This is a genomic window from Pseudomonas sp. PvP027 (assembly GCF_017833005.1).
Taxonomy (GTDB): Bacteria; Pseudomonadota; Gammaproteobacteria; order Pseudomonadales; family Pseudomonadaceae; genus Aquipseudomonas; species Aquipseudomonas congelans.
On sequence record NZ_JAFIBK010000001.1, the window covers coordinates 3,402,160 to 3,450,000 of the forward strand.

The following is a 47,841-nucleotide window of genomic DNA, read 5'->3' on the forward strand; positions in this document are numbered from 1 at the left end:
CTGATACCTGCGCATCATCCAAAGGTTTACCTCAGGGAAGCACTCGTGGCTTCCCTTTTTTTATTCTGTGCAGGTGCGGCCAGTGGTCACGACTATCGTTCCGCACGCTCCAGCGTGGGAATACAGTTCTGGACGCTCTGCGTCGTAAAGAGGACGCGGACGTCCGGAACAGCATGCCGACGCGTAGCGTCGCACGATGGTGGTTATTCGGACGTCATACTCGTGCAGCGTCGCCCGGCCATAGGTTCACCGAAACGCCTCAAGCCCCATGATCTGTTGCCCGTCAGTGAAGTTATCCACAGCCAGCCAGTGTTCAAATGCCGTTCGCAATTCAGGCCATTCGCTGTCGAGGATCGAGTACCACGCGGTATCCCGGCTCTGGCCTTTGACCACCATGTGCTGGCGGAAGGTGCCTTCGTAGCTGAAGCCGAATCGCTCGGCAGCGCGTTTGGAGCGGGCGTTGTTGGCGTTGCACTTCCACTCTAGGCGGCGATAGCCCAGTGCGAAAATCTCTCTGGCCAGCAGGTAAATGGCTTCGGTGCCTTTGGGCGTGCGTTGCATGGCCGCGCTGAAGGTGACATGACCTATTTCGATACGCCCGTGGGCAGCGACGATCGACATCAGGCTGATGACGCCTTCGGCCTTATCGGTCTGCTGATCGACCACGGTGTAAAACCACGGATCGGTGGCCGCCTGATGCCCGGCCAGCCATCTATCGAAGGCGCTACGGTCGCTGAATGGCCCGTAGGGAAGATAATCCCACAGCTTCGGGTCCGCATTCGGGCCTTCGAGTGCCGTCCACAGGTCATCGGCGTGACGCGTGGCATCGAGTTTTTCCAGGCGAATGAAGCGGCCTGTCAGGGTATGGGCCGTGGGCGGTGCAGCGGCTTGCCAGTCCAGCAGGGTGTCGGACATCGGTCACTTCCTGTTTCAGAGTGCTTTACGAAATTGTATGAGGCCGGGCCGTTCGGCGATGCGCTCGTACAACTGAATGGCCGTGGCGTTGGTTTCGTGAGTCAGCCAGTGCACTTTGTCGCAACCGTCTGCCTTGGCAGTGGCGTAGACAAACTCGATCAGTTGCCTGCCGATGCCTGTTCCGCGTTGTTCGGGCGCGACGATCAGATCTTGCAGGTAGCAGGCATTGTTGATGCTCCAGTTGGAGCGGTGGTAGATGAAGTTCACCATGCCCCCCGCTTCGTCACCCAGCCAGGCGAGTGCCGAGTGGGTCGGTTCGTTCGGGTCCACAAGACGTTGCCAGGTGGTGTCGCTGACGCCTGCGGCCAGCTCGGTGTTGTAGAAGCGCAGATAGGCCTGCCACAGAGGCAGCCACGCGTGATGGTCGTCGACGGTAACGGGGCGAATCCGCACATCGGTCATGAGTTGCTCCCTTCGCTCATCAGGCGAGCGATGTGTTGGTCATTTGTATCCTGGCTTGCAGCGAGGCCGTCGCGCACACCGGCCATGTCTGCAGCGCTGCGATTCTGACTGAGTTTACGTTTGCCCTGCAGCCGCTGCACCGGAATGGCGAATCCGACGATCGCTCCGAGCATTTTTGCGAGGTAGTCCGCTGGCGCATCGTCAATGGACCAGGGTTGCGCCCGGTCGGATTCATGGCGATGGGTCAGGTCATCCAGCAGCTGGTGCAATTGCGCGGCGTCGGTAAAAACCTCGGCCTGCCCATAAGCATGCACGGCCACATAATTCCACGTGGGTACGACCTTGCCGTGCTCCATCTTGCCCGGATAGAACGACGGACTCACGTAGGCATCGCCGCCAGGGAAAATCACCAGTGCTTCGGCGCCGGAGCTAAGTTGCTGCCACTGTGGATTGGCTTTGGCCAGATGCCCGTAAAGCGTGCCATACGAGCCTTCATCGCGGCGCAACAGCAGTGGCAGGTGGGTCGCCTGCAATCCTTCTGCGCCGTCGGTGACCAGAATCGCCAGGCGCGTCTGCTCAATCTGCTCGTGCAGGCTAGGTGTGTCGTTATTCTTGAAAGCGGTAGGAATGTACATGGGGAATGTCCTTGGCTGATAACAGGATCGTAGGCAAGGCATTGGTCTGATGTAAGATCCATTTTTGATCGTTTTAACAGGGCCAATGCATGCCTGATCTCAGTGTTGCGTTTCCGTCCACACTCACCGGTATCGTGCTGGACCCGAATCAGGGCTTGAGCAAGCAGCTTTATGGCCTGTTGCGCCAGCAGGTCCTTGATGGGCGCCTGAGGAGCGGCACGCGTCTGCCAGCCAGTCGCGATCTGGCGCGTTCACTGGGCATCTCCCGTAACAGCGTGATACGGGCCTATGACCAGCTGTATGCCGAGGGTTTCATCGAAGGGCGCGTTGGCGACGGCACGTATATTGCGCAGCTCTCTGAACAAAGTGCTCTGCCTCGACGGATGCGCCATAAAAAACTATCCACCAACTTACCCACAGGTGTATCCATAGGGTTACACACAGGTTTGTCCACAATCGCGGCCGAAATGCCGTCAGATTCCTCCTGTGAAGTTATCCACAGCCCGGTGCTCGCGCTGCTTGAAAAGCATCATCTGCATGAACCACCGACAGGTCGCCCGCGGGCCTTTCGGGTCGGTGTTCCGGCGTTCGATCTTTTCCCGTTTGCCTTGTGGGGCAAGCTATATGCCGCTTTCTGGCGCAAGCCAGACCTTGCTCAGCTCGGTTATGGTTCGGCTGCTGGAGACTCGCGATTGCGCGAATTGATTGCGGTCTACCTGCGCTCATCGCGTGGGCTGCATTGCAACGCTGAGCAAATTGTGATCACCAGTGGCGCACAGCACGCTATCAGCCTTTGTGCACAGTTGCTGCTGACCCGGGGCGAGGGCGTTGCCGTGGAGAATCCGGGTTATCGGGCGGCCGGTCATGCGTTCGCACTGGCGGGTGCCCGATTGCAGGGGGTGGCTGTGGATAACGAAGGCATGCGCTGCGCAGACCTTGAGCAGGCAGACTGCAGGTTGGCCTACGTGACGCCATCACACCAATACCCGACCGGCGTGGTAATGAGCCTGGCACGGCGTCTGGAATTGCTGGCCTGGGCCGAGAAGCACAAGGGCTGGATTGTCGAGGATGATTACGACGGCGAGTATCGCTACAGCGGTTCACCCTTGGCTCCTCTGGCCGCGCTCGACCGCAACGCGCGAGTACTCTACGTCGGGACGTTCGGCAAAATCGCTTTTCCCGCGCTGCGCCTCGGGTATCTGGTTCTGCCAGAGCAACTGGTACCGGTGTTCAGTCAGCGCAAGGCCGTGGACATGCGCCATACCGAAATAGGCGTTCAGGCTGTCATGGCGCAGTTCATTGCATCGGGTCATTTCCAGCGACACATACGTCGCATGCGGCGTGCGGCGCTCAGTCGGCGCGATGTGCTGCTGGACAACTGGCCTGCTGATATCCCGGGATGCGCGGCAATGCCCAGGGTGGTTGCCGGGCTGCATGTCATGGTCAAGGTCGACAGCGTGGCGCGTGAGCGGGCGCTGATTGCCAAAGCCAATAGCGTCGGTGTCGAAATGAATGCCCTGAGTGATTACTGGCTGCCCGATTCCACCGAGCTTGTGGATAACCGCGCCGGGCTGGTGCTGGGGTTTGCCGCAGTACCCGAGGACGAGATTATCGAGGCATTGAACAGGCTGCGCGAGGTCTGGTCCGAGTAGTCCCGTTGCCAGGCGTATAATCTGCGCTTTCTGTTACCTGTCCTTGAGATACCCATGAACAATTCTCTTACTGCAACACCCGAACGCAAGTTCGGCGCGCCGCTGGCCGCGCTGTTCCTGCTGCTGATGGGCGCCCAGTTCCTTCTGCTCAGTGTCGGCACCCGCCAGGTGATGCTGTGGATCGTCGGCGCGGCGTTGGGCGTAACGCTGTATCACGCGGCATTCGGTTTCACCTCGGCGTGGCGGGTATTCATCCGTGAGCGGCGGGGTGCAGGGCTGCGCGCGCAAATGGTCATGCTGGCGGTTGCCGTGCTGCTGTTTTTCCCGGCACTGGGCGCGGGCACGCTGTTTGGCCAGCCGGTCACCGGCCTGGTTGCGCCTGCCGGAGTTTCGGTCGTCGTCGGCGCGTTCATTTTCGGCATCGGCATGCAACTGGGCGGTGGCTGTGCGTCCGGCACACTGTTCACTGCCGGCGGTGGCAATGCGCGAATGCTGGTGACGCTGCTGTTTTTCATCCTCGGCTCACTGATTGCCACCCATCACGTCGACTGGTGGTTTGCCCTGCCTTCGTTCCCGGCCGTATCGGTGGTCAAAACCTTCGGCGTACTGCCTGCGCTGCTGGTCAATCTGGCGCTGTTCGCCTTGATTGCCCTGATGACCGTCAAGCTCGAAAAGCGCCGTCATGGCCAGCTTGAAGCGCCGCCAGTCACTGACCATCGCGGCCTTAGCCGTGTGCTGCGCGGGCCGTGGATTCTGGTCTGGGGCGCTGTCGCGCTGGCGCTTCTCAACTACGCAACGCTGGCGTTGGCCGGTCGTCCGTGGGGTATCACATCGGCGTTCGCGCTATGGGGTGCGAAGGTGGCCAGTGGGCTAGGCGTGGACGTCGGCAGCTGGGTGTTCTGGCAGAGCGCTGCGAACGCCAAGGCGCTGGCGGCTCCGGTGTGGGAAGACATCACCAGTGTAATGGACATCGGCATCATGCTCGGTGCCTTGCTGGCGGCAGGTCTGGCGGGTCGTTTTGCACCCAGCCTCGATATACCCAAGCGCTCGCTGGTGGCGGCGGTCATCGGCGGCCTGTTGTTGGGTTACGGCTCGCGCCTGGCCTACGGCTGCAACATCGGTGCTTACTTCAGCGGCATTGCCTCCGGCAGCCTGCACGGCTGGCTGTGGCTGGTGGCAGCCTACGCCGGTAACGTGATCGGCGTCCGCCTGCGGCCGGTTTTCTTCACCGGCGAGCGTCCGCAGGTGGCCCTGAGTGGCTGCTGAAAACGTCTGAACCCCCGAGATAAGCGGGCCGCTTGCGAACCAACTGCCGGTTTCGTATTCAAAGGCCATGCGGTAACTGTGCGTATGCGGTTCGCTTATTTTTCGATGGGGTGGTTCTTTTGCAGCAAACGATCATTTCGAAAATCCGTTTTCTCGGCAAGACCATCGGTTATGTAGGATGGTCGCTTTTCTGGCTGTTGATCTGGGACGTGATTGTCACGGTCGACTTCATGCTCTACCTGGAGCGCAAGATCACCTTGCCGTCCATGCCGTTGACCCTGCTGGGCTCGGCGCTGGTGGTGCTGACCAGCTTCCGCAATTCAAGTGCCTATAACCGCTGGTGGGAAGCCCGCACGCTATGGGGCGCGCTGGTCAACAGTTCGCGCAGCTTCGCCCGGCAGGTGCTGACGCTGGTCGAGGATGACGACGGGATCAACCCGGTCAAGGCCACGCTGTTGCGCCGCCATGTTGCATATGTGAAGTGCCTGTCTGCACACCTGAAGGGCGCCAAATGTGGTGATGAGGTTCAGATGCTGATTCCTCGCGAGGAATTCGAACGTCGTCACGACACCAATAACTTCCCTAACGACCTGCTCAATACGTCGGCTGCGCTGTTGGCCAAGGAGTATCAGGCCGGACGGCTGGACAGCATTCGTCTGGCGCGTCTGGAGTCGACCATGGTGGATATCTCCAATTGCCAGGGCGGCATGGAGCGTATTGCCAATACACCGTTGCCTTATCCGTACGTGGCCTTTCCGCGTCTGTTCATTACGCTGTTCTGCCTGATCGTACCGATTGGCCTGGTGGAAACCCTTGGCTGGTTCACGCCTCTGGCGTCGACGGTGGTGGGTTTCATGCTGTTGGCGATCGAGAAGATCGGTACCGACCTGCAGAGCCCGTTCCGTGCCAGTGAACACGAGATTCAGATGACGGCATTGTGCGAAAACATCGAGCGCAATCTGGATTCGATGCTCAGGGGCGCACAGGAAGAATGCAAGGCTTCGTGAAGGGGTGAGGCGTCGCGCGAGTGCGTGACGCCTCGGGTAAAGCAGAGGCAGCCGCTTAACGCAGCTCGCCGCACAGGTCCAGTTCGACCAGGCGCCGTACTTCCTCGGTGGTCAGGTCTGCGCCCAGCAGGGCATGCAGTTTTCCGAGCGCTGCTTCACGGGTCATGCCACCACCGGAGAGTACGCCTGCACCGCGCAGACGGCTGCCCGCTTCGTAGACATCCAGCTCGACACCGCCCTCATGGCACTGGGTAATCGCGACCACACAGACACCCAGCGCTCGCGCGTTCTCCAGACTGGCCAGAAATTGCGGATCGTCACTGGGGCCGGTGCCGCTGCCGAAGCATTCGAGCACCAGACCGCGGATACCGCTGTTGATCAGGCCGTCCAGCTGGGCAGCACCGACACCGGGAAACAGTGGCAATACCGCCACCTCTGCCAGTGTCTTCGGCTGGCGATAGTTCAATGCGTCAGGGAGCGAAATCACCGCATGGCCGCCACGCGAGCGTTGCAGCGGTGCGAACGGTTGCCGACCGAAGCTGCGAATTTTCGCGCAGCGTACGGGTGTCATCAGTTGCCCGTGAAAATACAGCTGCACGCCTGACACCAGGCCCGAACCCAGCGCCAGCAGCGCCCCGTTGACGTTTTCCCAGGCATCGCTGTCCTGCACGCCGGCAGGCAGCATCGAACCGGTGAACAGCACCGGCGCGCTGAACCCCAACAACTGGAAGCACATCGCCGCCGCGCTGTACGCCAGGGTGTCGGTGCCATGCAGCACCAGCACCGCATCGCAGCCTTCGACCTCAACCGCCTCGATCACCGCCTCACGCAGGCGCAGCCAGTAGGAAGGCGTCATGTTGGCGCTGTCGATCAGCGGCGACATCTCACGGAAGCGCCACTGCGGCACCACCAGTTCCGGGTGCTCGGCCAGTTGCCCGGCCATTCGCGCTTCGAAACCGGAGGCCGGTGCCAGGCCGTTGGCGCTGGCCTGCATGCCGATGGTGCCGCCGGTGTAAAGAACCATCACGCGTTGGGCGGGTTGTTGTGCGTCATGAGGCATGGCTCTTCTCCGGCGTAGTGTCGCGGTGGTTATCGTGCTTCTGGCACAGACTTGGCTGCCGCTTCGGCATCCTGTGTCGACTGACGGGTCGGATTGGCCGGCCATGCGTTGCGGTCCAGGTCCAGATCAGGGAACTGGCTGGAATCGAACACCGGCGTCTTGACCCCGGCCCGACGTTGCGCATCGTAGTCATTCAAAATGCGCTTGACGACTTTGAACAGCATTGCGAGCGCGATCAGGTTGACGAACGCCAGCATGGTCATGGTGATGTCGGCGAACGCCAGTACATCTTTCAGGTCGACGACGGCACCCCACATGATCAGTACCAGCACCGCGATGCGGTAGATGATGATGGTCTGGATCTTCTCGCCAAACAGGAACCGCAGGCTGTTTTCGCCCAGGTAGTAGTTGTAGAGAATCGAGGTGAAGACGAACAGTGCCAGCGCCACGCTGATGAACACTCTGCCCCAGTCACCGACCACGGCTGCCAGCGAGTTCTGTGCCAGAACGATACCGTTGCCGTCGTAGCCGATGTCGTAGATACCGGACAGAAGAATCAGCAAGGCGGTGCAGGTGCAGATCACGAAGGTGTCGAGGAACACGCTGAACGCCTGAACCACGCCCTGTGCCACCGGGTGCTCGACCTGTGCCACGGCAGCCACGTTGGGCGCACTGCCCAGACCGGCTTCGTTGGCGAAGACGCCACGCTTGACGCCCATCACGATCGCGCTGCCGATCAGGCCGCCGAATACCGGATCAAGGCCGAAGGCGCTTCTGACGATGGTCATCAGCATGCCGGGAACGTGGTCGATCTGCAGGGCGATGACGTAGATGGTGACCGCGATGTAGATCAGGGTCTTGACCGGAACCAGCAGGTCGGAAATGGCCGCGATACGCTTGATGCCGCCGACGAAGGCCAGGCCCAGCAGCACGACCAGGCAGATGCCGGTGGTGCGGGTATCGACGTTGAACGCGCTTTTCAGCGAGTCGGTCACGGCGTGCGACTGCAGGCCGTTGAAGGCAAAACCGAAGGTCACCAGCAGCAATACCGCCATGACCATACCCAGCCAGCGCTTGCCCAGACCATACTGGATATAGAACGCCGGACCGCCGCGGAACTGGCCTTCGGAATCCTTGCGTTTGTAGAGCTGAGCGAGGGAACACTCGATGAAGCTGCTGGCCATGCCGACCAGTGCGGTCACCCACATCCAGAATACGGCACCCGGACCACCGAGCGTCACGGCAATGCCGACGCCTGCGATGTTACCGGCACCGACGCGGCCCGCCAGGCTGAGCATCAGGGCCTGGAACGAACTCAACTGGCCCGCGCTGCTGCGCAGACTGTCGCGAAAAACCGAGAACATGTGGAAAAAATGTCGAAACTGAACGAAACGCGAGCGGATCGTGAAGTAACTACCCAGGCCTACGATAAGTACGATCAGTACCTTACCGGAGAGAAAGTCGTTAATCATTTCCAGCATTTTTGTTATTCCTCGCTACTTTTGAGGGGGCGCACTATACCGGTGCAAAGTTTTTACGTCTGTAGTCGCTTTCTTGGACGGCTGATTCTTCATTCGCGACGATGAATGAATACTTCCACGGATGACTCCGCAAAAGTAGGGTGCCGAAGGCTCTGGGTCCAGTGTAGGAGCCCTTTGCTGCAGGCAAAAAAAAGGGTCTGGAGAATCACTCCCAGACCCTCAAAAAATTGAGGGGTGTCTAGGCCCTCAATCTGGTGAGCAGGTTGCGCAGGTCATTCCTGTCAGGCCTTCAAGGGGGCCAGACGAGGAGCGATCATATTTTCCGGGCGCAGGATGTCGTCGAGCATGGCGTCGTCGAGCAGACCTTCCTCACGCACCAGTTCCAGCACGCCGCGGCCGGTTTCCAGCGCGATGCGGGCGATACGGGTGGAGTTCTCGTAACCGATGTAAGGGTTCAGGGCGGTGACCAGACCGATCGAGTGCTCGACCAGCTCGCGGCAGCGCTGTTCGTTGGCCGTGATGCCGACGATGCAGTGCTCGCGCAGCATGTCCATGGCGCGCTGCAGCAGGCGGATCGAGTCGAAAATCTTGTAGGCGATCAGCGGCTCCATCACGTTGAGCTGCAATTGTCCGCCTTCGGCAGCCATGGTCAGCGACAGATCGTTGCCGATGATTTCGAAGGCCACCTGATTGACCGCTTCCGGGATCACCGGGTTGACCTTGCCGGGCATGATCGAGCTGCCTGGCTGGCGTGCCGGCAGGTTGATTTCGTTGATGCCGGTGCGCGGGCCGCTGGACAGCAGGCGCAGGTCGTTGCAGATTTTCGACAGCTTGACCGCAGTACGCTTGAGCATGCCCGAGAACAGCACGAAGGCGCCCATGTCGGAGGTCGCCTCGATCAGGTCGGCTGCAGGCACCAGAGGCTGGCCGCTGATGAGCGCCAGGCGATCGACCGCCAGCTTCTGATAGCCGGGGTCGGCGTTGATGCCTGTGCCGATGGCGGTACCGCCCAGGTTGACTTCGGTCAACAGCTCGGGAGCCAGGCTGCGCAGGCGGTTGAGGTCTTCTGTCAGGGTGGTGGCAAAGGCGCGGAATTCCTGACCCAGAGTCATTGGAACGGCGTCCTGCAACTGGGTGCGGCCCATCTTCAGCACATGGTTGAATTCTTCGCCCTTGGCGGCGAAGGCCTGAATCAGGCTGGAAAGGCTGGCGAGCAGAGCGTCGTGACCCAGCAGCAGACCCAAGCGGATCGCGGTGGGGTAGGCGTCGTTGGTCGATTGCGCCATGTTGACATCGTTGTTGGGGTGCAGGTGTTTGTATTCGCCTTTCTCGAAACCCATGGTTTCCAGGGCGATGTTGGCGATGACTTCGTTGGCATTCATGTTGGTGGACGTGCCGGCGCCGCCCTGGATCATGTCGACCACGAACTGATCATGGAAGTCGCCGCGGATCAGGCGGGCGCAGGCCTCGCTGATGGCCGCATGCTTGGCGTCATTGAGGTGTCCGAGCTGATGGTTTGCATCCGCTGCCGCCTGCTTGACCATGGCCAGCGCGACTACCAGTTTCGGGTAGTGCGAAAGCGGCACGCCGGAGAGGTGAAAGTTGTTCACCGCTCGCAGGGTCTGGATGCCGTAATAAGCGTTGGCAGGTACTTCGAGAACACCAAGCAGGTCTTTTTCGATGCGCGATGATGCAGGCGAGGACATGATAAAAAAAGTCTCAAAAGGCACGGACAATGCCGGAACGCCACGAATAGTGGGCTTGCCACCCTCGATTGACCAATGCTGTTAAACGCTGGGCTATGCAATAACGGCATAATCAGCGCGTGACCTGGATTCCGTTCAGTGCGTAAAGGGGGCAAAATGTCGCACCGGTGCGCTTCTTCGATCGTATCTGCTGCGCCGTCCGGGCATGTATCCGCACTTCATCGACGGGCGTCCCATCGGGGCGCTGCAAATCGGTGCCATTGGGCATGCGTAATTGCCTGTCGAAGCCGTCATCCATTGTCCGGGAGGACCTGATGAATCTGGAAAGCAAATGGCTGGAGGACTTCAGCGCCCTGGCGGCCACCCGCAGCTTTTCTCAGGCCGCCGAACGTCGCTTCGTGACTCAGCCGGCATTCAGCCGGCGTATTCGCAGTCTGGAATCGGCGCTGGGGCTGACGCTGGTCAATCGCTCGCGTACACCCATCGAGCTGACCGCCGCCGGACAATTGTTTCTGGTCACGGCCCGTACCGTGGTCGAGCAACTGGGCGAAGTCGTGCGCCATCTGCATCATCTGGAAGGCGGGCAGGGCGAGGTCATGCAGGTTGCCGCGGCGCACTCTCTGGCGCTTGGATTCTTTCCGCGCTGGATCGCCCAGTTGCGCAACGAAGGGCTGAACATTGCAACGCGTCTGGTGGCGACCAACGTCGGTGATGCGGTGCACGCGTTGCGCGAAGGTGGCTGTGATCTGATGCTGGCGTTCTACGATCCCGATGCCGCGCTGCAGATGGACGCCGAAATCTTTCCCTCGCTGCATTTGGGGCATACCGAGATGTTGCCGGTCTGTGCTGCCGATGCCGAGGGGCTGCCGTTATTCGATATGGAAGGCGAGGGCAGTGTGCCGCTGCTTGCCTACAGTGCCGGGGCCTTTCTCGGGCGTTCGGTGAACCTGTTGTTGCGTCAACGCAATCTGCGCTTCACCACGGTTTACGAGACGGCAATGGCCGACAGCCTGAAAAGCATGGCGCTGGAAGGGCTGGGGATTGCCTGGGTGCCGCAACTAAGTGTGCGCGCCGAACTGGCGCGCGGTGAGCTGGTGGTCTGTGGCGGACCGCAGTGGCATGTGCCGCTGGAGATCCGCCTGTACCGCTGCGCATTGGTGCGCAAGGCCAATGTGCGTCTGTTGTGGCGCAAGCTTGAAAGCCCTGCGGCAGCAGGCTGAGCATAAAATGGCCGGGCATGATGATTCATGCCCGGCCGATTATTCACTCAACGCCGGGTATGTTGTCGACGTAGTCGCGAATCAGTTGCTTGTTGGCGTCGCTGAAGTAATAGCAGGGGATAATCGATGTAGTGGAGTTTTCCCACATCGTCGTCTGGCATGGAAAACCGGTTGCAGCCTCATGCTCGGCACCGAACAGGTGACCGATTTCATGTGGCAGTGTGTTGTAATCTTTAAGGGACGCCATTGCGACGTTATAGGCTTCTGCCGTGACGCCGTGTACTGTCCCGTTGATTTTATTGGAAGTGACCAGCACATATTTATGCCGCTCCGAAGGGCTCGGCAGGTTCTTTGCTTTTGCATATTCGATGCTCTCCCTGGACAACCGGTATAGCAGCTTGTCCAGCTCCTCCCCGCGATAGGCGAAGTTTGTCAGTCCTGGTTCGTTTTCGATGAGCGTGACCGTTGTCCTGCGTCCGGTGATTTCCTCCAACTGAGCGAGCAGGGGATTCAAGTAGCTATCCGCCAGTTCAGCGCGTTCATGTTTTGTAAGTTGATCGTGCATGATCAGGAACAGTCCCAGATTGGGACCGCCGGCGCTGGCAAACGGCAGGTAAAAAAAGATGACCAGTGACAGCCAGGTTTTCAGTGTGTTCTTCATGGGTACGTTCTCATCCTTGAGCGTCAGGTTAGATATCGACTTCAAATGTCGATGAGGCAGTTAAACAAATACGGTTTTTGCCTGACAGTCGCACTCTGCGCCTGACGCGGTAGGCCAAGGGGTGTCATGGCGTAAGATGCGCCGGTTAACGTGTCGGAGTTCCAGCGTAACGTTGGCAGGACTCCGGCTCACTTGGGGGCTGCCGGCCCTGTCTGTGTCGATGTCTTGCAGGACTGCTGACAGAAGGTGATTGCAGGTGCTTTAAACGCACTACTTTGCGTTATACTGCGCGGCCTTTGGCCGGTTAAATCGGTCATTATTCGTACAACAAGCCACGCCGGTTCCCCCGCGTGGCTTGTTGTTTTCAGACGCGCCTGCGGGCGCCCGATGAGAGGCACGACGATGAGCGCACTGGTTGGCGTGATCATGGGCTCCAAGTCCGATTGGTCCACCCTTAGCCACACCGCCGATATGCTGGAAAAGCTCGGCATCCCTTTTGAAGTCAAGGTAGTGTCAGCTCACCGCACACCGGATCTGCTGTTTCAGTACGCCGACGAAGCGGAAGGCCGTGGCATTGAGGTGATTATCGCCGGTGCCGGTGGCGCTGCTCACTTGCCGGGCATGTGCGCTGCCAAGACTCACCTGCCTGTATTGGGCGTTCCGGTGCAGTCTTCGATGCTCTCGGGTGTCGACTCGCTGTTGTCGATCGTGCAGATGCCGGCCGGTATCCCGGTCGCGACCCTGGCCATCGGCAAGGCGGGTGCAATCAACGCAGCGCTGCTTTCAGCGAGCATCCTCGGCGCAAAGCACCCGCAATTCCACGCAGCGCTGAAGAAATTTCGCACTGAGCAGACAGACAGCGTCCTGGACAATCCAGACCCACGCCACGCCTGAGGTTTTTCCATGAAGATCGGTGTAATCGGTGGCGGCCAGCTGGGCCGCATGTTGGCATTGGCAGGTACGCCGCTGGGCATGAACTTCGCCTTTCTCGATCCCGCGCCGGACGCCTGTGCTGCGGCACTTGGTGAGCATCTGCGTGCCGATTACGGCGATCTGGATCATCTGCGTCAGTTGGCGGATGAAGTCGATCTGGTGACCTTCGAGTTTGAAAGCGTTCCGGCCGAGACCGTGGCGTTTCTGTCACAGTTCGTACCGGTCTATCCGAGCGCCGAGGCGTTGCGCATTGCGCGTGATCGCTGGTTCGAAAAAAGCATGTTCAAGGACCTGGGCATCCCGACGCCGGCATTCGCCGACATTCAGTCGCAGGCCGACCTGGATGCCGCGGTAGCCAGCATCGGTCTGCCTGCCGTGCTCAAGACCCGCACTCTGGGTTATGACGGCAAGGGCCAGAAGGTCCTGCGTTCGGCGGCCGATGTGGTCGACACATTCGCCGAGCTGGGCAGCGTGCCTTGCCTGCTGGAGGGCTTCGTGCCGTTCACCGGTGAAGTGTCGTTGATTGCAGTACGTGCGCGTGATGGCGAGACCCGGTTCTACCCGCTGGTGCACAACACGCATGACAGCGGCATCCTGCGTCTGTCCATCGCCAGTACCGATCATCCTTTGCAGACACTGGCCGAAGACTACGCCGGCCGCGTTCTGAAGCAGCTGGATTACGTGGGCGTGCTGGCATTCGAATTCTTTGAGGTCGACGGTGGCCTGAAAGCCAACGAGATCGCGCCGCGCGTCCACAACTCCGGTCACTGGACCACCGAAGGCGCCGAGTGCAGCCAGTTCGAAAACCACCTGCGGGCGGTTGCCGGTCTGCCGCTGGGCTCTACAGCCAAGGTCGGCGAAAGCGCCATGCTCAACTTCATCGGTGAAGTGCCGGCAGTGGACAAGGTCATCGCTGTCCAAGACTGCCACCTGCATCACTATGGCAAGGCGTTCAAGGCTGGCCGCAAGGTCGGACACGCCACTGTCCGCAGTGCCGACCGCGTCACGCTGGATCGTCAGGTGAAGTTGGTAGAGGCGCTGATCAAGGGCTGATCAGGTCAGCGGCTATCGTGCCGATGCTCTGCGCTCTGCGTTTTACACAAATCCAGCTGAATATCGTGCCAATGCTCCGCGTTGGCATGCATTGGGTGACGCTCCGCGGCACGAATCTGCAGCCTGGCGCGGAGCGTGGGAACGAGAATCATCGGGTGTCAGCCCTGTCATGCATGAAGAATTCTCCACCCCGAAGCAAACTGACCACTTCGCCGGAACCATTCCCTGTCGCTGTTCTCAGATAGCAGTAAGTCGGGGCTGCTATTAGCCCGGGCCTATTCACTTAATACAGAGGGAAATGGCATGGGTATCATTGGAACCATCTTTATCGGCCTGATCGTTGGTCTGTTGGCTCGCTTTCTGAAGCCGGGCGACGACAGCATGGGCTGGATCATGACCATCGTGCTGGGTATCGCCGGTTCGCTCGCAGCCACTTACGGCGGTCAGGCGCTGGGTATCTATCAGGCAGGCGAGGGTGCAGGTTTCCTCGGCGCGCTGGTAGGTGCAATCATCCTGCTGGTTATCTACGGCATGATCAGAAAGAAATAACGTTTATGCGTCAGCCCTCTGTTTTACAGTGCGCAGAGGGCTAGAATGCTCGGCAACTGTCCACCCCTTTGCCGAGCTTTATCATGCGTCGCTTCCTGTTGATGACTCTTCTGCTGTTATCCGCACTCTCCGGACCTGCACACGCCCAGTTGCCGGAAACCGACTGGCTTGAGCTGATGCCCAAGTCCGACCAAAAAGCCCTCGAAGCCATGCCCGAGATTGACCACAATTCTCCGGAAGCCATGGGCACGTTCGACAGCAAGGGTGGGTTGAAGCAGAGCAAGGGTTTGCCTGCGGTCATGTATTCGACCAAAACCGTCCCGGCCATGAACGGCAAGACGATTCGTCTCGGCGGCTATCCTGTGCCTCTCGAAACCGACGCCAAAGGCCATAGCACGCTGTTCTTCATCGTGCCCTATCCGGGCGCCTGCATCCACGTTCCGCCACCGCCGCCCAACCAGCTGGTGCTGGTGCGTTACCCCAAGGGCCTGAAACTGGATGATATCTACACACCACTGTGGGTAGAAGGCACCCTGAAAATCGAGAAGGTCAGTAACGATCTTGCCGATGCGGCGTACGCGATGGATGCGTCAAAGGTCCGTGTGGTGGTTGAATCGGACCTTTGATGGGCTTGATCAATTCCTGATCAGAGCGCCTCGCTCCAGATACTCACACCCAGAACATGCATCTGGTCAGGGGCCAGCGTGACCACGTCATCCAGCACGTTGGCGGTTTCGACGCAGACCATGCGCTGCCAGCCGTCTGCCGCCATGTCGGTGAACTTGCCGGTCTTCTCGATCCACGGGTTCCACAGGATGGCTGAGTTCGAGCCCGTGCTGCGGATGTGGATGCGTCGCTGCCACTCCGGGTCAACGATGCTGAGCACGCCCGGCGTGTCCTTATAGATGCGGTCGGTTTCGCCTGTGAAGGTCAGGTCGCCGCTTTGCTCGCGTTCTTCCCAGTTTTCCAGGGTTTCGATGTAACGCAGGCCATCGAGCCCTTCGACGCTGACCTGACGTACATCGCTGACTGCGAAATAGGTGTGCAGCGCCTGGCTGATTACCACAGGCTCAGTGCCACAGTTGTAGCTGACCAGACTGACATTCAGTGCGTGGTCAAGACGAATGCTCAGTTTCAGGGCGACGTTGTGCGGCCAGCCCGGCAAGTGGCCTTCGGCCTCGGGAAGAACGAACTCCACCAGCAGTGCGTCGCCATCTGCGCCGATACCCAACAACTGCCAGTCCAGCGCTCGCACTTCGCCATGTGCCTTGGCCGGCTCGCTGCTGTCGCGCATGGCCTGCACGCTTTGCGGGTTGCGATCCAGATTACCGAACCACGGCCAGCAGATCGGCATGCCTGCACGAATGGGTTTGCCGCGTTTGAAAACGGCCTCTTCGTTCAGCCACACCAGCGGCTGCTGCCCGGCCACTTGATAGCTGAGGATGTGTGCGCCTTGTTGCGCAACCAGCAGCTCAGCTTCGCCGTGGCAAATACGCCAGCAGTTCAGCTCATCGTAAAGGATGGATTCGACGGTGGGTTCAACCGGGGATGTTGGCATGCATAGTTCTCACTCAATGACCGTGACGAAAATAGACCGCTTCATGCAGGGCGAGTTTAACCGGGCAGCCAATCTGTAGCCGAGCGACAATTTACCGTCGCGCGGGAACCGAGCGGGTCCGGCCGCTGGGGTCTATCGCCACGAACACGAACGCAGCCTCGGTGACCTTGCGCCATTCGCTGGTAAGCGGGTCGTCGCTCCACACTTCGACCATCATCTTGATCGAGGTGCGTCCGACTTCCAGGGTGCGGGTATAGAAGGAAAGCTGTTCGCCGACCGCGACCGGGACCAGAAACGCCATGCGATCTATGGCGACGGTCGCCACACGGCCACCCGCGACTTTGCTGGCCATCGCTGTACCTGCCAGGTCCATCTGGGACACCAGCCAGCCGCCGAAGATGTCGCCAAAGCCATTGGTTTCGCGGGGAAGGGCGGTGATTTGCAGGGCAAGGTCGCCTTGCGGGGTTGGATCTTCTTGTTCGAGCTCGATCATGCCTAGGGTGCCTCTGACCCATGACTCTCATTATTGTATGTCGCGGTTAACAGGTGCCATTCAAAACCATGAGCATGAACATTGTGTGTTCTGCGCCGGTGTGGCCCAAAGGGAAACTCTGCGAAACCCGCTGATTCAGACGTTTTCGCACAACTTCCCAAGGCTGTTGACGACTTGCGAGTATATCGGGCGTTGCGTCATAGAACGACCGTGGGTCTTCATTTTGTGTCAGTGGCAGTTCTGCCATGTGTTTTTTGTAGCAATTTGCTATCTTGCTGGACCTCTACAGGTGACAAGACTGCCTGTACACGCAATTTTGGTGCCTATCTGCGCCGTTGCTCCCGACAATCGCTTCTGCACGGCACCCCGCAGCAGCCAGCGTCGCTGTCGCTCGCCCCTTTTCAAAGAATAAGTAAAGAGAAGCCTTGTCATGTCATCTGTTCCTTCAAGTTCCACGCAGCCTGCGCGGCCTTTGACTCGCAGCGATTACAAAACCCTTTCGCTGTCGGCTCTGGGTGGCGCGCTGGAGTTCTACGACTTCATCATTTTCGTGTTTTTCGCGGCGGTGGTCGGCAAACTGTTTTTCCCGGTGGACATGCCCGACTGGCTGCGCATGATGCAGACGTTCGGCATTTTCGCCGCCGGTTATCTGGCGAGGCCCCTGGGCGGCATTATCATGGCGCACTTCGGCGATCTGCTGGGGCGCAAGAAGATGTTCACCCTGAGCATTTTCATGATGGCGGTGCCGACCCTGATCATGGGTCTGCTGCCGACCTACGCGCAGATCGGCATGTGGGCGCCGATTCTGCTGCTGTTGATGCGCGTCATTCAAGGTGCCGCCATCGGCGGTGAAGTGCCGGGAGCCTGGGTGTTCGTGTCCGAGCATGTGCCTGCACGTCGTGTCGGGTATGCCTGCGGCACCCTGACCGCCGGCCTGACAGCAGGCATCCTGCTGGGCTCGCTGGTGGCCACGGCGATAAACAGCATCTACACACCGGTCGAGGTCTCGGATTACGCATGGCGTATCCCTTTCCTGCTGGGTGGCGTGTTCGGCCTGATGTCGGTGTATCTGCGCCGCCTGCTGCATGAAACGCCGGTTTTTGCCGAGCTGCAACTGCGCAAGGCACTGGCCGAGGAGGTGCCGCTCAAGGCGGTACTGCGCGATCATCGTGGCGCCGTTGCGCTGTCGATGCTGATGACCTGGTTGCTGTCTGCCGGCATCATTGTCGTGATCCTGATGACGCCGACCATCCTGCAGACCATTTATGGCTTTCCGGCTGCTACGGCGTTGAAAGCCAACAGCCTGGCCATTGTCTTCCTGAGTATCGGTTGCATCGCTGCCGGCGCGCTGGCGGATCGTTTCGGCGCAGGCTGGGTGTTCCTGCTGGGCAGCGCAGGTTTGCTGATCAGTTCGTGGACGTTCTATCACATCCTCGGCAGCCATCCTGAGGTGCTGTTTCCGCTGTATGCCGTGACGGGCCTGTTCGTCGGTACGATCGGCGCGGTTCCTTATGTCATGGTCAAGGCATTTCCGCCTGTGGTGCGCTTCTCGGGGCTGTCGTTCTCCTACAACCTGGCGTACGCGATCTTTGGGGGTCTGACGCCGATGGTCGTGACCTTCATGCTCAAGAGCAGTCCGATGGGGCCGGCGTGGTACGTCGCTATTCTCTGCGGCCTGGGCATGGCCATCGGTGTGTTTTTGCTGAGCCGAAAGCGCTGATCATCCCCCGCTGTCAAATCGCTCGGGCACCGCCACAGCCAAAGGCTATCTACCTGCACAGGTCGATAGCCTTTTCATCTTATTGTCATAATCAATTCATAGAGTAGTCACAAGACTGGCCAAACAAGGCTCGTGGACACCTACATACCCTGCCGGGAGCGCAAGGATGACACTCAAGCGTTTGATGACTGCACTGACATTGGTTGCCGCCGGAGTGACGGCAGCCAATACGCTGGCTGCGGTCGACCCTGCCATCAAGGCCTATACCAAGACCTCCGGTGTGTCGGGCAATCTCTCCAGTGTCGGCTCCGATACCCTGGCAAATCTCATGACCCTGTGGGCCGAGGCCTATAAGAAAGAATACCCGAGCGTGAATATCCAGATCCAAGCGGCCGGCTCCTCCACGGCGCCACCCGCGCTGACCGAGGGCACGGCCAATCTGGGCCCGATGAGCCGCAAGATGAAAGACGGCGAGTTATCGGCTTTCGAGCAGAAGCATGGCTACAAGCCGACCGCCATTCCGGTCGCGGTGGATGCCTTGGCGGTTTTCGTGCACAAGGACAACCCGATCAAGGGCCTGACCCTGCAGCAAGTGGACGCGATCTTTTCCGCGACCCGCCTGTGCGGCGCCAGGGCCGACGCGAAAACCTGGGGTGATGTCGGCGTGACCGGCGATCTGGCAGGCAAACCGATCCAGTTGTTCGGTCGCAACTCGGTGTCGGGCACTTACGGTTATTTCAAGGAAGAAGCCCTGTGCAAAGGCGACTTCAAGGCCAACGTCAACGAGCAGCCCGGCTCTGCTTCGGTGGTCAGCGCGATCAGCAATTCGCTTAACGGCATCGGTTACTCGGGCATCGGTTACAAGACATCCAACGTCAGGACTGTTCCGCTGGCGAAGAAGGAAGGGGGCGAGTTTGTCGAAGACAGCGAAGCCAATACCCTGAACGGCAGTTATCCACTGTCGCGCTTTCTTTATGTGTATGTGAACAAGGCGCCGAACCAGCCCTTGGCGCCGCTGGAAGCCGAATTTGTGAAACTGGTGCTGTCGAGACAGGGCCAGGAAGTGGTGATGAAGGACGGTTATATCCCGCTGCCTGCCCGTGTCGTGGAGAAGGCGCTGGCTGATCTTGGCCTGCAGGGCACGAGCGGCGTGGCGGTGAAGTAGTCACGTACACGTTGCGAGTGAGGCTCAATGGACTGGCCTGCACACAAATTGAACAGTCCGCTGCCGGTTTCGCAGGCAGCGGGCTTACTTGCGTCACCTTGCTGTAATGTTTCTGTCATACAAGGCGTCTACGGTGTGTGCGCATGAATGAGCTGTTCAAATCGACGATGGACCAGAGTTCGCCTCCAGCGCGTATTGATTTCAATACTCCTGCGATGGTGCGAAAGCGTCGTGTCCGTGCGTTTAAGGACCGGCTCACTCACTGGTACGTCGCCATTGGTGGCCTTGCCGTGCTGGCGGCCATCACGCTGATCTTCTTCTACCTTGCCTATGTCGTTGCGCCGCTTTTCAAAGGCGCCAGCCTGACCGCCGAACCAGCGCTGAATGCCGCCTGGCTGCAGGACGCCGGCGCGCCGCTGATGATCACCATCGAAGAGCAGAACCAGATCGGCATGCGCATTTCCGACAAGGGCGAGGTGGTCTTTTTCAACATCGAGGACGGCGCAGAGCTGCAGCGCATTGCCTTGCCGCTTCCCGCTGGCGTGTCCGTTGCGTCCATCGGCAAGGATCAGCCCGGTGCGCCACTGATAGCCCTGGGCCTGTCCAACGGTCAGGTCCTGGTGTTCAGGCACTCGTACCTGACGACCTACCCGAACGATCGGAAAACCATCACCCCGAGCGTGGCCTGGCCCTACGGCGAAGCGCCTTTGGTACTGGATGAGGCCGGGCGTGCGGTCGAGCATGTCACTGTCAGTTCCGATGGCGATAGCCTCAAGCTGGCAGGGGCGACCGGCACTCAGTTGCATGTCATCTCGCTCGAACAGAAAGAAAACATGATGACCGGCGAGATGACCCGCGAGCAGACGCGTGTCGAGTTGCCGCAGATGTCCGCAGCGGTCAAGGCGATCTACATCGACCCGCGCCAGCAATGGTTGTATGTCATCAACGGGCGCGCGCAGGCGGATGTGTTCAGCCTGCGCGATCGCAGCCTCAATGGCCGCTATAAACTGCTGGAAGACGGCAATGCCGAGATCACGGCGAGCGCTCAGCTGGTTGGCGGCATTTCGCTGATCATCGGCAACTCGAAGGGCAGCATGTCTCAGTGGTTCATGGCCCGGGACACTGACGGCGAGCAGCGTCTGATGCGCATCCGCGATTTCAGCCTCGGCAGCGCGCCTATCGCGCAGATCAAGGCTGAGCAGCGCCGCAAGGGCTTCATCGCTCTGGATGCTTCCGGCAAGCTGGGCGTATTCCACAGCACGGCGCACCGCACCCTGCTGATCGACAAGGTCGCCGAGGGCCCCGGCATTCTGGCGCTATCGCCACGCGCCAACCGGATTCTGATTGAAAGCGCTGGCAAGCTGCTGCCGCTGACGCTGGACAACCCGCACCCGGAAGTCTCCTGGAGTTCGCTGTGGGGCAAGGTCTGGTACGAGAATTACGATGAGCCCAAGTACATCTGGCAGTCCACGGCGTCGAACTCCGACTTCGAACCCAAGCTGAGCCTGGCGCCGTTGACCTACGGCACGCTGAAAGCGGCGTTCTACGCGATGTTGCTGGCCGCACCGCTGGCCGTGGCTGCCGCGATCTATACCGCCTACTTCATGGCCCCGGGCATGCGCCGCAAGGTCAAGCCGGTGATCGAATTGATGGAAGCGATGCCGACAGTGATTCTCGGCTTTTTTGCCGGATTGTTTCTGGCCCCGTACCTGGAAGGGCATCTGCCCGGCATCTTCAGCCTGTTGCTGCTCACACCGATCGGCATTTTGCTGGCGGGCTTTTTCTGGACCCGCCTGCCTGATTCGCTTCGCTTGCGTATTCCCGATGGCTGGGAAGGCGCGATTCTGATTCCGGTCGTGCTGTTGGTGGGCTGGTTCTCGCTGAGCATGAGCCCGCACCTGGAGAGCTGGTTCTTCGCCGGGGACATGAGCACCTGGATTCGTGACCATCTGGGTATCACCTACGATCAGCGCAATGCGCTGGTGGTCGGTATCGCCATGGGGTTCGCGGTGATCCCCAACATTTATTCGATTGCCGAAGACGCCGTGTTCAGCGTGCCGCGCAGCCTCACACTGGGTTCGCTGGCATTGGGCGCGACGCCGTGGCAGACCCTGACGCGGGTGGTGATCCTGACTGCCAGCCCCGGCATCTTTTCCGCCTTGATGATCGGTATGGGCCGGGCAGTGGGGGAGACCATGATTGTGCTGATGGCGACCGGCAATACGCCGATCATGGACATGAACCTGTTTGAAGGCATGCGCACGCTGGCGGCCAATGTCGCGGTGGAGATGCCGGAGTCGGAAGTGGGCGGCAGCCATTATCGGGTGCTGTTTCTGGCGGCGTTGGTGCTGTTGATGTTCACCTTCGTGATGAACACCCTCGCGGAGCTGATTCGTCAGCGTCTGCGCAAGCAATATTCGTCGCTGTAAGGAAGGTAGGCGTTGGTGAAGCGGAACTCCCTCAGGAACTGGTTCAAAAGTGGCGCCCCCGGCGTCTGGATGAGTGCGGGCGCCGTATCCATCGCTGTGATCATGACCATCGGCCTGTTGGCGGTGATCGCCGTGCGTGGCCTTGGGCATTTCTGGCCCGCCGACCTGGTGAGCGCTCAGTACGCGGTACCCAATCAGGAATCGAGCGTTCTGGTCGGTGAGCGGGTCGAGCAGGAGCAAGTACCTCGTGCGCGCCTGAAAAGCGCGGGCCTGCCGGTGCCTGATCAAGGGCCGGAGTTCATGACCCGCGAGCTGTACAAGGTTGGCAATCGCGATCTCAACCCCAGTGACTTTAACTGGGTGGTGGGCGAATGGCTGACCGGACAGAGCCGTCCCGCAGACCTGATGACGCTGGAGCGCCGCGAGTGGGGCAATTTTTACGGCTATCTGGTCAACGTCAAGGAAGGCGGGCGCGTCGTGGCCGAAGGCGAGGCGGCCTGGCCGGCCCTGCAAGCGCGCATCAAACGCGTCGAAAAGCTGGCTGACGAACTTTATACCCTGGAAAAGAAAGACATCGGTGCCATCAATCACGGCATCGAGCGCCTGCGTCTGCAGGCCCGCAAGCTGGAGCTCGATGGGCGGCTGGATGCCGCCGCGCAAGCGGACATGGCTGCCGAGCGGGCCGAGCTGGATGCGCGTTACAAGGTTATCGAGGCGCGTCTTGACGGCCTGCACCAGGCCTTTGATCGCGACAGCCTGACCGCACGCGATGGCAACGGCAAAGAGATCGAACTCAGCCTGGGCAAAGTGGTGCGTGCCTATCAGCCCAATGCGATGGGTACGGTGACCAAGCTTGGCTTCTACTTCGAGAAGCTGTGGGAATTTCTCAGCGCCGATCCACGCGAAGCCAATACCGAAGGCGGTATCTTCCCGGCGATCTTCGGCACGGTGATGATGACCCTGATCATGGCCGTGATCGTCACGCCATTCGGCGTGCTGGCGGCGGTCTACCTGCGTGAGTACGCGCGTCAGGGGCCGGTTACCCGGTTGATTCGCATCGCGGTGAACAACCTCGCCGGTGTGCCGGCGATTGTCTACGGCGTGTTCGGCCTTGGGTTCTTCGTCTATGTGCTTGGCGGCTCGGTGGATCGGCTGTTCTTTCCCGAAGCGCTGCCTGCCCCGACGTTCGGTACGCCGGGCCTGCTATGGGCTTCGCTGACCCTGGCACTGCTCGCTGTGCCGGTAGTGATTGTGGCCACGGAAGAAGGGCTGGCGCGCATTCCGCTGACCCTGCGTGAAGGTTCGCTGGCGCTGGGTGCAACCAAGGCCGAGACGCTGTGGAAGATCGTGTTGCCAATGGCCAGCCCGGCGATGATGACCGGGCTGATTCTCGCGGTGGCGCGTGCCGCCGGCGAGGTTGCACCCTTGATGCTGGTGGGCGTCGTCAAGCTGGCGCCGTCGCTGCCGCTGGACGGCAACTATCCTTATCTGCATCTCGACCAGAAGATCATGCACCTGGGTTTCCATATTTACGACGTCGGCTTCCAGAGCCCCAACGTCGAGGCAGCACGCCCGCTGGTCTATGCCACCGCGCTGCTGCTGGTACTGGTCATCGCCTTGCTCAATCTGTCGGCGGTGAGCATCCGTAACCATTTGCGGGAAAAGTACAAGGCACTCGACAATTGATCCCGAATTCGCCCTTTGGCAAACGCGGCCGTTCGATGACGCGAATAGTTCGCACAGGAGCAATCCATGCAGCATGAAAGCCCGACGAGTGGCATGAACATGTCGGCCCTGAGGCGTCACAAGCAAAGCCTGGATCTGGCCGACGAAAGCGTGGCCATCGAAGTGCCGGGCCTGAATCTGTTCTATGGCGACAAGCAGGCGCTGTTCGATATTGCCCTGAATATCCCGAAGCAGAAGGTGACCTCGTTCATCGGTCCGTCCGGGTGTGGCAAGTCGACGTTGTTGCGCTGCTTCAACCGCATGAACGACCTGGTCGATGGTTGCCGGGTCGACGGTGCGATCAACCTGTACGGTCACAACATCTACACCAAGGGCGAGGAAGTCGCCGAGTTGCGTCGGCGCGTCGGCATGGTGTTTCAGAAGCCCAATCCGTTCCCCAAGACGATTTATGAAAACGTGGTCTACGGGCTGCGCATTCAGGGGATCAACAAGAAGCGCGTGCTCGATGAAGCTGTCGAGTGGGCGCTGAAAGCCGCTGCGCTCTGGGATGAAGTCAAGGATCGACTGCATGAGTCGGCATTGGGTTTGTCCGGGGGGCAGCAGCAGCGTCTGGTCATTGCCCGAACGATCGCCGTGGAGCCGGAAGTCCTGCTGCTCGACGAACCCTGTTCTGCACTCGATCCGATTTCGACCCTTAAAGTCGAAGAACTGATCTACGAACTGAAATCGAAATACACCATTGTGATCGTTACCCACAACATGCAGCAGGCGGCTCGGGTGTCGGATTACACCGCGTTTATGTACATGGGCAAACTTGTCGAGTTCGGTGATACGGATACCTTGTTCACCAACCCGGCAAAAAAACAGACAGAAGACTACATCACCGGTCGTTACGGGTAGTACGTGCTTCGTCAGCCCTGAACCACCGCTGCGTTTTCGCAATTAACCGGACGTTCCAAGGACACCCAGCATGATCCACAAAGACAGCCATACGCATCACATTTCCCAACAGTTCAACGCTGAACTCGAAGACGTTCGCAGCCATTTGCTCGAAATGGGTGGCCTGGTCGAGAAGCAGGTGAACGATTCGGTCACGGCGCTGATCGAGGCCGATTCCGGTCTTGCCCAGCGTGTTCGCGAGGTCGACGACCGGATCAATCAGATGGAGCGCAGCATCGACGAGGAATGCCTGCGCATTCTGGCTCGTCGCCAGCCTGCAGCGTCTGACCTGCGTCTGATCATCAGCATTTCCAAGTCGGTGATCGACCTGGAGCGCATTGGTGATGAAGCGACCAAGATCGCACGCCGTGCCATCAAGCTCTGCGAAGAGGGCGAGGCACCGCGCGGGTACGTCGAAGTGCGTCACATCGGCGATCAGGTGCGCAACATGGTGCGCGATGCGCTGGATTCTTTCGCCCGTTTCGACGCCGAGCTGGCCCTGTCGGTTGCGCAGTACGACAAGACCATCGACCGCGAGTACAAGACGGCCCTGCGCGAGCTGGCGACCTACATGATGGAAGATCCACGCTCGATCTCCCGGGTACTGGACGTCATCTGGGTGCTGCGCTCTCTGGAGCGAATCGGCGACCATGCACGCAACATCTCCGAGCTGGTGATCTACCTGGTGCGCGGGACCGACGTGCGGCACATGGGTCTCAAGCGCATGAAGGAAGAAGTGCAGGGTATATCGAGCGAAACCGCTAATGTTCCGGGCAACGCTGACGATAAGTAAGATTGCCTGCGAGAAAAACGCCCAGCACGCGCTGGGCGTTTTTCGTTGTGCAGATCAGTATTTCCCGTCGCCAGCGGACTAAATGTCGCGGCGCAGTCAATCAATATGGCAGTTGGCTATCAGTCAACGCTATGCTTGCCGAAACAAAGGGCGTGTTGGCATACCGCAGTTCGCCTCCAGGTGAACACGCCCGCAGGAGCGTCGATGAGTAAGGTCAGTGTATTGGTGGTGGATGACGCGACTTTCATTCGCGACTTGGTCAAGAAAGGGCTGCGCAATTATTTTCCCGGGATTCATACCGAGGATGCAGTCAATGGTCGCAAGGCTCAGACGTTGCTGGGCAAAGAGTCGTTCGATCTGATTCTGTGCGACTGGGAAATGCCCGAAATGTCCGGCCTGGAGCTGTTGACCTGGTGCCGTGAGCAGGACAATTACCTGAGAACCGTTCCGTTCATCATGGTGACCAGCCGTGGTGACAAGGAAAACGTGGTGCAGGCCATTCAGGCCGGAGTAACCGATTTTGTCGGCAAGCCGTTCACCAATGAGCAGCTGCTGACCAAGGTCAAGAAAGCGCTGGCCAAAGTCGGCAAGCTTGACGCCGTCATGTCCACAGCCCCGGCGCGTATGAACTCGCCGCTCAATGACTCATTGAGTGCATTGACCGGTGGCAAGGCCGAAGTGGTTCGTGCCGCGCCTGCTGCAGCCGCAGCAGCAGCCCCCAAGCCAGCGCCTGCACCCGCCCGATCGGCAGAGCCGACTGGTCGCGGACAGGGCCAGTTGCGCCTGCCCAACGGCATTCAGCCGTGTGTGATCAAGGCCCTTACCCTGAAAGACGCCACACTGGTGATACGCGTCAGCGAAAACCTGCCACAGGTACTCGACAGTGCGGTGCTGGACCTTGAGCAGGGCGAGAGCAACGAAGTGGCGCGCCTGAATGGCTATCTGCACTCAGTCGCCGCGTTCGAGCAGAAGCCCGACAGCGAATGGCTGCAAGTGACCTTCCGCTTTGTCGATCATGACGCGCAGAAGCTCGATTACCTTTCGCGCCTCATTGCTCGTGGCACCGCGCAGAAACACTTCATCCCGGGCGCCTGATACCCGCTTCTGAGCTGAATGGCATGCCGCTGCTGCATGAGCCTTGCGCGGTGTCACACGACACTGCGTAACGTGCGTCTGGCGTGCCTTCCTTGACGCTTCATTCATGTCCGATTGATACCCTTGCGTCCTCTTCTGCCTGCAAGGCTGCTAGGCTTGGCCCCCAGTGCCCTTGAACCCGAACATCTCCGATGCTTGAACGCCTGTTTATCCTGTTTGCCCTGACGTTGACTGTGCAGTCGGCCGGGGCTGTCACGATTTATAAATTCACCGATGCCAGTGGCGTGGTGTCCTTTTCGGACCGGCCGACGCCCGGCGCATCGGTCATGGTGTTTCGGGACCGCATGGTCGAGCGCATCGACGGCCAGGTGCACTTGAGTGTCAGGCGTGAAAGGGGCGTACACAGCCTGTATGTACGCAACGATCTGTACGCCCCTGTCGAAGTCGAACTCAGGCTTTCCAGTGTGACCAACGTGTTGGGGGTCTCTGGCTCGTCAGCAACGCTGCGCCGCACGATCCCGGCGCGCAGTAACCAGCGCGTGGTGGTCTTGAGCCCCAAGGTGGGGAGCAAGCCGATGAACTACGCCTCGGTGCTGAGTTCAACCCTGGGTGATCCCAAGGGCTTGGTGCAGGCCTATAAATACCCGCTGCCATGGATTGGCGGGCCGTTTCGCCTGACCCAGGGACCGAATGGCAGATACAGCCATTACGGCGTCAAGGGGCGCTATGCAATGGACATCGCCATGCCGGAGGGAACGCCGATCATTGCCGCGCGCGGCGGCACGGTGGTGAAGATCGAAAACAGCCAGTCAGGGCGGGGCTCGAATGCGTCAGGCAACTTTGTGCGCATTCTGCACGACGACGGCACGATGGGCGTCTACCTGCACCTGATGCGCGGCTCGGTGAGTGTCAGGGAAGGTCAGCGGGTGAGTGTCGGGACAGCGCTGGCGCGGTCCGGTAACACCGGCAACAGCACCGGCCCGCACCTGCACTTCGTTGTGCAGCGCAACTCGGGCAATGAGCTGATCTCGATCCCCTACGAATTCGCCACCCCGGTGCAGAGCCTGCCCAACTTCGCCGTCGGCGGGAATTGAGTAGGGGGCCATTCATAGCTCCCATGCTCCGCGTCCGATCTTGAACGGGCGGCGCGACTCAGACCTGTGACGCGGAGCGTCACGCAATGCATTCCCACGCTGGAGCGTGAGGAACGATAGTCGTCCGGGAGAACACCTATCGTGCCCATGCTCCGCGTGGGTATGCCGTCCTGGACGCTCTGCGTCCTATCCTGAGCATGGGGCGCGGCGCAGATTTGTGACGCGGAGCGTCACGCAATGCATTCCCACGCTGGAGCGTGAGGGACGATAGTCGTCCGGGAGAACACCTATCGTGCCCATGCTCTGCGTGGGTATGCCGTTCTGGACGCTCTGCGTCCTATCCTGAGCATGGGGCGCGGCGTAGATTTGTGACGCGGAGCGTCACGAAATGCATTCCCACGCTGGAGCGTGGGGAACGATAGTCGTCAGGTAGATCACTATCGTGCCCATGCTCTGCGTGGGCATGCCGTTCTGGACGCTCTGCGTCCTATCCTGAGCATGAGGCGCGACGCAGATTTGTGACGCGGAGCGTCAAGCAATGCATTCCCACGCTGGAGCATGAGGAACGATAGTCGTCCGGGAGAACACCTATCGTGCCCATGCTCTGCGTGGGTATGCCGTTCTGGACGCTCTGCGTCCGATCTTGAATGGGCGGCGCGACTCAGACCTGTGACGCGGAGCGTCAAGCAATGCATTCCCACGCTGGAGCATGAGGAACGATAGTCGTCCGGGAGAACACCTATCGTGCCCATGCTCTGCGTGGGTATGCCGTTCTGGACGCTCTGCGTCCGATCTTGAATGGGCGGCGCGACTCAGACCTGTGACGCGGAGCGTCACGAAATGCATTCCCACGCTGGAGCGTGAGGAACGATAGGTGTCCGGGAGAACACCTATCGTGCCCATGCTCTGCGTGGGCATGCCGTTCTGGACGCTCTGCGTCCGATCTTGAATGGGCGGCGCGACTCAGACCTGTGACGCGGAGCGTCACGAAATGCATTCCCACGCTGTAGCGTGAGGGACGATAGTCGTCCGGGAGAACACCTATCGCGCCCATGCTCCGCGTGGGCATGCCGTTCTGGACGCTCTGCGTCCTATCTTGGACACGTGGCGCTGATCGGGTCAGTCCAGCTTCAGCACCTTGGCCAGGACGATTTTCGGGCCTTTCATTTTCTTGATGATGATGCGCAGGCCTTCGACTTCCAGTTGTTCCTCTTCTTCCGGCACGCGCTTGAGCGTGTCGTAGATCAGACCGGCCAGTGTCTCGGCTTCGATGTGATCCAGGTCGATGCCCAGCAGGCGCTCGATCTTGAACAATGGCGTATCTCCGCGTACCAGCAGTTTGCCCGGCTGATAGGCAAGAATGCCGCGCTCCACCTTGCGGTGTTCGTCCTGGATATCGCCCACCAGCACTTCGAGCACGTCTTCCATGGTCAGGTAGCCCACGATCTTGCCGTCGGCTTCTTCCACCACGGCGAAGTGCGCGCCACCCTTACGGAACTGCTCGAGCAACTGCGACAGCGGCATGTGCCGGGAAACACGTTCCAGCGGGCGGGTCAGCTCGGCCAGGTTGAACGACTCCGGAATATGGTCCAGCGCTGCCAGCTCCAGCAGCAGGTCCTTGATGTGCAGCAGGCCGACGAACTCGCCCCGTTCAGCGTCATACAGCGGATAGCGACTGAATTTGTGGCGGCGGAACAAGGCAAGAATTTCTTTCAGGGGCGCATTGAAGTCCAGTGACACCATGTCTTCGCGGGAGTTGGCCCAGTCGACCACTTCCAGCTCGCCCATCTCCACGGCTGACGCCAGCACGCGCATGCCCTGATCGCTGGGGTCCTGGCCACGGCTGGAGTGCAGGATCAGTTTCAGTTCGTCGCGGCTGTAGCTGTGTTCATGGTGCGGGCCAGGCTCACCCTGGCCGGCGATACGCAGAATGGCGTTGGCGCTGGCGTTGAGCAGGTAGATGGCCGGGTACATCAACCAGTAGAAGAAGTACAACGGCGCCGCTGTCCACAGCGACAGCAGCTCCGGCTTGCGGATCGCCCAGGATTTGGGGGCCAGCTCGCCGATCACGATGTGCAGATACGAAATGATGAAGAAGGCGGTAAAGAACGACACGCCCTTGATCAATTCCGGAGTGTCCACGCCCATCGCCGCGAGCAGCGGCTCCAGCAGATGTGCGAATGCCGGTTCACCGACCCAGCCCAGACCCAGAGAGGCGAGGGTGATACCCAGCTGGCAGGCCGAAAGGTAGGCGTCCAGCTGGCCATGGACCTTGCGCAGGATGTGCCCGCGCCAGCCGTTCTTGTCGGCAATGGCTTCAACCTTGGTCGAGCGCAGTTTGACCATGGCGAACTCTGCCGCAACGAAAAAACCGTTGAGCAGGACCAGGAACAAAGCAAACAGAATCATGCCGAAATCGGCAAAGAGTGAAGACAGGTTAAAACTAGGGGAAGGGTCCATGATGGGGTTTTGCAGGGTCCGTATTAACAGGAAGAGGGTCGTGTCACGCCAGAGAGGACGCTATGAACCCGGCAATGTAGCGGCTCGAAGCAGGATTGCCTAGTAGTCTGAATCGTCGCTCGCAGGTTTGGACAACTGACCGCTGGCAAAGTGACAGGTAAAAACGCTGCCCTTGCCGAGCACGCTGTTGATCTCGAGATTGCCGCGATGGCGCAGCAGCACATGTTTGACGATGGCCAGACCGAGCCCCGTACCGCCGGTATTGGACGCACGGCTGGTATCGACCCGGTAGAAGCGCTCGGTCAGGCGCGGCAGATGTTTGGTCTCGATGCCAATCCCTGAATCCTGCACGCTCAAGTGTGCGCCCCGTTCGTCGGCCCACCAGCGAATACGGATCACGCCCTCGGCCGGGGTGTATTTGACGGCATTGAAGATCAGATTGGAAAACGCACTGCGCAACTCGCTTTCGCTGCCTTTGAGGCGTGTGTTGCTTTCCAGGCTGAGGTGAATCTGCTGGTTCTTGCTGCCCGACAGCGCGTTGGCATCGGCGGTGATGGTCTTGAGCAGCGTATTGACGACCACAGGGTGGTTATCCGATGGGTAATCGGTGGCCTCGAGCTTGGCCAGCAACAGCAGGTCATTGAGCAGCGTCTGCATGCGGCCGCCTTGCTGATGCATCTGTTGCAGTGCACGTACCCAGCGTGGATTGACCTCGTCCACGTTGTCGAGCAGCGTTTCCAGATAGCCGAAGATCACCGTGAGCGGTGTCCGCAACTCGTGAGACACGTTGGCGACGAAGTCTTTGCGCATCTGCTCCAGCTGATGAATGCGCGTCACGTCGCGCACCAGCATCAGATGCTCGTTGTTGCCATAACGGGTGATCAGCAACTGAATGCGCAGGCGATCGTTGGTCGGCGACGGGATTTCCAGCGGTTCGCTGTAGTCGCCCAGGGCAAAGTATTCCTTGAAGCGCGGATGCCGTACCAGATTGGTCACGGGTTGCCCGCTGTCCTGCGGCGTCTTCAGACCCAGCAGGGTTTCAGCGGCGCGGTTCCACCACTCCAGGTTGCCGTCGCTGTCGAGCATGATCACTGCATCGCGTAGCGCGGCGGTGGACTCCTGCACGCGATCGATGACGGCCTGAAGGCGGCCGCGGACGCGCTGGTCCCGACGTTGCAGGTGGTAGATGCTGTCGAAGACTTCACCCCACAGACCGTAACCGTCCGGAGGCGGCTCGTCGGCCTTGTGGCTGCTCAGCCAGTCGTGCAGGCGCAACAGTTGCTTGAGGGTCCAGGCCAGATACAGTCCCAGCCCGGCGGCCAGGCTCCAGGCATACTGCCCACTGATCAGGCCGACCAACAGGCAGGCGGTGACCAGCAACAACATGTGGCGTATCAGAGTGCCGTGCCAATTTTGATTCAATTAGGGGTAAATCCTTGTCTGGTCTGCACCGGCCATTGCCCTGCGTCGACGCAGCGGTTGTCAGCTCTTGGTCGAGAAACGATAGCCAGTGCCGCGCACGGTTTGTACCAGATTTTCATACGCATCCCCCAAGGCCTTGCGCAGGCGGCGGATATGAACGTCGACGGTGCGTTCTTCGACGTAGACGTTGCCGCCCCATACCTGATCCAGCAACTGACCGCGTGTGTAGGCGCGCTCCTGGTGGGTCATGAAGAACTGCAGCAGACGGTACTCGGTCGGGCCCATTTCGGCCGGTTTGCCGTCGATGGTGACACGGTGGCTGATCGGGTCGAGCAGCAGGCCGCCGACTTCGATGGGTGCTTCGCCGTCAGTCGGGCCGGCGCGACGCAGCACGGCCTTGAGGCGTGCCACCAGCTCGCGGGGCGAGAAAGGCTTGGTGATGTAATCGTCGGCGCCGACTTCCAGGCCCTGGATCTTGTTGTCCTCTTCACCTTTGGCGGTGAGCATGATGATCGGGATGTCCCCGGTCAGTTCATCACGCTTGAGGCGACGGGCCAGTTCGATGCCGGATGTGCCAGGCAGCATCCAGTCGAGCAGAATCAGGTCAGGCTTGCGGTCCACGATGATTGCGTGGGCCTGCTGAGAGTTTTCGGCTTCAATACAGTCGTATCCAGCCATTTCCAACGCAACGGCGATCATTTCGCGAATTGGCGCTTCGTCGTCAACGATCAGGATGCTCCTGCCAGCCATGCTCGAACCTCTTGTCATTTAACTGTCTTGGGGCGCATTAGATAACGGAATTATTGCAGTCGTGTGACAGGTCTGGATGAGGCTAGCATGCTGGAAGGCTGCGGGGGCCCGCAGGCCCCGTGATCCTGAATTTATTTCAGTCGTGCGCAGGCTGGCGGTGGCTGGTTTCAGCGCACCGCATAGTCGGCGACGATGCCCAGGAATATCGCCAGCCCGGCCCAGTGATTGTGCAGGAACGCCTTGAAGCAGGCGTCTCGCTCGCGCTCTCGGGTGCTCCAGAATTCCCAGGCGAAACAGCCTGCCGCTGCCAGCAGGCCAATGTAGAAGCACGCACCCAGTTCGAAGCGCGCACCGGCCAGCATCAGGCAGCCCAGTGCCAGCGCTTGCAGGGTCAGGATGATTACCCGGTCGGCATCGCCGAACAGGACGGCCGTGGATTTCACACCGATTTTCAGGTCGTCGTCGCGATCGACCATGGCGTAGTAGGTGTCGTAGCCCACGGTCCACAGCAGGTTGGCGATGTACAGCAGCCAGGCTGCAGCGGGCAACTCGCCGGTTTCGGCAGTGAAGGCCATCGGCATGCCCCACGAGAACGCAGCACCCAGCACCACTTGCGGGTAATAGGTGTAGCGCTTCATGAATGGATAGCTGGCCGCCAGGGCGAGACCGCCGAACGACAGCCAGACCGTCGTCGCGTTGGTGAACAGTACCAGCACAAAGCTCAGGCCGACCAGCACCGCAAACAGCACCAGCGCCTCCCTGGAGCTGACCCTGCCGCTGACCAGAGGCCGCTGCTCGGTGCGTTTGACGTGGCCATCCACCTTGCGGTCGGCGAAGTCATTGATCACACAGCCTGCCGCGCGCATCAGAAAGACGCCGAGTACAAAAATGCACACGGTCTGCAGCGACGGCGCGCCCTTGCCTGCAATCCAGACCGCCCACAGGGTCGGCCACAGCAACAGGTAGACGCCGATGGGCTTGTCGATGCGTGTCAGCTGGATGAAGTCCCAGGCGCGTGGGCTCAGACGATTGAGGGATTTGAGGAGGGACAGGTACATCAGACGGGGTCCTTGTCGTGGATCGCAGTGCACAGGGCGGGCAGGAAAACTTCGGCGACCAGCACGCTCAATGCGCCGCGATTGAAGCGCGAGCGGCGTGCCCACAGTCCGCGCGCTGCGTCGGCAGCGGGCAGCCAGGCCTCGGGGTAATGACACACTTCAAGCGTGCCTCGTGCGAACGCCGGGTCGCTGAACAGCAATTCACCCAGCGAACGAGTGCCCAGCTCATCCATATTCAGGCCGCCATCCTGCAGGGCGCTGCGGGCGGCGACACTGCGCGCGAACACCCAGTTGTTGCCGTTACCGCGCAAGTACACTTCGCGCACCCAGCCTTCGCCAGCCTCTGGCAGGCCCAGCGCCAGGCACTCGTCGGGGCGCAAGGGCTGCCAGCCTTCAAATTGCGGAAATACGCTGAAACGACCGTCAGATAAACGGTCCAACCGACGAGTAAGGGAGTCCTGATTGAACAGCCAGTCGAGCATTACCGGGTCCGGCGCGTCGATCAATTGTTCGCGCTCAAGCCAGACTGGGCCAATGAATGCGGGGGATTGCTGGGTCACGGTAAGCCAGTTCCGGCAGCCAACGAGGCCGCGAGCTTAGCATGATTGCCGGTCTCGACCGACGGTCGGCATAACGTCGGGTTATAGAATCGGACTTGCATCCGCGCCTGCCGATCAGTACAACGCCCCTTCAGAAGACGGCAACCGACCGTCGTACGCTATTGAGCCTGATAAACGAGAGAACCTGACATGAAGAAGTGGCAATGCATCGTCTGCGGCCTGATCTATAACGAAGCCGATGGCTGGCCGGATGACGGAATTGCGCCCGGCACCCTCTGGCAGGATGTGCCGGAAGACTGGCTGTGCCCGGATTGCGGCGTGGGCAAGATGGACTTTGAAATGATCGAAATCGGTTGATTGCTGCCGTAGACACGGGCTGGCAACAATGAGCATCAGGCACAGTGAAACAGGAAAGAACAATGAGCGCACCTGTCGTCATCATCGGCACCGGCCTTGCGGGGTATAACCTCGCTCGGGAGTTTCGCAAGCTGGACGCAGACACGCCGCTGCTATTGATCACGGCCGACGATGGCCGTTCCTACTCCAAGCCGATGCTCTCTACCGGCTTTGGCAAAAACAAGGAAGCCGACGGCCTGAGCATGGCCGAAGCCGGCGCCATGGCCGATCAGCTCAAGGCCGAGATCCGCACGCATACGCGGATCAGCGGGATCGACGCCGGGCACAAACGCCTGTGGATCGGCGAAGAGGCGGTGTATTACCGCGATCTTGTGCTGGCCTGGGGCGCCGAAACCATTCGCGTCCCCGTGGAAGGCGACGCCGGCGACGCGATTTTCCCGATCAACGATCTTCAGGATTACGCCCGCTTCCGGGCGGCTGCGGCGGGCAAGCGCCGGGTGCTGATTCTCGGCGCAGGGCTGATTGGCTGTGAATTCGCCAACGACCTGATCCTGGGCGGCTATGAAGTGGATCTGGTGGCGCCGTGCGAACAGGTCATGCCGACCCTGTTGCCCCCCGAGGCGGCGGCTGCGGTGAAGTCCGGTCTTGAAAGCCTGGGTGCACGTTTCCATCTGGGGCCGGTGCTGACCCGCCTGAATCGCAATGGTGAGGGCCTGCAAGCGCACTTGTCGGACGGGCAGGTGATGGACTGCGACCTGGTGGTGTCAGCCATCGGCCTGCGCCCTCGCACCGAACTGGCCGCCGCTGCCGGCTTGCAGACCGGACGCGGCATTCTGGTCGACCGCCTGTTGCAAACCTCCCACGCCAACATCCACGCGCTGGGCGATTGTGCCGAAGTCGATGGCCTCAATCTGCTTTACGTCATGCCGTTGATGAGCTGCGCTCGTGCGCTGGCCCAGACGCTGGCCGGAAACCCGACTTCCGTCAAATACGGGCCCATGCCGATCACCGTGAAGACGCCAGCCTGCCCGCTGGTGGTTTCGCCGCCGCCGCGTGGCAGTGATGGCCACTGGAGCGTCGAAGGGCAGGGCGCTGATATCAAGGCGCTGTGTCACGACGCTGACGGCAATCTGCTGGGCTATGCCCTGACAGGCGCTGCGGTCATGGAAAAACTCGCCCTCAACAAGGTGTTACCTGCGCTATTGGCGTGATTTCACGTCATTTTGTCGGATTGACCCTGTATTTCTGCCAATAAACCGCGTTCATGCACTGGCGCGGGTCAGTTCGGCATGCCATCCTCGGTCTTGTCTGCCGCTACGTAGAGCCGTCGCGGCGCCTTGTTGCCGTTTTTTTACAAAAGCGGCGCGGGACATAAAAACAAAAAACCGTAAAAGAGGCTTCATATGCGTAAACCAGAAGTTGCAGCCGCCATCGCTGAAAAGGCGGATCTCACCAAAGAACAATCCAATCGCGTTCTCAATGCCATCCTTGAAGAGATTACTGGCGCACTGAACCGCAAGGACAGTGTCACGCTGGTAGGTTTCGGTACTTTTCTGCAACGCCACCGTGGCGCCCGCACTGGCAAGAACCCACAGACCGGGGAGCCGGTCAAAATCAAGGCAAGCAACACAGTTGCCTTCAAGCCGGGGAAAGCCCTGAAAGACAGCGTCAATCCTTGACGCCTGTTGTGCGCCTCAGCGGGAGGCGCATAACCCACAGGCGGGCACACCAATCGGATTGGGTGCCCGTTTGTTGTTTCTTGGGGTATGTGACGCCGATCTCGCTTTCAACGGCCTTCTTGCACCGATCTCCTTCGAAATCCGGTTTTGTCCTACAGGTTTTGCGCCGATAACCCGCTACACTGCCACGCCGATTCCGTGTCGGAACCTGCATGTTCAGAGGCCGTGTATGAAATTTCGTTTTCTGTTGTGGATGCTGGGCCTGCTGATGGCCCGCGCCAGTCGTAACAATCCGGCGTTTCAGCAGCAATTGGCTGGCAAGGACCTGACCTTTCAGTTGCAGACCGCAGATGGCAAGGTCGCACGTCACTTCGTGGTCCACGATCAGCGGATCCGCAGTGCAAGTGGCACGGTTGCAGAGCCGGCTTTTGCCATCTCGTTTCGTGATGCAGCCTTTGGCTTTGATACCCTTCAGGCGAAGAACAAGCAGCTGGCGTTCATGAAGGGCATTCAGGACAAGGATATTCAGATCAAGGGCAACCCGGCCCTGGTGATCTGGTTCCAGGGCCTGGTCAAATACCTCAAACCGAGAAAGAAAACGGCCTGATCACGGCAACTGCAGCCCGCCTGCAGCCTTGTGCAACGCCCTGAGGTGCTCGGATACCTGCTTGAGGTTGGCTTCGTTGGCGGCAATCTCTTTGGCGCGCTCAGGCTCCAGCAGGGCCCGCACTTCCTTGTCGAGATCGCCGGTCAGGCGCTTGAGCTGCTTCTGGCGCTGACTGCTTTCTGCCTCAAGACGCTGCCATTCACCTGCCTGTGGCAAACCGTACCCGTCGCTGCCCAGTAGCTCGGCAGGCCGGCTGAGAAAGCCGCTGCTGGCGAGGATCTCCTGCAGTGTCTTGGTGGCGTTGGAGACCTTGCCGTCTTTCACTTCCCGGGCACCGAGATAGCTCTGTTTCACTTCGTCCTGAGCCAATAGCAGTTGCCTGCGCAGGCTGGCCTGCTCCAGCAGCAGAATCGCAGCGCTGGTACGCAGATCGGCTTTGCCGAACCACTGACTGCGCTCACTGGCTGGCAGGCCCATCCAATCTTCCACGCTGTTCTGTTTGATCGGCAGGTGCTTCTTCAGCACTTCGAACATCGCCTGATAGCGATCGCGGTAGGAGTCGAACCGATAGCCCAGACGCAGTGCTTCCTTGGGATCGTCCAGTACGCTGGTGTCAGCCAGCCCCCGCCCTTCAAGGACTTCAAGCAGACCGTTGGGCAAGATGCTGTCCAGGCCGACGAGCTTGGGGTTGTGCGTACCGGCGCGCAACAGTTTGAGGTTTTCAACGGCGCAGTTGTTCGAGAGGAAGTAGTAGTTGCCGTCGTAGCTCCAGTGCATTTCGGCAGCGTGCTGCACCAGCCCTTCTATTTCCGGACGCGACAGCTTGATCGGTACCGACGCCAGGCTGCGCAGTTCGGTCTTGGTGTATTCATCGATGACCTGTGCCAGTGGCAGGACGAACAGACGCGACGGGTAGGCGCCCATCAGGCCGTCCCAACTGGACAGTTGCACGTCGCCGACAAACGCCCGGTAAGACAGGACCAGATGCTGATCGAGGTCCAGGCGGCAATCCGGACCACGCGGGCGGCCAGGTTTGCAGATCACCAGGCGCAACATGCTGTGGCCCCAGCGGCTTGCCCAGTTCTGGTTCGCCTCGGCGAGCAGGTAATCCACCGCATAGACCCGTTCCGGGTCCAGCTTGCCCAAAGGCTCTCGGCCGAAGTCGCTGCCGGCATTCAGGTAGGGGTAATACTTCGGGCATTCGTTATGCGCTGCAGGTGCCCAGCCAAAACGCTCCTTGTAATACGCATACAGGGCAGGGCGACGGCAGGCGTAGGCCGGGTCGAGGAGGAAGTACTCCATGTTTACCGCCACGAACTCCAGCGGGCTGGTGGTTTCGTAGATGTCCGGGCTGCGTGCGACCTGGCCGTTATGTTCTTCGCGTTCGCCACGGCGTCCGACATATTGCTGCCAGCCCGCCAGGTCCAGCAGACGTGGATCGTCACTCAGGGTGAAGCGTCGCTCGGTCTGGCCGCGGCAGTTGTCAGGCAGGCCGACCTTACCCAGTGAACTGCTGCGTGATGTGCAGCGAAAAATAGCCGCTCGCTCGCTGGGCGACCACAGGCGGGCGCGATCGTAGACGTGTGTCAGCTCATGCAGGACAGTGGCGAGCAACTCCCGGCGCACCGTACCGTGTGGCCGGCCAGTCTGGGCGGTGGCTGCCGAACCGTCCGTCAGCGAGGCCAGCAGGTGGCTGTTGAGGTACAGCTGATAGGGACCGGCGGCCTGTCCGTAGGCGTTCTGCGGCATGTCACCGGACCAGCTCACCTCGACGGTTCGGTCCAGTGCCTCGACGAAGCTGGGCGGTAGTGCGTGCAGGGCTTCGTCGAGCAGCGCCTGACTGGCTTGCTGTTGAGGCGCATCGAGGCCGTCGGTGTGCAGTTCCAGCTTCAGGCTGGCAAAGGCATGCGTACCGACCAGCGACAGCGCGCCAGCAAGCAGCCAGGCGCGAAACCGCCTCACAATGCGAGGATTGCTTCAGCCAGGGTCTGATCGCTTGCATCGCGCGCTTCCGGCACGCGGGTACGCAGCGTGTCGAAAGCCGCATCCAGTTGGGCGCCGTGGATATCACCACCGGTCGCAACGTAGCTGGCAGCATCGTCCTTGGCCTGGAGAACGACCTTGGAGTCGCGGATCGATGTAGTGGTGTCGGAAGTGAAATCGATGGTACGGCCGAACGCACGAACGATGATGTTGCTCGTGGCCACAACAGTCTGAGCCTGGGCAAAATCGGCCAGCAATAGCAGGCCAAGGGAAGCAGCAATCAGCGGGGTACGCATGTAGTGACGTCTCCAGTTACGCGAAGAGGGGAAAGTGGCTATTGGACGAGGATTGCCTGCGCCAGTTCAAGGTCGCTGGCATGAAGTTTTGCATCTGTGTGACGCAGGGCGTGCAGCGCTGACTCAAGCCGGGCACCACGCAGTTCTCCACCGCTGGCGATGAATGCAGCAGCATCGTCACGGGCAGCCATGATCAGTTTATTATCAAACGGCCCTGTCGAAACCTGAGTGGTGGCATAGCCGGTCTTGACCAGACCTTGCGTGGTCGTATCGAACGCTTGAACCTGACTGACGTACATCAGGCTGGCAAAGGGAGCGATATACAGAAGGTGCAGTAAACGCATGACTTTCACGAACCGGCAAAACAGGCTCCAAGGCTAGCGCAATGCGCGGGCCAGAGCTACCCCGGCACGTAGCCGGGGCGCAGCGGTCAGATGGCCAGAATGGCCTGAGCCAGTTGGCTGTCGCTGGCTTGCAGTTCAGGCAGGACCTGGCGGATGTGCTGCAACGCGCCTTCGAGTCGAGCGCTGCGGATGTCGCCGGAGCTGGCCACGAAGCTGGCGGCGTCGTCACGGGCGGCGAGAACGATCTTGTCGTCTTTCAGGGAAGACGAAATGTTGGAGGTCGCGCGGGTCGATGCATTGACGGCATCAACCACTGCGTCGGTGGTGACGATGAAGCTGGAGGCGTTTGCACCGGCTGCGGCGGTCAACAGAAAGACAGCGCCAAGGTTACGTAGCAGAGACATGATCGAGTTCCGTTGTGGACAAGTGGGCACAGACTGCCTGCGAAGCCGAAGGGCTGAGGTAGAGCGCTAGACTATCCCACCGATGCTGCAGTTGTCATGAAGGTCGATGGCTTTGGATTACACAGTTTGCAATATCGCGTAACTGTACCTGCCATGGTTTGAGTTTTTTAAATCTGTACTGGTTTCGCCGGTGCTTTCTGAATCCGCCCCTTAAACGACAAAATCCGTCTCGGTTGCCTGAGACGGGTTTTGTATGAAGCAATTCGGGTTGCTGGCAGGAGACCTAGAGGTCAAGGACCAGCGGGCGCATGTTTAGCGCCAGAACGGCTTGCTCAGCTCTTCGTAACGCTGGGATTCGCTGATACCGGCGTCAGCCAGCAGGCGTGCATCCAGACGGGCCAGCTGGTGGCGGCTGGACAGGCGACGCTGCCAGAGCATCAGGTTGGCGAATACGCGCAGAGGCAGAGAGGCTTTTGCGGTGGTAACGGTGCTTTCGCTGAACAGATCGGAACTGATTGTACGTTCCATGGTGTGACTTCCTTCCGCTTGTGGCGGGATAAGTGAGTTGCTTGACTGGTGCCCATTTTCCTCGTGCGCGTCCAGCTTCCATAGACACAGTTCACCTGTATTGTGAGGGTTCAGTTAACTGTGATTGGGCACTGTTTTGTTCATAAATGGGGCAACTGTACCGGTCTGCACCCTATGAGTGCATTTTGTGGTCGATTGTGGTGATTTTTGCCTTTTAAGACGGTTTTATGACCGGTACAGAAGTACAGTTTTTCAATAAGCCCAGAGGCACAAGCTGAAAGTGGGTCAGAAAAGGTCTTGCTCACTTCCAACTGTCCTGTTCACGCTGGCAGCATGCGCCCGGTTTCTTCCAGGTTGATGTGCCAACTCAGTGCTTCGCGCAGGATATGCGGAGTATGCCCGCCCAGAGCGCAAGCGGCGCTGAAATAGGCGTTCAGCGCGTCGCGATAATCCGGATGCACGCAGTTATCGATGATCACTCTGGCGCGTTCGCGAGGCGCCAGGCCGCGCAGGTCCGCCAGGCCCTGCTCGGTGACCAGAATGTCGACATCGTGTTCGGTATGGTCGACATGGCTGACCATGGGGACAACGCTGGATATCGCGCCACCTTTGGCGATCGACTTGGTGACGAAGATCGCCAGGTGTGCGTTGCGCGAGAAGTCTCCGGAACCGCCAATGCCGTTCATCATGCGTGTCCCGCAGATGTGGGTGGAGTTCACATTGCCGTACAGGTCGAACTCCAGCGCGGTATTGATCCCGATGATACCCAGGCGACGGATCACCTCGGGGTGGTTGGAGATTTCCTGGGGGCGCAATACCAGCCTGGACTTGTAACGATTGAAGTCGGCAAAGACCTCGGCGTGCTTGGTCGCCGACAAGGTCATGGAGCTGCCCGAGGCGAAGGTCAGTTTGCCTGCATCGAAGAGGTCGAATGTCGAGTCCTGCAGCACCTCGGAGTACATCGTCAGGTCCGTGAAGGGAGACGCCAGCAGGCCGTGCATCACGGCGTTGGCAATGTTGCCGATCCCGGCCTGCAGTGGCATCAGCTTTTCGGTCAGCCGGTCTTCGCGCACTTCTTTCTTGAAGAACTCCACCAGATGATTGGCGATGGCCTGCGTGTCCGCGTCAGGTGGCGTTACCGTGGAGGGTGAGTCAGGCTGGTTGCTGATGACAATGCCGACTATTTTCGCCGGATCGATCTTCACTGCATGGCTGCCGATACGCGAATCTGCCTCAAGGACCGGAATCGGCAGGCGTGTCGGTCTGTAGCTGGGTATATAGATGTCGTGCAGGCCTTCCAGCTCCAGTGGCTGGGACAGGTTGATTTCCACGATGACCTGTTTGGCCAGGATGGCGAAGCTGGCCGAGTTGCCCACTGAGGTGCTCAGCACCAGATGGCCCTCTTCGGTGATCGCGACGCATTCGATCACGGCGAGGTCCACAGCCTTGATCTGCCGATTGCGCAGCAGCTCGACGGTGTCGGACAAATGCTGATCGATGAACATCACCGTGCCGTTGTTGATCGCCTTGCGCAGCGTGCTGTCGACCTGAAAAGGCATACGCCGGGACAGTACGCCGGACTCGGTCAATTGCTTGTCCAGGTCATTGCCCAGACTGGCGCCGGTCATCAGGCTGATTTTCAGCGGCGTCACTTTGGCGCGCTCGGCCAGCGCGTGGGGTACGGCCTTGGCTTCGCCTGCGCGGGTGAAGCCACTCATGCCGACGGTCATGCCGTCTTCAATCAAGGCGGCAGCGTCGGCTGCGCTCATAACCTTGCTCATCAGGGAGGGCCGGCGGATACGGTCACGGTACATGGGTCTGTCTCGTAGATAGAAGCGAACGACAAGTCTAGAGCCTTGGTCGAGCTTCGTCCTGCTACCAAGGTCGCATTTGACCGCTCTAATTAGCGGGTTCCAGCGCAAAACACTGTTACGCGGAATGTAAAAAGCCCCGGTCGCCAAGCGAGCCGGGGCTTCAATGGAGCGGGGTCAGGCTAGGCGTTTTCGACGGCCTTCACCATGTCCTCGATCACCTTTTTGGCGTCTCCGAACACCATCATGGTTTTATCCAGATAGAACAATTCGTTATCCAGACCTGCGTAACCACTGGCCATCGAGCGTTTGTTGACGATGATGGTCTTGGCCTTGAACGCCTCCAGGATGGGCATCCCGGCGATAGGGGATTTCGGATCGTTCTTGGCGGCCGGGTTGACCACGTCGTTGGCACCGAGCACCAGCACCACATCGGCCTGGCCGAATTCGGAGTTGATGTCGTCCATCTCGAACACCTGGTCGTAAGGCACTTCGGCTTCGGCCAGCAGCACGTTCATGTGCCCGGGCATGCGTCCGGCCACCGGGTGAATGGCGTACTTCACGGTGACGCCGCGGTGTACGAGCTTCTCGGTCAGCTCCTTGAGCGCATGCTGCGCACGAGCCACTGCCAGGCCGTAACCGGGCACGATGATCACGGTGTCGGCGTTGGTCAGCAAGAAGGTTGCGTCGTCTGCCGAGCCGGATTTCACCGGGCGTGCTTCCTTGGCACCCGCCGGGCCTGCCGAGTCGGTTGCGCCGCCGAAGCCGCCACCGATCACATTGAAGAACGAGCGGTTCATGGCCTTGCACATGATGTACGAGAGGATCGCGCCCGAGGAGCCGACCAGTGAGCCCGCGATGATCAGCATCGAGTTGTTCAACGAAAAGCCGATGCCGGCTGCCGCCCAGCCTGAATAGCTGTTGAGCATCGAGACCACTACCGGCATGTCGGCCCCGCCAATCGGGATGATCAGCAACACGCCGATGACGAATGCCAGCGCCAGCATGATCGCAAAGGCGGTAAGGCTGCCGGTGAACATGAAGGTCAGGCCGAAGAACAGCGTGGCCAGACCGAGGACCAGGTTGAGCGTGTGCTGGCCGTCAAACTGTACCGGTGCGCCTTGAAAGAGGCGAAATTTGTACTTACCCGAGAGTTTGCCGAAAGCGATGACCGAACCCGAGAAGGTAATCGCACCAATGGCTGCCCCCAGGAACAGCTCCAGACGGTTGCCGGCCGGAATGGCATCGCCCAGATTGCGAACGATGCCGAGTGATTGAGGCTCGACGACCGCCGCGATAGCGATGAACACTGCTGCCAGGCCGATCATGCTGTGCATGAAGGCGACCAGTTCCGGCATTTTGGTCATTTCGACGCGCTTGGCCATGATCGAGCCTGCGGTTCCGCCCACCAGCAGACCGACCACAATGTAGCCGATCCCCGCGCTGGTCCCCTCGGCGGTGGACAGTGCGGCCAGCTTGAACACCAGACCTATGGTGGTGATGACCGCCAGGCCCATGCCGAGCATGCCGAACAGGTTGCCACGGCGCGAGGTGGTCGGGTGAGACAAGCCTTTGAGTGCCTGGATGAAGCAGATCGATGCGATCAGGTACAGCAGGGTAACCAGATTCATGCTCATGACTTGGGCGCCTCATCCTTTGCCTTGGGGGCCTTTTTCCTGAACATCTCCAGCATCCGCCGAGTCACCAGAAACCCGCCAAATACGTTCACGGCCGCCAGCGCGACAGCCAGTGTGCCCATGGTCTTGCCCAGCGGGGTGACCGTGAGCGCCGCGGCGAGCATGGCGCCGACGATGACGATGGCGGAGATGGCATTGGTGACCGCCATGAGTGGTGTGTGCAGCGCAGGCGTGACATTCCAGACCACGTGGTAGCCGACATAAATCGCCAGTACGAAAATGATCAGGTTGTAGACGCCGGGGGAAATCAGCTCTTCCATTGGTATGTCCTCAGCCGTTCTTGCGGACAACTTGCCCGTCGCGGCACATCAGGCATGCGGCGACGATGTCGTCTTCGAGGTTGATCGAGAATGCGCCGTCCTTGTCGAACAGCAGCTTCATGAAGTCCAGCAGGTTGCGGGCGTAGAGCGCCGAGGCATCGGCCGCGACCAGAGCGGGCAGGTTGGTGTGGCCGACGATGGTCACGCCGTGCTCGACGACCACCTGATCGGCAACGGTCAGCGGGCAGTTACCGCCCTGTGCTGCGGCCAGGTCGATCACCACCGAGCCGGGCTTCATCTGCGCTACGGTTTCCGCGCCCAGCAGTACCGGAGCCTTGCGGCCGGGAATGAGGGCGGTCGTGATGACGATGTCCGACAGTTTCGCGCGCTCATGCACGGCGGCAGCCTGACGTTGCATCCAGCTGGCCGGCATGGGGCGCGCGTAGCCGCCCACGCCTTCGGCACATTCGCGCTCTTCGTCGGTCTCGTAGGGCACATCGATGAATTTCGCGCCCAGCGACTCGATCTGCTCCTTCACTGCCGGACGCACATCCGAGGCTTCTACCACTGCGCCCAGCCTTTTGGCGGTGGCAATGGCCTGCAGACCGGCAACGCCTGCACCCAGGATCAGCACCCGTGCAGCTTTGACGGTGCCGGCAGCGGTCATCAGCATGGGCATGAAGCGCGGGTAATGATGTGCCGCGAGCAGCACTGCCTTGTAGCCTGCAATGTTGGCTTGCGAAGACAGCACATCAAGGCTTTGCGCCCGGGATGTGCGCGGCGCGGCTTCCAGGGCGAACGCGGTAATGCCACGTGCAGCCATTTTGCCGATGAGTTCGTTGTTGAAGGGGTTGAGCATGCCGATGACGACCGAGCCACTTTTGATCAGGCTCAACGCTTCATCGTCGGGTGCGACGACCTTGAGAATCAGTTCGGCCGCATAGGTCTCGTTGGTGTCACCGATCACTGCGCCGGCAGCCTCGTAAGCGCTGTCCGGAACGCTGGCATGAATGCCAGCGCCGCTTTGCACCGTAACCCTGTGACCCTGGCTGATCAGCTTTTTGATGGTTTCCGGGGTAGCAGCTACCCGGGTTTCGCCCGCTTGTGTTTCGAGAGGAACACCAATGTGCACGACAAATCTCCTGCGCGATTTTTTATCGTTCGTATGTAGGCCAGTGCACTACGGCTGGTGCGTCTGGCTTGGCCAATCAGCACGCCCCTTTGCAGCAGGGGCGGGGCATTTTGCAGGCGAAGTTTGCGGGCTTCAATACATTCTGTAACGAAACTATAGATGAACTACAAGTCACGCTGTGACCTATTGTCGCATTAATTCGACAAGGCCCTTAATCTGTGGGGCTTGTGGCGATATTCCTTACGAAAAACAGGTGATAGGAATTTTTCTGCAGAAAATCCGGTAAAAGCGGCAAAACGGCCTAAAGGCCCTATAGATAAAGGGTTATGTCGGTTTTTTTGTGAACACGCTGAAGTTTCTTCAGGGCGACATAAGGTTATATCTGTAGGCTATAAAGCCTATGGACTACCTAGAGCCTGGTTCAGGTTTTTCCTGGGGCAACTGGTAAGTGCGGGCCTGCTCGACCAGCCAGTCACGAAACGCAGTCAGCGATGCCGATTCCACTTTGCGCTCGGGAATCATCAGGTGATAGGCCTTGCTGCCGGGCAGTGATCGGGTGTTTGCGATCACCAGACGCTTCTCCTGCAGTTCGCGCTGAATGAGGAAAGGGGGGATCAGCGCGATGCCCATGTCGTGCATGGCCGCCTGCGCCAGCATGGAGAACAGTTCATAGCGGGGGCCGGTCATGTCACGCGCGACATCCAGATCCTGCGCATTGAACCATTGCCGCCAAGCGTAGGGCCGGGTGGTCTGTTGCAGCAGCGGCAATTCCGCCAGTTCGCGTGCTTCGAGGCTGTCGCGACCTTCAAGCAAGGACGGGCTGCAGACCGGCATGGAGTTTTCGCTCATCAGCCGATGCGAATGGGTGCCGGACCAGTCGGCATCGCCAAAATAGATAGCGGCATCGAAGTCGGTGTCGGCAAACAGGAAGGGGCGGGTACGGTTGGTCAGGTGGACCGTGACGTCGGGGTGCTTGTGCTGGAAGTCCTTCAGGCGCGGCAGCAGCCACTGAGTGCCGAAGGTCGGCACTACGGCGAGCTCGATGGCGTTGGCACCTTGCTGGCCCATGACCGACAGTGTGTCGCGCTCGACTGCGTCCAGTTGCTGGGCCACACGACGACTATAGGAAAGCCCGGCCTCTGTGAGCTTTACACCTCTGCGCGAACGCCGGAACAGCTCGACGCCGAGAAACTCTTCCAGTCCGCCGATTTGCCGACACACAGCGCCTTGCGTGAGCGAGAGCTCATTGGCGGCCTTGGTGAAGCTCTCGTGGCGGGCGGCTGCCTCGAAACTGACCAGTGCAGTGGTGCTGGGTATCTTGCGTCTCATGTACTTTCTTCTCACTTATATTTTTGTTTTATGGCGCAGTTTGGCATCACGGAGTGAGAAATTAGCACAGACGCTTGATAAAACCTCGTTTGTCGCTGACCTGAGCCAGGGCTAGGATCGCTGCAGGATTTCATCTGAACGCGAGGAACTGGCATGAGCGGTAAGGCAAGCTTTAACTGGATTGACCCCTTGTTGCTGGATCAACAGCTCACTGAAGAAGAGCGCATGGTCCGCGACACGGCCGAGCAGTTCGCCCAGAGCAAGCTGGCCCCGCGCGTGCTGGAAGCATTCCGTCACGAGAAAACCGACCCGGCCATCTTTCGCGAGATGGGCGAGGTGGGGCTGCTGGGCGCGACCATCCCGGAAGAGTTCGGTGGCAGCGGCCTGAATTACGTGTGTTACGGGCTGATCGCGCGTGAAGTCGAGCGTGTCGATTCGGGCTACCGTTCGATGATGAGTGTGCAGTCTTCGCTGGTCATGGTGCCGATCAACGAGTTCGGTACGCAGGCTCAGAAAGAGAAGTACCTGCCCAAACTGGCTTCGGGCGAATGGATCGGCTGCTTCGGCCTGACCGAGCCCGATCACGGGTCCGACCCTGGAGCGATGATTACCCGCGCCCGGAGTGTCGAGGGCGGCTACCGTCTGAGCGGCAGCAAGATGTGGATCACCAACAGCCCGATCGCCGATGTGTTTGTGGTGTGGGCCAAGGACGATGCCGGCGATATTCGCGGTTTCGTTCTCGAAAAAGGCTGGGCAGGCCTGAGCGCTCCGGCGATTCACGGCAAGGTCGGCTTGCGCGCATCGATCACCGGCGAGATCGTCATGGATAACGTGTTCGTGCCCGAAGACAACATCTTCCCCGATGTGCGCGGTCTGAAGGGGCCGTTCACCTGCCTCAACTCGGCGCGGTACGGTATTTCCTGGGGCGCGCTGGGCGCGGCAGAGTTCTGCTGGCACACCGCGCGGCAATACACCCTGGATCGCCAGCAATTCGGTCGTCCGCTGGCGGCCAATCAGCTGATCCAGAAGAAGCTGGCAGACATGCAGACCGAAATCACTCTGGCCTTGCAGGGTTGCCTGCGTCTGGGGCGCATGAAGGACGAAGGTACGGCTGCCGTTGAGATCACCTCGATCATGAAGCGCAACTCGTGCGGCAAGTCGCTGGATATCGCGCGCCTGGCTCGCGACATGCTGGGCGGCAATGGCATCTCGGACGAGTTTGGCATCGCCAGGCATCTGGTCAACCTGGAGGTTGTGAATACCTATGAAGGCACGCACGACGTGCATGCGTTGATCCTCGGGCGTGCGCAGACCGGCATTCAGGCTTTCTATTAAGGAGGGCTGATCATGGGCGCGCTTTCGCATATCCGGGTTCTCGACCTGTCGAGAGTCCTGGCCGGGCCATGGGCCGGCCAGATCCTTGCTGACCTCGGCGCTGACGTCATCAAGGTCGAGCGCCCCGGGTGTGGGGATGATACGCGCTCGTGGGGGCCGCCGTTTCTTCAGGATGCTGCGGGGCAGAACACCAGCGAGGCGGCTTATTACCTGTCCGCTAATCGCAATAAGCAGTCAGTCACCATCGACTTCACGCG

Annotated in this window: 46 protein-coding genes (1 of these 46 only partly in view); 22 read left to right on the forward strand and 24 right to left on the reverse strand. The window is 59.9% G+C overall.

Annotation, left to right across the window (positions count from 1 at the left end; genetic code table 11):
* Nucleotides 1-246 precede the first annotated feature (246 nt).
* From JOE33_RS14455 to JOE33_RS14465, 3 genes are read right to left on the reverse strand one after another with little or no spacing between them, the layout of a single operon-like run.
* Nucleotides 247-915 (reverse strand): GNAT family protein, encoded by a 669-nt coding sequence (locus tag JOE33_RS14455; RefSeq protein ID WP_187625369.1) that lies wholly within the window; start codon nt 913-915, stop codon nt 247-249.
* A gap of 15 nt (nt 916-930) precedes the next feature.
* Nucleotides 931-1,377, reverse strand: coding sequence for a GNAT family N-acetyltransferase (locus tag JOE33_RS14460; RefSeq protein ID WP_187625370.1), 447 nt, complete (start codon nt 1,375-1,377; stop codon nt 931-933).
* Nucleotides 1,374-2,012: an FMN-binding negative transcriptional regulator gene (locus JOE33_RS14465; RefSeq protein ID WP_187625371.1), complete on the reverse strand. Its 639-nt coding sequence runs from the start codon at nt 2,010-2,012 to the stop codon at nt 1,374-1,376. The genes JOE33_RS14460 and JOE33_RS14465 overlap by 4 nt, the downstream gene beginning before the upstream one ends.
* An 89-nt stretch (nt 2,013-2,101) precedes the next feature.
* Between JOE33_RS14465 and JOE33_RS14470 the strand changes: the two genes are divergently transcribed.
* From JOE33_RS14470 to JOE33_RS14480, 3 genes are all read left to right on the forward strand, one after another.
* On the forward strand, nt 2,102-3,664 hold the full coding sequence (locus tag JOE33_RS14470) for a PLP-dependent aminotransferase family protein (RefSeq protein WP_122694698.1): 1,563 nt from the start codon (nt 2,102-2,104) through the stop codon (nt 3,662-3,664).
* A 54-nt stretch (nt 3,665-3,718) separates the two neighbouring features.
* On the forward strand, nt 3,719-4,930 hold the full coding sequence (locus JOE33_RS14475) for a YeeE/YedE family protein (protein ID WP_209924094.1): 1,212 nt from the start codon (nt 3,719-3,721) through the stop codon (nt 4,928-4,930).
* Nucleotides 4,931-5,049: 119 nt separating this feature from the next.
* A complete protein-coding gene (locus JOE33_RS14480; RefSeq protein WP_003316074.1) occupies nt 5,050-5,937 on the forward strand; it encodes a bestrophin family ion channel in 888 nt (295 codons plus the stop codon).
* 55 nt (nt 5,938-5,992) lie between these two features.
* Here the strand turns inward: JOE33_RS14480 and JOE33_RS14485 are convergent, their stop codons facing one another.
* The 3 genes from JOE33_RS14485 to aspA form a co-directional block, all read right to left on the reverse strand.
* Nucleotides 5,993-6,997 carry an asparaginase gene (locus JOE33_RS14485; protein WP_032611162.1) on the reverse strand — a complete coding sequence of 335 codons (1,005 nt, stop codon included), beginning with the start codon at nt 6,995-6,997 and terminating at the stop codon, nt 5,993-5,995.
* A gap of 29 nt (nt 6,998-7,026) precedes the next feature.
* Complete coding sequence (locus JOE33_RS14490) at nt 7,027-8,478, reverse strand: alanine/glycine:cation symporter family protein (RefSeq protein ID WP_010426591.1); 1,452 nt, start codon at nt 8,476-8,478, stop codon at nt 7,027-7,029.
* A gap of 281 nt (nt 8,479-8,759) precedes the next feature.
* Nucleotides 8,760-10,184 (reverse strand): aspartate ammonia-lyase, encoded by a 1,425-nt coding sequence (aspA, locus tag JOE33_RS14495; protein ID WP_003432831.1) that lies wholly within the window; start codon nt 10,182-10,184, stop codon nt 8,760-8,762.
* A 314-nt stretch (nt 10,185-10,498) separates the two neighbouring features.
* Between aspA and JOE33_RS14500 the strand changes: the two genes are divergently transcribed.
* Entirely contained in the window at nt 10,499-11,404 is a 906-nt protein-coding gene (locus JOE33_RS14500; RefSeq protein WP_032611160.1) for a LysR substrate-binding domain-containing protein, read from the forward strand.
* A 43-nt stretch (nt 11,405-11,447) separates the two neighbouring features.
* Here the strand turns inward: JOE33_RS14500 and JOE33_RS14505 are convergent, their stop codons facing one another.
* On the reverse strand, nt 11,448-12,065 hold the full coding sequence (locus JOE33_RS14505) for a reprolysin-like metallopeptidase (RefSeq protein ID WP_187625373.1): 618 nt from the start codon (nt 12,063-12,065) through the stop codon (nt 11,448-11,450).
* A 402-nt stretch (nt 12,066-12,467) separates the two neighbouring features.
* On the opposite strand from JOE33_RS14505, the gene purE reads away from it, so the two are divergent.
* The 4 genes from purE (at nt 12,468) to JOE33_RS14525 (ending at nt 15,226) form a co-directional block, all read left to right on the forward strand.
* Nucleotides 12,468-12,959: a 5-(carboxyamino)imidazole ribonucleotide mutase gene (gene purE, locus JOE33_RS14510; RefSeq protein ID WP_003340324.1), complete on the forward strand. Its 492-nt coding sequence runs from the start codon at nt 12,468-12,470 to the stop codon at nt 12,957-12,959.
* A gap of 9 nt (nt 12,960-12,968) precedes the next feature.
* Entirely contained in the window at nt 12,969-14,051 is a 1,083-nt protein-coding gene (locus JOE33_RS14515) for a 5-(carboxyamino)imidazole ribonucleotide synthase (RefSeq protein WP_010426584.1), read from the forward strand.
* A gap of 303 nt (nt 14,052-14,354) precedes the next feature.
* On the forward strand, nt 14,355-14,600 hold the full coding sequence (locus JOE33_RS14520) for a GlsB/YeaQ/YmgE family stress response membrane protein (protein ID WP_003401269.1): 246 nt from the start codon (nt 14,355-14,357) through the stop codon (nt 14,598-14,600).
* 83 nt (nt 14,601-14,683) lie between these two features.
* Nucleotides 14,684-15,226 carry a DUF3299 domain-containing protein gene (locus tag JOE33_RS14525; protein ID WP_010426582.1) on the forward strand — a complete coding sequence of 181 codons (543 nt, stop codon included), beginning with the start codon at nt 14,684-14,686 and terminating at the stop codon, nt 15,224-15,226.
* 20 nt (nt 15,227-15,246) lie between these two features.
* Here JOE33_RS14525 and JOE33_RS14530 read toward each other — a convergent pair whose 3' ends face one another.
* Together JOE33_RS14530 and JOE33_RS14535 are read right to left on the reverse strand one after the other, a co-directional pair.
* Entirely contained in the window at nt 15,247-16,158 is a 912-nt protein-coding gene (locus JOE33_RS14530; RefSeq protein WP_032611156.1) for a D-hexose-6-phosphate mutarotase, read from the reverse strand.
* 91 nt (nt 16,159-16,249) lie between these two features.
* Nucleotides 16,250-16,651: an acyl-CoA thioesterase gene (locus tag JOE33_RS14535; protein ID WP_010426577.1), complete on the reverse strand. Its 402-nt coding sequence runs from the start codon at nt 16,649-16,651 to the stop codon at nt 16,250-16,252.
* A gap of 430 nt (nt 16,652-17,081) precedes the next feature.
* On the opposite strand from JOE33_RS14535, the gene JOE33_RS14540 reads away from it, so the two are divergent.
* From JOE33_RS14540 to JOE33_RS14575, 8 genes are all read left to right on the forward strand, one after another.
* Nucleotides 17,082-18,371: an MFS transporter gene (locus tag JOE33_RS14540; RefSeq protein WP_010426575.1), complete on the forward strand. Its 1,290-nt coding sequence runs from the start codon at nt 17,082-17,084 to the stop codon at nt 18,369-18,371.
* 166 nt (nt 18,372-18,537) lie between these two features.
* Nucleotides 18,538-19,536 (forward strand): phosphate ABC transporter substrate-binding protein PstS, encoded by a 999-nt coding sequence (locus tag JOE33_RS14545; protein WP_032611154.1) that lies wholly within the window; start codon nt 18,538-18,540, stop codon nt 19,534-19,536.
* A gap of 143 nt (nt 19,537-19,679) precedes the next feature.
* Nucleotides 19,680-21,965, forward strand: coding sequence for an ABC transporter permease subunit (locus tag JOE33_RS14550; RefSeq protein ID WP_010426572.1), 2,286 nt, complete (start codon nt 19,680-19,682; stop codon nt 21,963-21,965).
* Nucleotides 21,966-22,034: 69 nt separating this feature from the next.
* Complete coding sequence (gene pstA, locus JOE33_RS14555) at nt 22,035-23,651, forward strand: phosphate ABC transporter permease PstA (RefSeq protein WP_186005899.1); 1,617 nt, start codon at nt 22,035-22,037, stop codon at nt 23,649-23,651.
* Between the two features lie 66 nt (nt 23,652-23,717).
* A complete protein-coding gene (pstB, locus tag JOE33_RS14560; RefSeq protein ID WP_010426570.1) occupies nt 23,718-24,551 on the forward strand; it encodes a phosphate ABC transporter ATP-binding protein PstB in 834 nt (277 codons plus the stop codon).
* Between the two features lie 70 nt (nt 24,552-24,621).
* Complete coding sequence (gene phoU / locus JOE33_RS14565) at nt 24,622-25,383, forward strand: phosphate signaling complex protein PhoU (protein ID WP_003340338.1); 762 nt, start codon at nt 24,622-24,624, stop codon at nt 25,381-25,383.
* A gap of 204 nt (nt 25,384-25,587) precedes the next feature.
* The gene (locus JOE33_RS14570; RefSeq protein WP_032611152.1) at nt 25,588-26,478 is read left to right on the forward strand and encodes a response regulator; all 891 of its coding nucleotides are present in this window, start codon (nt 25,588-25,590) and stop codon (nt 26,476-26,478) included.
* Nucleotides 26,479-26,669: 191 nt separating this feature from the next.
* Nucleotides 26,670-27,572 carry a M23 family metallopeptidase gene (locus JOE33_RS14575; RefSeq protein WP_032611151.1) on the forward strand — a complete coding sequence of 301 codons (903 nt, stop codon included), beginning with the start codon at nt 26,670-26,672 and terminating at the stop codon, nt 27,570-27,572.
* 1,119 nt (nt 27,573-28,691) lie between these two features.
* Here the strand turns inward: JOE33_RS14575 and JOE33_RS14580 are convergent.
* The 5 genes from JOE33_RS14580 to JOE33_RS14600 form a co-directional block, all read right to left on the reverse strand.
* Complete coding sequence (locus JOE33_RS14580; RefSeq protein WP_010432065.1) at nt 28,692-30,032, reverse strand: hemolysin family protein; 1,341 nt, start codon at nt 30,030-30,032, stop codon at nt 28,692-28,694.
* A gap of 99 nt (nt 30,033-30,131) precedes the next feature.
* Complete coding sequence (gene phoR, locus JOE33_RS14585) at nt 30,132-31,418, reverse strand: phosphate regulon sensor histidine kinase PhoR (protein WP_236274980.1); 1,287 nt, start codon at nt 31,416-31,418, stop codon at nt 30,132-30,134.
* 96 nt (nt 31,419-31,514) lie between these two features.
* Nucleotides 31,515-32,204, reverse strand: a complete 690-nt coding sequence (gene phoB, locus JOE33_RS14590; protein ID WP_002555882.1) for a phosphate regulon transcriptional regulator PhoB — start codon at nt 32,202-32,204, stop codon at nt 31,515-31,517.
* A 167-nt stretch (nt 32,205-32,371) separates the two neighbouring features.
* Nucleotides 32,372-33,262 carry a 4-hydroxybenzoate octaprenyltransferase gene (gene ubiA / locus JOE33_RS14595; protein ID WP_187626222.1) on the reverse strand — a complete coding sequence of 297 codons (891 nt, stop codon included), beginning with the start codon at nt 33,260-33,262 and terminating at the stop codon, nt 32,372-32,374.
* Nucleotides 33,262-33,822 (reverse strand): chorismate lyase, encoded by a 561-nt coding sequence (locus JOE33_RS14600; RefSeq protein WP_032614440.1) that lies wholly within the window; start codon nt 33,820-33,822, stop codon nt 33,262-33,264. The genes ubiA and JOE33_RS14600 overlap by 1 nt, the downstream gene beginning before the upstream one ends.
* A 189-nt stretch (nt 33,823-34,011) precedes the next feature.
* On the opposite strand from JOE33_RS14600, the gene JOE33_RS14605 reads away from it, so the two are divergent.
* From JOE33_RS14605 to JOE33_RS14620, 4 genes are all read left to right on the forward strand, one after another.
* Entirely contained in the window at nt 34,012-34,179 is a 168-nt protein-coding gene (locus JOE33_RS14605; protein ID WP_002555879.1) for a rubredoxin, read from the forward strand.
* 62 nt (nt 34,180-34,241) lie between these two features.
* The gene (locus JOE33_RS14610) at nt 34,242-35,390 is read left to right on the forward strand and encodes an FAD-dependent oxidoreductase (RefSeq protein ID WP_010432054.1); all 1,149 of its coding nucleotides are present in this window, start codon (nt 34,242-34,244) and stop codon (nt 35,388-35,390) included.
* Nucleotides 35,391-35,582: 192 nt separating this feature from the next.
* Nucleotides 35,583-35,858 (forward strand): HU family DNA-binding protein, encoded by a 276-nt coding sequence (locus JOE33_RS14615; RefSeq protein WP_003316110.1) that lies wholly within the window; start codon nt 35,583-35,585, stop codon nt 35,856-35,858.
* Between the two features lie 229 nt (nt 35,859-36,087).
* Nucleotides 36,088-36,465, forward strand: coding sequence for a helicase (locus tag JOE33_RS14620; RefSeq protein ID WP_010432048.1), 378 nt, complete (start codon nt 36,088-36,090; stop codon nt 36,463-36,465).
* Here JOE33_RS14620 and JOE33_RS14625 read toward each other — a convergent pair whose 3' ends face one another.
* The 10 genes from JOE33_RS14625 to JOE33_RS14670 form a co-directional block, all read right to left on the reverse strand.
* Nucleotides 36,466-38,427: a DUF4105 domain-containing protein gene (locus JOE33_RS14625; protein ID WP_187626223.1), complete on the reverse strand. Its 1,962-nt coding sequence runs from the start codon at nt 38,425-38,427 to the stop codon at nt 36,466-36,468. It abuts the gene before it with no gap.
* A complete protein-coding gene (locus tag JOE33_RS14630; RefSeq protein WP_010432043.1) occupies nt 38,424-38,744 on the reverse strand; it encodes a DUF2388 domain-containing protein in 321 nt (106 codons plus the stop codon). Before JOE33_RS14630 ends, JOE33_RS14625 begins: the two co-directional genes overlap by 4 nt.
* Nucleotides 38,745-38,782: 38 nt before the next feature.
* On the reverse strand, nt 38,783-39,088 hold the full coding sequence (locus JOE33_RS14635; protein WP_187626224.1) for a DUF2388 domain-containing protein: 306 nt from the start codon (nt 39,086-39,088) through the stop codon (nt 38,783-38,785).
* 86 nt (nt 39,089-39,174) lie between these two features.
* Nucleotides 39,175-39,492 carry a DUF2388 domain-containing protein gene (locus tag JOE33_RS14640; RefSeq protein WP_010432036.1) on the reverse strand — a complete coding sequence of 106 codons (318 nt, stop codon included), beginning with the start codon at nt 39,490-39,492 and terminating at the stop codon, nt 39,175-39,177.
* A gap of 312 nt (nt 39,493-39,804) precedes the next feature.
* Complete coding sequence (locus tag JOE33_RS14645) at nt 39,805-40,020, reverse strand: DUF1127 domain-containing protein (protein ID WP_002555870.1); 216 nt, start codon at nt 40,018-40,020, stop codon at nt 39,805-39,807.
* 320 nt (nt 40,021-40,340) lie between these two features.
* Entirely contained in the window at nt 40,341-41,834 is a 1,494-nt protein-coding gene (locus JOE33_RS14650; RefSeq protein WP_054993346.1) for an acetyl-CoA hydrolase/transferase family protein, read from the reverse strand.
* Between the two features lie 179 nt (nt 41,835-42,013).
* Nucleotides 42,014-43,468, reverse strand: a complete 1,455-nt coding sequence (locus tag JOE33_RS14655) for an NAD(P)(+) transhydrogenase (Re/Si-specific) subunit beta (RefSeq protein ID WP_187626225.1) — start codon at nt 43,466-43,468, stop codon at nt 42,014-42,016.
* Nucleotides 43,465-43,788, reverse strand: coding sequence for an NAD(P) transhydrogenase subunit alpha (locus JOE33_RS14660; protein ID WP_002555867.1), 324 nt, complete (start codon nt 43,786-43,788; stop codon nt 43,465-43,467). Before JOE33_RS14660 ends, JOE33_RS14655 begins: the two co-directional genes overlap by 4 nt.
* Nucleotides 43,789-43,798: 10 nt before the next feature.
* On the reverse strand, nt 43,799-44,920 hold the full coding sequence (locus tag JOE33_RS14665; protein WP_187626226.1) for a Re/Si-specific NAD(P)(+) transhydrogenase subunit alpha: 1,122 nt from the start codon (nt 44,918-44,920) through the stop codon (nt 43,799-43,801).
* Nucleotides 44,921-45,325: 405 nt separating this feature from the next.
* A complete protein-coding gene (locus JOE33_RS14670) occupies nt 45,326-46,249 on the reverse strand; it encodes a LysR family transcriptional regulator (RefSeq protein WP_122578786.1) in 924 nt (307 codons plus the stop codon).
* Nucleotides 46,250-46,402: 153 nt separating this feature from the next.
* Between JOE33_RS14670 and JOE33_RS14675 the strand changes: the two genes are divergently transcribed.
* Complete coding sequence (locus JOE33_RS14675; protein ID WP_032614450.1) at nt 46,403-47,584, forward strand: acyl-CoA dehydrogenase; 1,182 nt, start codon at nt 46,403-46,405, stop codon at nt 47,582-47,584.
* A 9-nt stretch (nt 47,585-47,593) separates the two neighbouring features.
* A protein-coding gene (locus JOE33_RS14680) for a CaiB/BaiF CoA-transferase family protein (protein ID WP_187626227.1) crosses the window boundary here: on the forward strand, nt 47,594-47,841 show its beginning. The gene runs 976 nt beyond the window's last position; the window shows 248 of its 1,224 coding nt (coding positions 1-248); it begins with the start codon at nt 47,594-47,596; the stop codon falls past the right edge of the window.

What these genes read in the sequence shown, in the direction of transcription:
- JOE33_RS14455 (WP_187625369.1), bottom strand. Translation starts at nt 915, where the DNA reads ATGTCCGACACCCTGCTGGACTGGCAAGCCGCTGCACCGCCCACGGCC.
- JOE33_RS14460 (WP_187625370.1), bottom strand. Translation starts at nt 1,377, where the DNA reads ATGACCGATGTGCGGATTCGCCCCGTTACCGTCGACGACCATCACGCG.
- JOE33_RS14465 (WP_187625371.1), bottom strand. Translation starts at nt 2,012, where the DNA reads ATGTACATTCCTACCGCTTTCAAGAATAACGACACACCTAGCCTGCAC.
- JOE33_RS14470 (WP_122694698.1), top strand. Translation starts at nt 2,102, where the DNA reads ATGCCTGATCTCAGTGTTGCGTTTCCGTCCACACTCACCGGTATCGTG.
- JOE33_RS14475 (WP_209924094.1), top strand. Translation starts at nt 3,719, where the DNA reads ATGAACAATTCTCTTACTGCAACACCCGAACGCAAGTTCGGCGCGCCG.
- JOE33_RS14485 (WP_032611162.1), bottom strand. Translation starts at nt 6,997, where the DNA reads ATGCCTCATGACGCACAACAACCCGCCCAACGCGTGATGGTTCTTTAC.
- JOE33_RS14490 (WP_010426591.1), bottom strand. Translation starts at nt 8,478, where the DNA reads ATGCTGGAAATGATTAACGACTTTCTCTCCGGTAAGGTACTGATCGTA.
- aspA (WP_003432831.1), bottom strand. Translation starts at nt 10,184, where the DNA reads ATGTCCTCGCCTGCATCATCGCGCATCGAAAAAGACCTGCTTGGTGTT.
- JOE33_RS14500 (WP_032611160.1), top strand. Translation starts at nt 10,499, where the DNA reads ATGAATCTGGAAAGCAAATGGCTGGAGGACTTCAGCGCCCTGGCGGCC.
- JOE33_RS14505 (WP_187625373.1), bottom strand. Translation starts at nt 12,065, where the DNA reads ATGAAGAACACACTGAAAACCTGGCTGTCACTGGTCATCTTTTTTTAC.
- purE (WP_003340324.1), top strand. Translation starts at nt 12,468, where the DNA reads ATGAGCGCACTGGTTGGCGTGATCATGGGCTCCAAGTCCGATTGGTCC.
- JOE33_RS14515 (WP_010426584.1), top strand. Translation starts at nt 12,969, where the DNA reads ATGAAGATCGGTGTAATCGGTGGCGGCCAGCTGGGCCGCATGTTGGCA.
- JOE33_RS14520 (WP_003401269.1), top strand. Translation starts at nt 14,355, where the DNA reads ATGGGTATCATTGGAACCATCTTTATCGGCCTGATCGTTGGTCTGTTG.
- JOE33_RS14525 (WP_010426582.1), top strand. Translation starts at nt 14,684, where the DNA reads ATGCGTCGCTTCCTGTTGATGACTCTTCTGCTGTTATCCGCACTCTCC.
- JOE33_RS14530 (WP_032611156.1), bottom strand. Translation starts at nt 16,158, where the DNA reads ATGCCAACATCCCCGGTTGAACCCACCGTCGAATCCATCCTTTACGAT.
- JOE33_RS14535 (WP_010426577.1), bottom strand. Translation starts at nt 16,651, where the DNA reads ATGATCGAGCTCGAACAAGAAGATCCAACCCCGCAAGGCGACCTTGCC.
- JOE33_RS14540 (WP_010426575.1), top strand. Translation starts at nt 17,082, where the DNA reads ATGTCATCTGTTCCTTCAAGTTCCACGCAGCCTGCGCGGCCTTTGACT.
- JOE33_RS14545 (WP_032611154.1), top strand. Translation starts at nt 18,538, where the DNA reads ATGACACTCAAGCGTTTGATGACTGCACTGACATTGGTTGCCGCCGGA.
- JOE33_RS14550 (WP_010426572.1), top strand. Translation starts at nt 19,680, where the DNA reads ATGAATGAGCTGTTCAAATCGACGATGGACCAGAGTTCGCCTCCAGCG.
- pstA (WP_186005899.1), top strand. Translation starts at nt 22,035, where the DNA reads ATGAGTGCGGGCGCCGTATCCATCGCTGTGATCATGACCATCGGCCTG.
- pstB (WP_010426570.1), top strand. Translation starts at nt 23,718, where the DNA reads ATGCAGCATGAAAGCCCGACGAGTGGCATGAACATGTCGGCCCTGAGG.
- phoU (WP_003340338.1), top strand. Translation starts at nt 24,622, where the DNA reads ATGATCCACAAAGACAGCCATACGCATCACATTTCCCAACAGTTCAAC.
- JOE33_RS14570 (WP_032611152.1), top strand. Translation starts at nt 25,588, where the DNA reads ATGAGTAAGGTCAGTGTATTGGTGGTGGATGACGCGACTTTCATTCGC.
- JOE33_RS14575 (WP_032611151.1), top strand. Translation starts at nt 26,670, where the DNA reads ATGCTTGAACGCCTGTTTATCCTGTTTGCCCTGACGTTGACTGTGCAG.
- JOE33_RS14580 (WP_010432065.1), bottom strand. Translation starts at nt 30,032, where the DNA reads ATGGACCCTTCCCCTAGTTTTAACCTGTCTTCACTCTTTGCCGATTTC.
- phoR (WP_236274980.1), bottom strand. Translation starts at nt 31,418, where the DNA reads ATGTTGTTGCTGGTCACCGCCTGCCTGTTGGTCGGCCTGATCAGTGGG.
- phoB (WP_002555882.1), bottom strand. Translation starts at nt 32,204, where the DNA reads ATGGCTGGCAGGAGCATCCTGATCGTTGACGACGAAGCGCCAATTCGC.
- ubiA (WP_187626222.1), bottom strand. Translation starts at nt 33,262, where the DNA reads ATGTACCTGTCCCTCCTCAAATCCCTCAATCGTCTGAGCCCACGCGCC.
- JOE33_RS14605 (WP_002555879.1), top strand. Translation starts at nt 34,012, where the DNA reads ATGAAGAAGTGGCAATGCATCGTCTGCGGCCTGATCTATAACGAAGCC.
- JOE33_RS14610 (WP_010432054.1), top strand. Translation starts at nt 34,242, where the DNA reads ATGAGCGCACCTGTCGTCATCATCGGCACCGGCCTTGCGGGGTATAAC.
- JOE33_RS14615 (WP_003316110.1), top strand. Translation starts at nt 35,583, where the DNA reads ATGCGTAAACCAGAAGTTGCAGCCGCCATCGCTGAAAAGGCGGATCTC.
- JOE33_RS14620 (WP_010432048.1), top strand. Translation starts at nt 36,088, where the DNA reads ATGAAATTTCGTTTTCTGTTGTGGATGCTGGGCCTGCTGATGGCCCGC.
- JOE33_RS14630 (WP_010432043.1), bottom strand. Translation starts at nt 38,744, where the DNA reads ATGCGTACCCCGCTGATTGCTGCTTCCCTTGGCCTGCTATTGCTGGCC.
- JOE33_RS14635 (WP_187626224.1), bottom strand. Translation starts at nt 39,088, where the DNA reads ATGCGTTTACTGCACCTTCTGTATATCGCTCCCTTTGCCAGCCTGATG.
- JOE33_RS14640 (WP_010432036.1), bottom strand. Translation starts at nt 39,492, where the DNA reads ATGTCTCTGCTACGTAACCTTGGCGCTGTCTTTCTGTTGACCGCCGCA.
- JOE33_RS14645 (WP_002555870.1), bottom strand. Translation starts at nt 40,020, where the DNA reads ATGGAACGTACAATCAGTTCCGATCTGTTCAGCGAAAGCACCGTTACC.
- JOE33_RS14650 (WP_054993346.1), bottom strand. Translation starts at nt 41,834, where the DNA reads ATGTACCGTGACCGTATCCGCCGGCCCTCCCTGATGAGCAAGGTTATG.
- JOE33_RS14655 (WP_187626225.1), bottom strand. Translation starts at nt 43,468, where the DNA reads ATGAGCATGAATCTGGTTACCCTGCTGTACCTGATCGCATCGATCTGC.
- JOE33_RS14660 (WP_002555867.1), bottom strand. Translation starts at nt 43,788, where the DNA reads ATGGAAGAGCTGATTTCCCCCGGCGTCTACAACCTGATCATTTTCGTA.
- JOE33_RS14670 (WP_122578786.1), bottom strand. Translation starts at nt 46,249, where the DNA reads ATGAGACGCAAGATACCCAGCACCACTGCACTGGTCAGTTTCGAGGCA.
- JOE33_RS14675 (WP_032614450.1), top strand. Translation starts at nt 46,403, where the DNA reads ATGAGCGGTAAGGCAAGCTTTAACTGGATTGACCCCTTGTTGCTGGAT.